54 protein-coding genes, 2 tRNA genes and 2 pseudogenes (1 of these 58 running past the window's edge) are annotated in these 57671 nt (G+C 42.0%); 31 read left to right on the plus strand and 27 right to left on the minus strand.

Translation table 11 applies throughout. The features are described 5' to 3' along the window. Positions 1–260 precede the first annotated feature (260 nt). The 5 genes and pseudogenes from ndhC to V7K44_RS10225 all read left to right on the plus strand — a co-directional run bounded on the left by ndhC (position 261) and on the right by V7K44_RS10225 (position 4723). Positions 261–623 carry a photosynthetic/respiratory NAD(P)H-quinone oxidoreductase subunit C gene (gene ndhC / locus V7K44_RS10205; RefSeq protein WP_094333328.1) on the plus strand — a complete coding sequence of 121 codons (363 nt, stop codon included), beginning with the start codon at positions 261–263 and terminating at the stop codon, positions 621–623. Continuing rightward, entirely contained in the window at positions 614–1351 is a 738-nt protein-coding gene (gene ndhK, locus V7K44_RS10210; protein WP_181930966.1) for a photosynthetic/respiratory NAD(P)H-quinone oxidoreductase subunit K, read from the plus strand. Before ndhC ends, ndhK begins: the two co-directional genes overlap by 10 nt. Beyond that, positions 1344–1874, plus strand: coding sequence for an NAD(P)H-quinone oxidoreductase subunit J (locus V7K44_RS10215; protein ID WP_334931110.1), 531 nt, complete (start codon positions 1344–1346; stop codon positions 1872–1874). The genes ndhK and V7K44_RS10215 overlap by 8 nt, the downstream gene beginning before the upstream one ends. A gap of 379 nt (positions 1875–2253) precedes the next feature. Continuing rightward, complete coding sequence (locus V7K44_RS10220; RefSeq protein WP_334931112.1) at positions 2254–2649, plus strand: Pepco domain-containing protein; 396 nt, start codon at positions 2254–2256, stop codon at positions 2647–2649. 1 nt (position 2650) lies between these two features. Beyond that, positions 2651–4723: pseudogene (locus V7K44_RS10225) on the plus strand (SUMF1/EgtB/PvdO family nonheme iron enzyme). A gap of 188 nt (positions 4724–4911) precedes the next feature. On the opposite strand, the gene V7K44_RS10230 reads toward V7K44_RS10225, so the two are convergent. Beyond that, a complete protein-coding gene (locus V7K44_RS10230; protein WP_334931116.1) occupies positions 4912–5100 on the minus strand; it encodes a hypothetical protein in 189 nt (62 codons plus the stop codon). Beyond that, complete coding sequence (locus V7K44_RS10235; protein WP_334931118.1) at positions 5101–5469, minus strand: hypothetical protein; 369 nt, start codon at positions 5467–5469, stop codon at positions 5101–5103. Between the two features lie 177 nt (positions 5470–5646). Here V7K44_RS10235 and V7K44_RS10240 point away from each other — a divergent pair, with 177 nt between their 5' ends. The 5 genes from V7K44_RS10240 to V7K44_RS10260 all read left to right on the plus strand — a co-directional run bounded on the left by V7K44_RS10240 (position 5647) and on the right by V7K44_RS10260 (position 10281). Then, positions 5647–5838 (plus strand): hypothetical protein, encoded by a 192-nt coding sequence (locus V7K44_RS10240; protein WP_334931120.1) that lies wholly within the window; start codon positions 5647–5649, stop codon positions 5836–5838. Between the two features lie 500 nt (positions 5839–6338). Beyond that, entirely contained in the window at positions 6339–7631 is a 1293-nt protein-coding gene (locus V7K44_RS10245; protein ID WP_334931122.1) for an ATP-binding protein, read from the plus strand. Next, positions 7621–9450 carry a tetratricopeptide repeat protein gene (locus V7K44_RS10250; protein WP_334931124.1) on the plus strand — a complete coding sequence of 610 codons (1830 nt, stop codon included), beginning with the start codon at positions 7621–7623 and terminating at the stop codon, positions 9448–9450. The genes V7K44_RS10245 and V7K44_RS10250 overlap by 11 nt, the downstream gene beginning before the upstream one ends. Before the next feature lie 91 nt (positions 9451–9541). Beyond that, entirely contained in the window at positions 9542–9958 is a 417-nt protein-coding gene (locus V7K44_RS10255; protein WP_334931126.1) for a XisH family protein, read from the plus strand. Next, complete coding sequence (locus tag V7K44_RS10260; protein ID WP_334931128.1) at positions 9946–10281, plus strand: XisI protein; 336 nt, start codon at positions 9946–9948, stop codon at positions 10279–10281. The genes V7K44_RS10255 and V7K44_RS10260 overlap by 13 nt, the downstream gene beginning before the upstream one ends. A gap of 142 nt (positions 10282–10423) precedes the next feature. On the opposite strand, the gene V7K44_RS10265 is transcribed toward V7K44_RS10260, so the two are convergent. From V7K44_RS10265 to V7K44_RS10285, 5 genes are all read right to left on the minus strand, one after another. Next, complete coding sequence (locus tag V7K44_RS10265) at positions 10424–11500, minus strand: PstS family phosphate ABC transporter substrate-binding protein (protein WP_334931130.1); 1077 nt, start codon at positions 11498–11500, stop codon at positions 10424–10426. Between the two features lie 170 nt (positions 11501–11670). Further along, complete coding sequence (locus tag V7K44_RS10270; protein WP_334931132.1) at positions 11671–12915, minus strand: serine/threonine-protein kinase; 1245 nt, start codon at positions 12913–12915, stop codon at positions 11671–11673. Between the two features lie 1381 nt (positions 12916–14296). Continuing rightward, complete coding sequence (locus V7K44_RS10275) at positions 14297–14923, minus strand: cytochrome c oxidase subunit 3 (RefSeq protein ID WP_094348047.1); 627 nt, start codon at positions 14921–14923, stop codon at positions 14297–14299. 134 nt (positions 14924–15057) lie between these two features. Continuing rightward, on the minus strand, positions 15058–16794 hold the full coding sequence (gene ctaD / locus V7K44_RS10280) for a cytochrome c oxidase subunit I (RefSeq protein ID WP_334931134.1): 1737 nt from the start codon (positions 16792–16794) through the stop codon (positions 15058–15060). 60 nt (positions 16795–16854) lie between these two features. Next, on the minus strand, positions 16855–17943 hold the full coding sequence (locus V7K44_RS10285) for a cytochrome c oxidase subunit II (protein WP_334931136.1): 1089 nt from the start codon (positions 17941–17943) through the stop codon (positions 16855–16857). A gap of 404 nt (positions 17944–18347) precedes the next feature. Here V7K44_RS10285 and V7K44_RS10290 point away from each other — a divergent pair, with 404 nt between their 5' ends. Both V7K44_RS10290 and V7K44_RS10295 read left to right on the plus strand, forming a co-directional pair. Then, positions 18348–19289, plus strand: a complete 942-nt coding sequence (locus tag V7K44_RS10290; RefSeq protein ID WP_334931138.1) for a COX15/CtaA family protein — start codon at positions 18348–18350, stop codon at positions 19287–19289. A gap of 211 nt (positions 19290–19500) precedes the next feature. Further along, positions 19501–20454 carry a heme o synthase gene (locus V7K44_RS10295; protein ID WP_334931140.1) on the plus strand — a complete coding sequence of 318 codons (954 nt, stop codon included), beginning with the start codon at positions 19501–19503 and terminating at the stop codon, positions 20452–20454. A gap of 262 nt (positions 20455–20716) precedes the next feature. Here V7K44_RS10295 and V7K44_RS33165 read toward each other — a convergent pair whose 3' ends face one another. The 3 genes from V7K44_RS33165 to V7K44_RS10305 are packed head-to-tail and all read right to left on the minus strand — an operon-like array spanning position 20717 to position 23028. Further along, the gene (locus V7K44_RS33165) at positions 20717–20878 is read right to left on the minus strand and encodes a 2-oxoisovalerate dehydrogenase E1 subunit beta (protein ID WP_442940678.1); all 162 of its coding nucleotides are present in this window, start codon (positions 20876–20878) and stop codon (positions 20717–20719) included. A gap of 20 nt (positions 20879–20898) precedes the next feature. After that, complete coding sequence (locus V7K44_RS33170; protein WP_442940679.1) at positions 20899–21096, minus strand: GUN4 domain-containing protein; 198 nt, start codon at positions 21094–21096, stop codon at positions 20899–20901. Positions 21097–21138: 42 nt separating this feature from the next. Next, complete coding sequence (locus V7K44_RS10305; RefSeq protein WP_334931142.1) at positions 21139–23028, minus strand: glycoside hydrolase family 15 protein; 1890 nt, start codon at positions 23026–23028, stop codon at positions 21139–21141. 435 nt (positions 23029–23463) lie between these two features. Here V7K44_RS10305 and V7K44_RS10310 point away from each other — a divergent pair, with 435 nt between their 5' ends. The 3 genes from V7K44_RS10310 (at position 23464) to dhaL (ending at position 26715) form a co-directional block, all read left to right on the plus strand. Continuing rightward, positions 23464–24339: an MBL fold metallo-hydrolase gene (locus tag V7K44_RS10310; protein WP_334931144.1), complete on the plus strand. Its 876-nt coding sequence runs from the start codon at positions 23464–23466 to the stop codon at positions 24337–24339. Between the two features lie 656 nt (positions 24340–24995). Then, positions 24996–26069, plus strand: coding sequence for a dihydroxyacetone kinase subunit DhaK (gene dhaK / locus V7K44_RS10315; protein WP_334931146.1), 1074 nt, complete (start codon positions 24996–24998; stop codon positions 26067–26069). Positions 26070–26085: 16 nt separating this feature from the next. Beyond that, a complete protein-coding gene (dhaL, locus tag V7K44_RS10320) occupies positions 26086–26715 on the plus strand; it encodes a dihydroxyacetone kinase subunit DhaL (RefSeq protein ID WP_334931148.1) in 630 nt (209 codons plus the stop codon). 10 nt (positions 26716–26725) lie between these two features. Here dhaL and V7K44_RS10325 read toward each other — a convergent pair whose 3' ends face one another. After that, positions 26726–29017 carry an IMS domain-containing protein gene (locus V7K44_RS10325; RefSeq protein WP_334931150.1) on the minus strand — a complete coding sequence of 764 codons (2292 nt, stop codon included), beginning with the start codon at positions 29015–29017 and terminating at the stop codon, positions 26726–26728. Positions 29018–29674: 657 nt separating this feature from the next. Here V7K44_RS10325 and V7K44_RS10330 point away from each other — a divergent pair. The 5 genes from V7K44_RS10330 (at position 29675) to fba (ending at position 33568) form a co-directional block, all read left to right on the plus strand. Then, positions 29675–29824, plus strand: coding sequence for a hypothetical protein (locus V7K44_RS10330; RefSeq protein WP_334931152.1), 150 nt, complete (start codon positions 29675–29677; stop codon positions 29822–29824). Positions 29825–29996: 172 nt separating this feature from the next. Then, positions 29997–31031 carry a pyruvate dehydrogenase (acetyl-transferring) E1 component subunit alpha gene (pdhA, locus tag V7K44_RS10335; protein WP_094348061.1) on the plus strand — a complete coding sequence of 345 codons (1035 nt, stop codon included), beginning with the start codon at positions 29997–29999 and terminating at the stop codon, positions 31029–31031. 132 nt (positions 31032–31163) lie between these two features. Then, positions 31164–32033, plus strand: a complete 870-nt coding sequence (locus V7K44_RS10340) for an aldose epimerase family protein (protein ID WP_334931154.1) — start codon at positions 31164–31166, stop codon at positions 32031–32033. A 61-nt stretch (positions 32034–32094) separates the two neighbouring features. After that, positions 32095–32166: transfer RNA gene (locus V7K44_RS10345), tRNA-Lys, on the plus strand. A 322-nt stretch (positions 32167–32488) separates the two neighbouring features. Continuing rightward, positions 32489–33568 carry a class II fructose-bisphosphate aldolase gene (gene fba / locus V7K44_RS10350; RefSeq protein ID WP_100898838.1) on the plus strand — a complete coding sequence of 360 codons (1080 nt, stop codon included), beginning with the start codon at positions 32489–32491 and terminating at the stop codon, positions 33566–33568. Between the two features lie 214 nt (positions 33569–33782). Here fba and V7K44_RS10355 read toward each other — a convergent pair whose 3' ends face one another. Then, positions 33783–34595, minus strand: coding sequence for a carbon-nitrogen hydrolase family protein (locus V7K44_RS10355; RefSeq protein ID WP_334844146.1), 813 nt, complete (start codon positions 34593–34595; stop codon positions 33783–33785). A gap of 211 nt (positions 34596–34806) precedes the next feature. Here V7K44_RS10355 and V7K44_RS10360 point away from each other — a divergent pair, with 211 nt between their 5' ends. After that, complete coding sequence (locus V7K44_RS10360) at positions 34807–35400, plus strand: MarC family protein (RefSeq protein ID WP_334931157.1); 594 nt, start codon at positions 34807–34809, stop codon at positions 35398–35400. A 150-nt stretch (positions 35401–35550) separates the two neighbouring features. Here V7K44_RS10360 and trxA read toward each other — a convergent pair whose 3' ends face one another. The 5 genes from trxA to V7K44_RS10385 form a co-directional block, all read right to left on the minus strand. Then, entirely contained in the window at positions 35551–35874 is a 324-nt protein-coding gene (gene trxA / locus V7K44_RS10365) for a thioredoxin (RefSeq protein WP_334931159.1), read from the minus strand. Positions 35875–36215: 341 nt separating this feature from the next. After that, positions 36216–37379: a GuaB3 family IMP dehydrogenase-related protein gene (locus V7K44_RS10370; protein ID WP_334931161.1), complete on the minus strand. Its 1164-nt coding sequence runs from the start codon at positions 37377–37379 to the stop codon at positions 36216–36218. A 150-nt stretch (positions 37380–37529) separates the two neighbouring features. Further along, entirely contained in the window at positions 37530–38060 is a 531-nt protein-coding gene (locus V7K44_RS10375) for a YdcF family protein (RefSeq protein WP_334931163.1), read from the minus strand. A 410-nt stretch (positions 38061–38470) separates the two neighbouring features. After that, a tRNA-Arg gene (locus V7K44_RS10380) sits at positions 38471–38544 on the minus strand. Positions 38545–38577: 33 nt separating this feature from the next. Further along, entirely contained in the window at positions 38578–39675 is a 1098-nt protein-coding gene (locus V7K44_RS10385; RefSeq protein WP_334931165.1) for a tocopherol cyclase family protein, read from the minus strand. Between the two features lie 29 nt (positions 39676–39704). On the opposite strand from V7K44_RS10385, the gene V7K44_RS10390 reads away from it, so the two are divergent. The 3 genes from V7K44_RS10390 to V7K44_RS10400 all read left to right on the plus strand — a co-directional run bounded on the left by V7K44_RS10390 (position 39705) and on the right by V7K44_RS10400 (position 41562). Continuing rightward, positions 39705–40316, plus strand: coding sequence for a J domain-containing protein (locus V7K44_RS10390; protein WP_334931167.1), 612 nt, complete (start codon positions 39705–39707; stop codon positions 40314–40316). 117 nt (positions 40317–40433) lie between these two features. Then, positions 40434–40487 carry a hypothetical protein gene (locus tag V7K44_RS10395; RefSeq protein ID WP_334931466.1) on the plus strand — a complete coding sequence of 18 codons (54 nt, stop codon included), beginning with the start codon at positions 40434–40436 and terminating at the stop codon, positions 40485–40487. A 319-nt stretch (positions 40488–40806) separates the two neighbouring features. Beyond that, on the plus strand, positions 40807–41562 hold the full coding sequence (locus V7K44_RS10400; protein ID WP_334931169.1) for a hypothetical protein: 756 nt from the start codon (positions 40807–40809) through the stop codon (positions 41560–41562). A gap of 614 nt (positions 41563–42176) precedes the next feature. Here V7K44_RS10400 and V7K44_RS10405 read toward each other — a convergent pair. The 5 genes from V7K44_RS10405 to V7K44_RS10425 all read right to left on the minus strand — a co-directional run bounded on the left by V7K44_RS10405 (position 42177) and on the right by V7K44_RS10425 (position 47644). After that, a complete protein-coding gene (locus tag V7K44_RS10405) occupies positions 42177–43010 on the minus strand; it encodes a metallophosphoesterase (RefSeq protein ID WP_334931171.1) in 834 nt (277 codons plus the stop codon). 218 nt (positions 43011–43228) lie between these two features. Next, positions 43229–44056, minus strand: coding sequence for a metallophosphoesterase (locus tag V7K44_RS10410; RefSeq protein ID WP_334931173.1), 828 nt, complete (start codon positions 44054–44056; stop codon positions 43229–43231). Between the two features lie 486 nt (positions 44057–44542). Continuing rightward, on the minus strand, positions 44543–46111 hold the full coding sequence (locus V7K44_RS10415; RefSeq protein WP_334931175.1) for a DUF262 domain-containing protein: 1569 nt from the start codon (positions 46109–46111) through the stop codon (positions 44543–44545). Positions 46112–46536: 425 nt separating this feature from the next. After that, a complete protein-coding gene (locus tag V7K44_RS10420; RefSeq protein ID WP_094348080.1) occupies positions 46537–46809 on the minus strand; it encodes a GlsB/YeaQ/YmgE family stress response membrane protein in 273 nt (90 codons plus the stop codon). Positions 46810–47377: 568 nt separating this feature from the next. Next, the gene (locus tag V7K44_RS10425) at positions 47378–47644 is read right to left on the minus strand and encodes a hypothetical protein (protein ID WP_334931177.1); all 267 of its coding nucleotides are present in this window, start codon (positions 47642–47644) and stop codon (positions 47378–47380) included. A gap of 230 nt (positions 47645–47874) precedes the next feature. Between V7K44_RS10425 and V7K44_RS10430 the strand changes: the two genes are divergently transcribed. From V7K44_RS10430 to V7K44_RS10440, 3 genes are all read left to right on the plus strand, one after another. Further along, positions 47875–48507 (plus strand): bifunctional 4-hydroxy-2-oxoglutarate aldolase/2-dehydro-3-deoxy-phosphogluconate aldolase, encoded by a 633-nt coding sequence (locus tag V7K44_RS10430; RefSeq protein WP_334931179.1) that lies wholly within the window; start codon positions 47875–47877, stop codon positions 48505–48507. A 113-nt stretch (positions 48508–48620) separates the two neighbouring features. After that, positions 48621–49136 (plus strand): L,D-transpeptidase, encoded by a 516-nt coding sequence (locus tag V7K44_RS10435; protein ID WP_334931181.1) that lies wholly within the window; start codon positions 48621–48623, stop codon positions 49134–49136. 448 nt (positions 49137–49584) lie between these two features. After that, on the plus strand, positions 49585–50118 hold the full coding sequence (locus V7K44_RS10440; RefSeq protein ID WP_334931183.1) for a L,D-transpeptidase: 534 nt from the start codon (positions 49585–49587) through the stop codon (positions 50116–50118). Positions 50119–50360: 242 nt separating this feature from the next. Here V7K44_RS10440 and V7K44_RS10445 read toward each other — a convergent pair whose 3' ends face one another. Further along, on the minus strand, positions 50361–51959 hold the full coding sequence (locus V7K44_RS10445; protein ID WP_334931185.1) for an Hsp70 family protein: 1599 nt from the start codon (positions 51957–51959) through the stop codon (positions 50361–50363). 625 nt (positions 51960–52584) lie between these two features. Between V7K44_RS10445 and V7K44_RS10450 the strand changes: the two genes are divergently transcribed. The 3 genes from V7K44_RS10450 (at position 52585) to V7K44_RS10460 (ending at position 53324) form a co-directional block, all read left to right on the plus strand. Further along, complete coding sequence (locus tag V7K44_RS10450) at positions 52585–52770, plus strand: hypothetical protein (protein WP_334931187.1); 186 nt, start codon at positions 52585–52587, stop codon at positions 52768–52770. 42 nt (positions 52771–52812) lie between these two features. Next, on the plus strand, positions 52813–53028 hold the full coding sequence (locus tag V7K44_RS10455; protein WP_334931189.1) for a hypothetical protein: 216 nt from the start codon (positions 52813–52815) through the stop codon (positions 53026–53028). A gap of 101 nt (positions 53029–53129) precedes the next feature. Further along, complete coding sequence (locus tag V7K44_RS10460; protein WP_334931191.1) at positions 53130–53324, plus strand: hypothetical protein; 195 nt, start codon at positions 53130–53132, stop codon at positions 53322–53324. A gap of 116 nt (positions 53325–53440) precedes the next feature. Here V7K44_RS10460 and V7K44_RS10465 read toward each other — a convergent pair whose 3' ends face one another. Both V7K44_RS10465 and V7K44_RS10470 read right to left on the minus strand, forming a co-directional pair. Beyond that, entirely contained in the window at positions 53441–53680 is a 240-nt protein-coding gene (locus V7K44_RS10465) for a hypothetical protein (RefSeq protein WP_104909601.1), read from the minus strand. Positions 53681–54074: 394 nt separating this feature from the next. Next, positions 54075–54328: pseudogene (locus V7K44_RS10470) on the minus strand (hypothetical protein); the annotation flags it as partial. Positions 54329–54529: 201 nt separating this feature from the next. Here V7K44_RS10470 and V7K44_RS10475 point away from each other — a divergent pair. Next, complete coding sequence (locus tag V7K44_RS10475) at positions 54530–55087, plus strand: HPP family protein (protein WP_334931193.1); 558 nt, start codon at positions 54530–54532, stop codon at positions 55085–55087. Positions 55088–55160: 73 nt separating this feature from the next. Here V7K44_RS10475 and sppA read toward each other — a convergent pair whose 3' ends face one another. Continuing rightward, entirely contained in the window at positions 55161–56996 is a 1836-nt protein-coding gene (gene sppA, locus V7K44_RS10480) for a signal peptide peptidase SppA (RefSeq protein ID WP_334931195.1), read from the minus strand. Between the two features lie 146 nt (positions 56997–57142). Next, positions 57143–57671, minus strand: partial view of a type 2 isopentenyl-diphosphate Delta-isomerase gene (gene fni / locus V7K44_RS10485; RefSeq protein ID WP_334931196.1) — the 3' portion only. Its footprint extends 521 nt past the window's final position; 529 of the gene's 1050 nt are visible here — the last part of the coding sequence; its start codon lies beyond the right edge, outside the window; its stop codon occupies positions 57143–57145.

Genomic DNA, 57671 nt, shown 5'->3' on the forward strand with positions numbered 1-57671 from the left:
TAGCTTCATGATTTGCTTGAGCCGTGTACTTGGAAACTTGTACGCACGGTTCTGAGGGGGGAAAGAGGCAGAAATGCCTCTGCCCTACCCGATTACGCAGTTAAGGGATTGGGCGTTGGGTAAAACAGTTCCGAGTTCCGAAAGTTCTGAGTAAAGAAGTGAGATTCCCTACTCAGCACTCAGCACTCAGCACTCAACACTCAGCACTCAGCACTCAAAACTCACTACTTAAAATACTCCATAAGCGGTAGATACTCATTGTGTTTGTCCTCAGCGGTTACGAGTACCTTCTAGGCTTCTTCATCATCTGTAGCCTAGTACCTGCCTTAGCGCTCTCAGCTTCCAAGCTCCTACGACCCAGTGGTTACAGCCCAGAACGTCGCACCACCTATGAATCTGGCATGGAACCCATCGGGGGAGCCTGGATTCAGTTCAACATCCGCTACTACATGTTTGCTCTGGTCTTCGTCGTCTTTGATGTGGAGACTGTTTTCTTGTATCCTTGGGCGGTAGCTTTCCACCGTTTGGGGCTATTGGCTTTTATTGAAGCGCTAGTCTTTATTGCAATTCTTGTAGTCGCTTTAGTTTACGCGTGGCGTAAAGGAGCTTTGGAATGGTCTTGAATTCTAACTTAACAACCCAGGGTAAAGAACGAATCATCAACCCCATTGAGCGTACCAATGTCACTCAAGACCTTTCAGAAAACGTCATTTTGACGACGGTTGATGACCTCTACGACTGGGCGCGGCTTTCTAGTCTGTGGCCGTTGCTGTTTGGTACTGCTTGCTGCTTTATTGAGTTTGCAGCTTTAATTGGTTCCCGATTTGACTTTGACCGTTTTGGGCTAATTCCCCGTTCTAGCCCCCGCCAAGCCGATTTAATTATTACGGCAGGGACTATTACGATGAAGATGGCTCCTCAATTGGTGCGTCTTTATGAACAAATGCCAGAGCCGAAGTATGTAATTGCGATGGGAGCTTGTACAATTACTGGCGGGATGTTCAGTGTTGATTCTCCTACAGCAGTGCGCGGAGTCGATAAACTGATTCCTGTGGATGTGTACTTACCTGGTTGTCCTCCCCGTCCAGAAGCAATTATCGACGCAATCATTAAGCTGCGGAAGAAAATCTCCAATGAATCGATGCAAGAGCGGGATAAAATTAAGCAAACTCACCGCTACTACAGCACGACTCATAATTTGAAGCCAGTAGAGGAAATCTTAACTGGTAAGTATTTGCAGTCAGACACTCGCTATGCACCACCGAAGGAATTGGCGGAAGCGATTGGTATGCCAATACCACCTGCACTGCTGACAGAAAAGGCGCAAAAGGAGGAACAAACCCGTGGCTGAAGAAGAATCTAAACCAGTACCAGCAGCGAAAGAAGAGGCATTGGTACAAGCGGGTAAAGTTTCCCAATGGTTGACGGAAAATGGCTTTGACCATGAGTTTTTAGCACCAGACAAGAATGGTGTAGAGATAATTAAGGTGCCGGCAGATTTCTTGCTTCCCACCGCTACAGCCCTTTATGCTTATGGGTTTAATTATCTCCAGTTTCAAGGTGGTGTTGACCTTGGGCCAGGACAGGAATTGGTGAGTGTGTATCACTTGACTAAAGTGGGTGATAATAGCGATCGCCCCGAAGAAGTTCGAGTTAAAGTGTTCTTACCACGGGAAAATCCCGTAGTGCCTTCTGTGTACTGGATTTGGAAGACCGCAGATTGGCAAGAGCGCGAGTCTTACGATATGTACGGCATTATCTACGAAGGACACCCAAATCTCAAGCGGATTTTGATGCCGGAAGATTGGGTAGGTTGGCCTTTGCGGAAGGATTACATCTCGCCTGATTTCTACGAGTTGCAAGACGCTTATTAGAGATTGCTGAATCGAGACGCGATGAATCACGTCTGTACAATATAGTTTCGGCAGTGATTAACCCCTTTCCGGTGGCGGAGAGGGGTTATGTTTTTGGTGTTTTATGTCAAGTTGGTTGACAAAACTTGCTGTAATTGGAGGCAATACGGTTCGGTTAAGGTTTTTTGATGAAAATTCTAGCATCGCTAAAGATGCGATAATTCATCACCAAGACGGCGATTCATCGCGTCTCTTGTCTAGGGAAACGCGGAGGTTCGCAAAGTAGGGAGGGAGAGGTGGGATAGAGATATTCAGTGAAATTTCCTAGTAATCGGAATCGCTATCTCCACCGTTGTATCTATAATTTATGGGAAGATTTAATGTAAATATTTAAAGTAATATGTCAGAAACACCCCAAAACGACGGCATTTGGATTGTAACGGATGAAGTGCCGCAAATATCGATTCCTGATGGTGCTAAAGGCGGGAGTACTAATACACGCGGTTGGGGAGAAGAAACTATTAGGGATAATACTGGTAGCAAAGGGGTAGGAGATGCCGTTAAGGTTAGTGCTCAAACATTAGAGCAAAATATGAGTCACTTTCTCAAACTCGTGGGAAGTTTGTTTAATCAAGCTGAACAGCAAGCAAAAGTTAACTCCAGAATGCAGCTAGATGAAATTGAGCTATCGGTAGAAATTAGTGCAGATGGGGAAGTTAAATTAATTGGCAGTGGTGTCAAAGCTGGAAGTAAAGGAGCGATTAAGCTGAAGTTCAAGCGCCAAGAATCACAGTGAGATGGCAAAAAATTGGGCGATCGCGATCGGAATTAACCAGTATGATTATCTGCAACCGCTAAACTATGCAAAGCGAGATGCACTGTTAATGCAGGAGTTTCTAGGCAATGAAGCAGGATTTGAGCGGATATTCTTCTTCTCTGATGACTCTCCTGAACTTGCTGGAAAATCGACTCGCCCAACTCGCACTAACTTGCTGCGAGTTTTGCGACAGTTATTTGAAAATCCCTTTATGGGAGCAGGGGATAATTTCTGGTTTTTCTTCAGTGGTCATGGGATAAGATACGCTGACCGTGATTATCTCATGCCCTGTGATGGCGATCCAGAGGATATTGAAAACACGGCAATTGCGATTAACTTTGTGACTGAACGTTTGCGTCGGTGCGGTGCTGATAACGTTGTCTTAATTCTGGATGCTTGTCGCAATGAAGGTAAAAAAACAGGTGAAGGAATTGGGCGACAAACCGCAGAAGAAGCACGTCAACAAGGAGTTATCAGCATTTTTTCTTGTATTCCCCAGGAGTATTCTTATGAAATTGAGGCTTTACAACAAGGTGCTTTTACTACTGCACTACTAGAAGGGTTAGGAATTCAAGGTAAATGCGCTACTGTTGAACGATTGGATCAGTATCTCAAATTTCGTGTGCCTGAACTGGTTCGCCAGCATAAGAATACAAGGCAAACGCCTTATCTTATTGCTGAACCCGTGAATAAATCGCACCTAATACTTGTACCGCGATATGCAAGTCTAGCGGATATCGCCACGTTAAAAAATGATGCTTACCAAGCAGAAGTAAACAGGAATTTAGATTTAGCAGAGCAGTTATGGATTCGGGTATTAGCTGCGGCTTCAGGGCAAGATATGGACGCGGTGAGAAGTTTACAAAGAATTGAACGGTTGCGAAATAGTTCTGCAATTCCTGATTTACCTCAACCAACAATTCCACAACCATCTAATTCAGTCACAAATACACTTATAAGTAAACCTCCTCAAATTCCAACTCCCAAGCTAACTACACCATCCTCTATTAATAATACTCAGACTTCTGGTGCGGGAGAATTTTCGACATCTAATATTCCAACACCTTCAACAACTTCTTCGCCATCAAAAAACCTCATATTACCTAACTGGTCACGACGACGTGTAATTCAAACTGCTGGGTTTGCAGTCGCTGGGTTGGGTTTGACAATTGCAATACCACGTTTTTGGCCATCTAATTCAGGAGAAAGTAGCACCTCCCACACCACTGAAGCAATTAGCCTAAAAAGCTTTCAATTTGAAGTCGTAACGGTGGATGCAAAGGGAAAAATCACCAACCGTAGCAATCGTGAAGCGAAATACTTCATTGAAGACTTAGGAAATGGTATCAACCTGGAAATGGTGCAGATACCAGGGGGAACCTTTATGATGGGTTCACCGGAAAAAGAAGCAGGGAGAGATAAAGATGAAAGTCCACAGCATCAGATAAAAGTACCTGGGTTCTTCATGGGTAAATATGAAATCACCCAGGCGCAGTATCAAACAATTATGGGTAATAATCCTTCGTACTTCAAAGGTGAGAAACGACCAGTAGAACAGGTGAGTTGGGATGATGCAGTAGAATTTTGTCAAAAATTGAGCCAGAAAAGAGGAAAAACCTATCGACTACCTAGTGAAGCAGAGTGGGAGTATGCTTGTCGGGCTGGAACCAAGACCCCATTTTATTTTGGTGAAACGATTACCACAGATTTAGTTAACTACAAGGGTGACTCTCCTTACGGCTCTGCACCAAAAGGGGAATATCGTCAACAAACAACAGATGTAGGAAAATTTTTGCCTAACTCTTTCGGTTTATACGATATGCATGGTAATGTATGGGAATGGTGTAAAGATGTATACAATGACAATTACCAGGGTGCGCCAAAAGATGGTAGTGCGTAGCTGACTGGTAAAGATAATAACTTAAAGCTGCTGCGTGGCAGTTGTTGGGACTTCTTTGCCTGGGCTTGCCGTTCTGCCAATCGCCACAGGTTCCCGTTCGCGGCTCGTAACAACGTTGTTGGTTTTCGCGTGGTGGCGGTGGCTGTGGCATGAGTACTCCCTATTGTCAGAGTTGGTAAATGGGAATTTATCGAGCGTACACCAGGGAGTCCAGACCTGAACCAGCGAGGAAGGCGACAACCTCCGAATATAAAACCGAGTCTGATAGCTTGGTAGGTTGCAAAACCGAACAGTTGTTCAACTCAATTAATTTTGCGACATTTAAAAGAAACTTCTAAAACCTAGCTTATTTTTAATTGTTCTAATTTTTGTTTAATCAAAATTTCGACTTCTTCAATCTCAGCATTCGATTTTGGGATGTCAAAAGTCTCTGGAGACGCTTCAGAAGTTAAGCGGTAAAATATAGGATCTTGGTGCGTCGTCACAAAGGTCAACGCACCATTATCTAAAGAAGCGGCAAGTCCAAACAATTACTTCACTGATATCACTGTTTGGTTTACTACTGGACGTGGTTTCTTGCGGTCTGACCTGCGCGTTCCACCAGCCATCCCATATTCATCACTATTTTTGCCATAGCGAGATGCAACATTTAACAGCATTTGTTCAGAATAAGTATTCAACTCTCGTTCTGCTTCTATTAATGCATTGTGTGTCTTATCTACTATTATTTGTGCTTGATTATAAGCGGCTAACTTTTCTCGTAACTCAATTACTTTAGTATTGTAAGTAGTAATTGAAAACCCATTACTAAAGTCTAACTCAGGGTTAATTGTCTGCATTCCTTCAATCCGTCGTTCAGCTTTAGTCAGTGACATGGAGTTTCGTTTCCGTTGCGTCATATAGTTTTCCTGTTTGGATTAATTTATAAATAACCCTGACTTTACACACTGAGTTATTTATATATCATCACAATACGCAATAAGCAGATGCACCAGCCACAGTGAAGTTACAGAATTATAAAAGCATTAGATGGCATTAGCCAACTAGATAGATGCGGGTATATTTGCTGAAATTCGTTGAGAAAAGCTGGTTTTGATGTCGCAAAAGCTGGTTTTAAAGTCACAAAAGCTGGTTTTAAAGTCACAAAAGCTGGTTTTGATGTCACAAAAGCTGGTTTTGATGTCACAAAAGCTGGTTTTGATGTCACAAAAGCTGGTTTTGATGTCACAAAAGCTGGTTTTGATGTCGCAAAGCCTTATCTCATGTAGAGACACGATTTATCGCGTCTAAAAAATTGACACATTAGAGAGACGCGATAAATCGCCGTCTCTACAAAGAATGTACTCGTCAATTATTCTTTGACAGACTACTAACTAATAGTAACAACAGCTACCATTGCATCGGCTAGAGGGGAATGAGACGAAGCACACTAAAAATTTATTTTTATAACTGAAAATTTTATTTTATTTATGTGTTAAGTAGCTTTCACTATTTTATCTGTATAATCTATCATTCAGTCTGAATTATCGAATGTATAATCTATCATTCAGTCTTATTGATTATTGACCTCTGTTACTCATTGATAGGTTGAAATTTGGAAATTACGGTATCTCTTTTTAAGACATAACATACCACTCACTTAGTAGTTATTTATTAACGGAATTTGAGAAGTTATGTAGGCATACTCTATCTTAGACATGACCTAAACTTGTGCTTCAAAAATCATGAGCCATTATATGAATAGTTAGCACGTTTACAGCAGTATCCAATGTCTGAAGACTTATTAAACTCCTTTCAAGAAGCATACAGCAATCTCGAACTGTTTCCGTTGATGGAACGGAACGAAATGGAAAGATTTCGAGTCGAATATGGTGATGATTTGATTGCAGACCTGAACCAATTAGTGGAAGATAGCCCTAATGGAGATGGCAAAATTGTCTTTACAGGACATCGGGGATGTGGTAAGTCTACTTTGTTAGCTGAATTTAGCCGACAAATTCAAAATAAATATTTTGTAGTTCTGTTTTCTATTGCTGACAAAATTGAAATGTCGGCGGTTAATCATATTAATATACTGTTTGCGATCGCAGTTAATTTAATGACAGAGGCAGAAGCCCGCAAAGTTGATATTCCACAATCTACTAAAGAAGCTCTTTATAAGTGGTTCGCTACCCGCACTCGCACTGAAGAATTAAATTTGCAAGCAGAAGCTAGTATAGGTTTTGATCTCTTAAAATTGATTAGCTCTAAATTAAAAGCTGATGCTAGCGTTCGGGATGAAATTAAGCAAGAATTTGAACGCAAGTTATCAGATTTAGTTGCCAGAATTAATGAAATTGCTGCTTTAATTCAAGCTGCAACTAAACAAAACGTTTTAGTAATTATTGATGATTTAGATAAACTTGACTTAGGCAGAGTTAACGAAATTTATCGAGATAATATCAAGGCTCTTTGTCAACCCAACTTTCAAATTATCTACACTATACCGATCGCAGTCCTTCGCGAAACATTTATTAGCACAATAATTGCCACTGAAACTAACGATCAAGTTGTGGCAATGCCTGTATTAAAAATATTTGATAAAGGTAAAAATCGCTTCCTAAATGCCCAACCTCGCCCGGAAGCAACAAAGATTCTCGGTGAAGTTTTACAAAAGCGAATTCCTAGCGAATTAATTGCGGCTGAAACTGCTGAAAAAATTGTGATTTATAGTGGTGGCGTATTACGAGAGTTAATTCGGATTTCTAAGGAATGTTGTCGCATTTGTTTGCGGACTATCCGGCGAAATCCTTCAGCCGAAGTTATTATTGATGATAAAATTCTTCTGCAAGCAATCAATAAAATTCGCAATGATTTTTCCATACGCTTAGGAAAAACTGATATTGATATTTTGCAGAGTGTTTATGAGCAATTTATGCCCAACGACCCCAAACAAGCAGAGTTTTTAGATTTGTTACATGGGCTGTATGTTCTAGAATATCGCACCGATGAAACTTGGTATGATGTTCATCCAATTATTATCGAAAGTTTGAGAAGACAGGGAGCCATTAATGTTAAATGAAGAATTATTAGATGATGAAGGAGAAAATCAAGATGCGTATGATGATTTAATTGTTTCTATTGAAGCTCAAAAGCGGGGCTTAAATTTACTGATTGCGGTTTGCGATGATGCTAGCTTTCGCGATGAGATTATTGCTCAATATGAAGCCGAAGTACAACCCGCCTTCGGTGCATATCGAGTAACTTTAGCACGTCAAGAACCAAGCCTGAAAGCTGCTCTTAATCAACTGGTACAACAAGAAGAATATCTCCGTCAGCAGAAGCCGGCGGTGATTACTGTGACGGGTGCTGAACAACTTTATTTTCTCAGATTGGGAAATGAGCAATCAGAACAGGAGAAATTTTTTGGTTACTTACAATGGACAAGGGAAGGATTGCGCGAATTTCCCTTTGCGATCGTGCTTTGGGTAACTAACCAAATTTTAGTCAACCTGATTAAAAAAGCGCCTGATTTTTGGAGTTGGCGCAATGGTGTATTTCGGTTTGAATCTAAAAAGACAAATGCTATTCCTGGTAAAGAATTAGAAAATATCCGCTTTGTTTTTCGAGACACAGAATTAGCCAGCACAGATACTAATGAAACTAATCGCTTTTTCTTACCCATTCAAGATTTACAAAGGTTAATCGAGAAAGTAGAACAAGAACGGGGAACTAAAGACCCCACTTTGGCTACCTTATACTCAAGATTGGGCGATATTTACCACAGCAGATTAGATCGGGGTGAATCTCAAAATTATCAAGAAGAACAAGAATTAGCAATTAAATATTGGCGTCAGGCGAGTGAGCTACAAAATGAATTAGGTTTGCAGATAGACTTAGCTAATAGCCTCAACAATTTAGCAGGAATATATCGTGCAACGGGACACTACAGCGAAGCCGAACCCTTATATAAACAAGCTTTAGAACTGAGAAAACGCCTGTTAGGAGAAAATCATCCTGCTTTTGCTACTAGCCTGAATAATTTGGCAGGACTTTACAAATCTACTGGACAATATAGTAAAGCAGAACTCTCATATCAACAAGCTTTAGAACTGAGGAAAGGATTGTTAGGAGAAAACCATGCCGATGTCGCTGCCAGTCTGAACAATTTGGCATTACTATATGATGAACAAGGACGTTATGACGAAGCAGAACCTCTGTATTTGCAATCATTAGAACTCGAAAAACGTCTGCTGGGTGAAAATCATCTTTCTTTTGCTCTTATACTGAATAATTTAGCGCTACTTTATTATCATCAAGGACGTTACAGTGAAGCTGAACCGTTGTCGCAACAAGCAATAGAATTAGATAAGCGATTTTTGGGAGAAGAAAATCCTGATGTTGCCACAGATTTGCACAATTTAGGTTTAATATACCGCGCTCAAGGACGCTACAGTGAAGCGGAATCTTTGTTTTTAGAATCATTGGAACTCAAGCAACGTGTATTACAAAAAGCGCATCCGCTTTTAGCAGATACGATCTACGCTTTGGGTTATATGTACAGGGAACAGGGACGTTACAATGAAGCGGAACCCTTATGTATAAAAGCCTTAGAACTTGATAAGCACCTATTAGGAGCAAATCATCCTAATGTTGCCGAAAGTCTCAATAATCTGGCAGAAATTTATCGTGCAACTGGACGTTACGGTGAAGCAGAACTGCTTTATTTACAAGCTTTAGATATTTGTGAACGAGTCTGGGGTGTAAATCATCACCGTAGTGTTACTGTTCGTCAAAATTTAGAGAAACTTGCCACAGCAATGCAGAATAATGGAGAGTGCGATGTCTTGTCTACGACACGCAGCGCGAACGACAACCCCTTCGGGGAACGCACTGCATAGAGCAAAAATATAATTTTGGGTTCAGCTAAACGCTAAAATATCATAAAAATAGAATGTTTTCATTTTGAGACTCTAATCTAGAGATAGCAAAATGGCTAAAGATGTTTTCCATCAACAGGTAAAAAAAGCATTAATCAAAGATGGGTGGATAATTACTCACGACCCTTTTACAATTCGTGTTAGTGAGGCGATTAAACTACAAATAGACTTAGCCGCTGAAAATGCCATTGCCGCAGAACGGAATACAGAGAAAATAGCTGTTGAAATTAAGAGTTTTATTGCAGATTCAGATATCAGTGAATTTCATACTGCACTCGGACAATATTTGAATTACTGCCAAGCTATTGAAGAGAAAGAAGCAGACAGAGTGCTTTATTTAGCTGTTCCTATCGAAACATATCAAGACTTTTTCCAACTTTCTTTTGTCCAACGCACCCTTCATCGTTACCAAATTAAGTTGATAATTTACGATCCAAAACGTGAGGAAATTCGGCTATGGATAAAATAGAACGCTATCGACAATTTATCAAACAAATTCTCAGCGAACATCAACAAATCACGTCTAACACCGATACTGTCAAATCACAATTAATTTTAGACAACGAAAACAACCATTATCAACTAGCTTACGTTGGCTGGCAAGGAGATAAGCGGGTGTTTGGCCCGGTCATGCATTTTGATATTCAAGATGGGAAAATATGGATTCAGTATAACGGTACAGAAGAGTCTGTTGCTGAACGATTGGTTGAGTTAGGTGTATCCCCTTCTGATATTGTTATTGGGTTCCATTCTCCTTTTAAGCGCCAATTTACTTCTTATGCTGTTGAGTGATCTTCAACTCAAGTGATGAATAAATGAATATTGAACAAGTAGTAAATGGATAGAAAAGCGATCGCTTACCCTAGATACCCGACCTCTTAAACAAGTCGGGTATCTCTGGAAAGCTTGCTCAATTGTCCTTCAAATAAATCTACTAGCGAACTCCAATAAAACCAGCTTTCTCAATTGCCCTTTGTCCCTGGTCAGTTAATAAAAGATTGGCATAAGCATTTCCAATCTGCTGTTCTGAACCTTTATTCTGCTTAATAATTACAAACAAATTAGCAATCATCGGATAGCTGCCATTTTTGATCGCCTGAGTATTTAGCTGGTTACGCTGACGTGGACATTGCTCAGACGGTACTATCGGCTCCTGATACGGGGTAATTAGCTGACCAGAAGTCTGACCCAATGGCAAAGCCTTCACGCTACATTGAAAGACTACTGAACGGGCAGAAGCGTAATACACACCACCAGGGGTTTTACTGAGTTGGCGCACTGCTTCTGTAGCAGAGTAAACATATTGCACATTAGAGCCAAATGCTTGCCCCTTGAAGTCGCTATTGCTAGGAAATATTACTGTATCTGCGTCCTCTGGTCGTTGAGAAAAAGCTGTGATGGGTAGATTTGGCCCGCCTACTTGATTCCAGTTAGTAATTTTCCCCAAATAAATTTGCTGCAATTGTTCAACAGTTAGACCAGGCACATTGAGTGATGGATTGACTACCACTGCTATCCCATCCATACCTACTTGACGTTGCTCAAGGGTGAAGCCTCGCTCTTTTGCCGTAGCTTGTTCTTCATCTGTGAGGGGACGGGAAGACTGAGCAAAGTCTAGTTTCCCATCAAGCAACATCCGAATGCCGGAGCTAGAACCAGGACTACCATTAACAGGGTTTACATAGCGTAATTGTAGTTCCGGGCGATCGCTCTGGATCTGAGAATCTACCAATTGCCGAATAGATGCCCAAGCGGTACTACCTCCGTAGTTGAATGAGGCAGGGGGAACATCAGCAACTGTCTGAAAAGTTGATGCATTATTAGAGACGCGATTGAAATTTTGATTAGAGGAAGAGTTAACGCTGTTGCGGGACAATATATTTGGCTTCAATAACCACCAAAGTAATCCGCCAATAACCATAAGTGTGAGAACTTTACCAATAATCAAACCTCTAAGAAAGAGGGAGATTTCGCTGTTAATTAAAGCTTTTCTTTGATTTGTATTGTCCATATTTTTAAATTTTCTTTAGTTGTATTTATCTTACAGGAATATCTAAGTATTTATCCTAGAGTAATCTTGAAATATTTAAATTTACAGTAAATTTGTAATAGCTAGTTAATATACAGTTTTATGATTGCTGCTAGATGATTAATTTTTCTAATTTAGTGAGATTAAATTTGCTATTTGGTAGTTTTTTTAATGGTGCAATTGCTTTGACAGATTCTTCTGTTAGGTGCTGATTTAGCTAGTAGACTACTAGTATTAGTTAACGGGAACTCAACAAATCTTTCTAGAAAACTCTTTAGTGGAGTAGGTTGATTTGGAAGCGATGTCCCCGTATTAATAAATGTGTAGATTAAAACTATTACTATCAAACTAGTGGTTGCACCAAGACCGATGCCCAGCAGCAAAATAAAGTTTCTATAAGTTAGCAAATAGGTATCATCAGCCTTGTGGTTGATGTCAACAGATTGTGAAGACTGTGACAACGCTACATCAGAATTAAGTGCTTGTAAAGCTTCTGTGGCAGACTGATAACGCTGGTTGTAGCGATCGCGAACCATTCTATCTAAAATATTTGCCAGAGTATCACTGACCTCTGCCTTGTCGCGCCAGATAACTTCTCCAGTACTGGGATCTTCTGGTAATTGCTCAGGTATTAGACCTGTTAAAGCTTGAATGCCAATCATCCCGACTGCATAGATATCGCTGCAAAGTTTTGGCTTTCCCTTAGCTTGTTCGCTTGGCATATAGCCAGGAGTGCCAACAGCAATTGTTAAGCCTGCTCCCAAAGCACCAATTTTCTTAATACTCCCAAAATCAATTAGCACAATCTTTTGATCGGAGTACCGCCGCATTAAGTTTTGAGGCTTAATATCTCGGTGAATAATATCGTGTTGGTGGACGAAGGCTAACACTTCTAAGATGTCTTTTAATAAATTTAAGACTGTATTCTCGTTAAGACGCTGACCTGGGACAATTTCTTGAGTCAAGGCATGACCATCAATAAATTCCTGGACTAAATAGAAATCTCCATCTTCATTAAAATGGGCAAACAGTCTCGGAATTTGATCGTGGTCGTTGCCTAGCTGGTATAAAACTTCCGCTTCTCGATCGAATAGCTTTTTAGCGATGGGTAGAACAGCAGGGTTGGAATCTTTCGGGTGGAAATGTTTAACGACACAATGAGGTTGTCCTGGTAAATCCAAGTCAATAGCCAAGTAGGTATCACCAGATCCTCCGCTTCCTAAGTGTTTGACAATCTCAAAGCGATTCCGAAGTGTTTTTCTGTTGAGAGAGTATCTATGCCTGTTACGTGTAGCACTCCCTACTAAGTAAGTATTACCAGATTCTCCGCTTCCCATCACTTTGACAGTTTCAAAGCGACTTCGGAGTGTTTTTCTGACTAGAGGGTTCTGGCTCATGTGGCGTATACTACTTCTTAATTTACTGACCATTCAGAGCTTGAGTAAGGTTATGGATAACTACTTGCTGCTAGATTTACTGGTATTTGCGGCAGTTAGCCATCGTGCGACCTATGTTTTGGATACGTTTGTTGCTTAATTGCTTGATTGCTTTGTTTAATACCCTTATAAGTATCTTAATACAAAATTAATTTATGAAATACTTTTGTAATATTATCACTTAAGTAAATTTAACACTATTCCACAGGTTTTAAACTCTGGGCAGAAAATAATTAATATTTATGAGTTAGGATGGTTATCTGTTTTAACTGTTAAGTCTGATTACTGACAAAACCTTGAAGAGTGAAATTTAAAGGCACAAATACCCTTACAGTGTTCGCCACAGTTGTGTTACCAGATTTTAGTCATCACCAACTGCGATCGCGTTGTCAGATCAATGTGAGTTTGACGAAAAAACTAAAAAATATCGGGTAAGTTTTTGAGTTAAATATCGAGTAATGGTTTTTGAGGTAATACCAATTTAATGTGAAGTTGCACATATCTTGATCCCCCTAAATCCCTCTTAAAAAGGGGGACTTTGATAGATGTTTTTCCGGTTCCCCCCTTATTAAGGCTGCTGTGTACACACAAGTCGAATTACCCCTCTTAATCCCCCCGGTATTTTGGGGGGAAACAAAAAATTTGGTTCCCTCCCCTTTATAAGGGGAGGGTTAGGATGGGGTAAAACCTTGGTTAATCAGCAATTAATACGTGTGATACCAATTCTTAAAAAAGAATCCATCCCTACCTACCCTTAGGAAGGCGAGGGTACGCGTCAGCGCTGGTTGGGTTATCTGTCGTAAACATTTTTTGAATTTGTATCAACTACTTAAACGAGAAAGTAAAATTGCGAATTACAATACTTGCAATCTCTTCAATAACTTCAAATTTCTACTTTTATGACTAGAAGAAATATTAGGACTCCATTTCCTTAAATTAAATTCGCATAAATTTGCGAACTTTCTTTATTTATTGGTTTACTCAGTCCTTAGAATATCAATTTACAGTATATTAACTGGTTATTCAATACTTTCTCCAAAACATCCTACTTTTCCGACCTTTCCCACCTTTTACTTTACTTGCATCCATATCACTTCCAGTAACTCAATTGCATCTAGCAAAAGTAATAGTGGGAATAGTCTTAGCTTGTTTTTATATATTTTTTATTTAACTTTTTTAGGCAACCGATAAATATGCGTTATCTGTAACCATTGTATAAGGGTAGCACTGCTACATCTCTAAAATCTTTTTCACTGATATTTTTATTCTGTTAATTAAAAAAGCCCCCTAGTGGGGGCTTATTAAGTTGTCCGCGTGGATTGAACAACTAATTAATTAATACTCACAGTAGATACAGTAATCCGAACAAAATAATCCAAATCACGTCAACGAAGTGCCAGTAGATTTCGGCCGCTTCAATACCAAAGTGCTTTTCGTTACTATAGTGACCCGGAACGCGCGATCGCCATAACACAGCAACAATTGCCAAAACACCGATAGTAACGTGCAATCCGTGGAACCCAGTCAAAACGTAGAATGCACTGGCAAATAAATTAGTAGTTAAACCAAATTCTAAATGGGTATATTCATATACTTGACCTATCAAGAAGATAGCACCCATTGCAGCGGTAATTGCTAACCAGATTCGCGCACCCCGTGTATCGTTCTTTTTAATAGCAGTGTCGGCATTGTGCATGACAAAACTACTAGAAATTAGATTGATGGTGTTAACTCCAGGTAGCAATAGTTCTAATTCTGGGGTACCTGCTGGCGGCCACACAGGTAAGGTCGCACGGAAAGCCAAATAGGCTCCGAACAGTCCCATAAAAATCATCCCTTCAGCAATCAGGAAAACAATTAGCCCAAATAGGCGATGGTCTGGATGTTCTTCATGATGACCGACGGACGCTTCCGCCGCGTGGTGATGATTCAGTTCCGTTTTAGCTGGGTCAATAGTTTGACTTTGCATGAATTTTGATAAGTGGGGATTGGGGATTGGGGATTGGGGATTGGGGATTGGGGATTGGGGATTGGGAACTGGGTATTGGAAAATAGTATTATTGTTTGAATTTATTCCCTAGTCACCAGTCCCCAGTCCCCTGTTTATTTCCGGTCTTCGGGATTGGCAGCAACCGCTGGGTCTGGTTCTGCTCTTAATACTGAATTGGGCCCACCAGATAAAACGGGATTGGGATCGTATAAAGGTACACCTTCATTAGCATTTTCCAAACCGTAGTCGTAGGGGCCTGTAGCCAATACTGGAGTTTGATCGAAATTTTCGATCGCAGGTGGTGAGGTTGTCATCCACTCTAAGGTAAGTGCCCTCCAGGGATTATTACCAGCTTTCTCGCCGTACAACCAACTCCAAATCGCATTGATGATAAAGGGAAATGTGGAAATTGCCAATATGTAAGAACCATAGGTGCAGATTTCGTTCAGTGTGGTGAATTTGGGGTCATATTGGGCAATACGGCGATTCATGCCCATTAAACCCAGTTTGTGCATGGGTAAAAAGGTCATGTTGAGACCCACAATAGTCAAGGCAAAGTGAACCTTACCCCAAAATTCGTTTATCATCCGTCCCGTTATTTTCGGGAACCAATGGTAAATACCAGCAAAAATCCCTAACACGCTACCGCCAAATAGGACGTAGTGCAAGTGGGCAACCACAAAATAGGTGTCGTGAACGTGAATATCAAAGGGCACTGCTGCCAACATCACGCCACTAATCCCGCCGATTACAAAAGTGCCAACAAAGCCGATGGCAAATAGCATGGCACTGTTAAGCCGGATTTTTCCACCCCACATGGTGGCTAACCAGCTAAATATTTTAATTCCTGTGGGTACGGCAATGATCATGGTGGTGATCATAAAAAACATCCGCAACCAACCAGGGATACCGCTGGTAAACATGTGGTGCGCCCAAACAATTAGCCCCAAAAAGCTAATAGCAAGAGACGAATAAGCGATCGCTTTATAGCCAAAAATCGGCTTGCGGGAATGGATGGGGATAATTTCTGAAATTGCGCCAAAGAAGGGCAAAATCATGATGTAAACCGCTGGGTGGGAGTAAAACCAGAACATGTGCTGGTATACTACTGGGTCGCCACCGCCAGTTGGGTTAAAAAATGTTGTCCCGGCAATTAAGTCAAAGGAAAGCAGAATCAGACCTGCTGCTAAGACTGGGGTTGATACCAAAACCAGTGCCGAAGTGGCGAACATTGCCCAGCAGAACAAGGGCATTTTGTGTATGTCCATGCTGGGGATACGCATCTTGATCAATGTTACCAGGAAATTTATCGCCCCCAAAATAGATGATGTACCCAGCAGCAGGACACTCATAATCCAAATGCCTTGCCCCACTTGTCCTGTTACCAAACTCAGGGGAGGGTAGGAAGTCCAACCTGCATCCGGTGCATCGCCTACCGCTAAACTGGCGATCAACAATATACCCGCAGGCGGGATCATCCAAAAGGCAACAGCATTCAGCCGAGGAAATGCCATATCTTTTGCCCCAATCATCAGGGGAATTAGATAGTTAGCAAACCCTGCCCCCGTTGGCACGATCCACAAGAAAATCATGATCGTGGCGTGCAGCGTAAACAGACTGTTGTAGACTTCTGGGGTAACAAAATCTACCTCTGGAGTTCGCAGTTCTGTGCGAACCAAGTCAGCCATTACGCCGCCAATGCAGTAGAAAATAAACGAAGTGACTAGGTATTGAATCCCAATCACCTTATGGTCGGTTTGAAAGCCAAAGAAGTCTTGCCATTTTCTGCCCCCTGGTTCCTCAAGAAGGGCAGGGATATTGGCAGTTTCTTGCAACTGAGCTTGTGTCATAAGAGTGCTGAGTGCTGAGTGCTGAGTGCTGATTTATTACTTTTTTAGGTGGATTGTTGACTAATGGTGAACTTGATGAAGGATTTCTGGCTTAATTCCCATGTCCTTGGTGTAAGGCGCGAGAAATTCATTTGGGGATAGATCGGCAGGGTTAACAGCGATCGCTTGATTCAGCGTTTCTTTGCTGGCAACTAGCTGTTCTTGCACCCATTTGTCAAAGGCTTCTTGTGGCTCAACAACTACTGGCGCTCTCATTGCACCGTGGTAGGGACCACAAAGTTCAGCACAGATTAGGACATAATCTCCTGCTTTTTTGGGGGTGAAGCGAATCTCGCTTTGCCTACCGGGGATCGCATCTTGTTTTAGGCGGAACTCTGGAACCCAAAAGGCGTGGATGACATCGTTGGCGGTCATACTGATTTCCACTTCTCGCCCGATGGGGACGTGCATTTCACCTGTAGTTATACCAGTTTCAGGATAGGTGAAAATCCAGGCATATTGTAAACCAGTGACGTTGACTTGTAATTGTGCTGGTTTACCTGCTTTATCAGGAGTTCCCCCAATTGTCGGAGCAACAATACCTACACCTGGGGCATTCCGCAGTTGGGGAATTTGGTCAGCATTGCGGACTTCTGCCGTAGCGGGGTCTTGCATTGCCTCATCAGATTTTTCTTGATTGAGGTTGGGTTCAGTGCCAGGAGGTGTATCGCTTAAAGTTGCGGCCATAGCACTCCCACGCTCTGGCATTTTCATTGACTCCTGACTCATCGGTGCTTCATGGATAGCATGGGGATCAAAGCCACCGATTTCGTTGTACACATCAAAGCTGTAAACAGAAATACCGATAACGATAATTGCTGGGATCGCCGTCCAGAGAATTTCTAAAGGTACATTGCCCTCAACTGGTGGGCCGTCTTTATTGTCACCTGCACGCTGACGATATCTAAATGCAGAGTAAATTAAAATACCTTCAACAAGCAGAAATATCCCTGTAGAAACGATCATCATCGCGTTGAACAGACCATCCACCAAGACGGCTTCATCAGTGGCGGCTGCTGGCAACAGACCGTGATTTTGACCGTACCAAAGGCTGGCTAGCGTTAGCACGATGCCAATGAGTAATGTCCAGATGGAACTTGGAATCTTCACGGCTTACTTAATTGAATTTACTATGTTATCTCGAAGCTACTCACTTACTAAGGTAGTCTAGGCTGTCAGACATGGGGGACAAAGGCCTGAAATTTTTATTAATTTTTTTGGCTATTTCACTAATTTTGAGTATGAGTTTACTATCATACAACGCCAAAAATAGATGCAAATCAGTGAAAAAATTTAAGGAAAAACTTATAATGCTTAAATTAATTGTGATTAATCAATTTCCGACATCTTGAAAAATACCTAAAGCTTCAGGCAGAACCTTGCTGGAGTGATTCAAAGTATAAGTGAGTGCTAATCTATAAACCCATAGCCTATACGCTAGGGTGGAGATAGGACACTAAAAGAAAATTGAAAATTTTAAGAGATCCACCAAGAGCGGGCAGAAGGTATCGTTCATGAGCGAATTTGTCCTACAACAACAAAATGAAGCGGCGCTTCAGCAGCAAAAGCCCAAGGAAATGATTCGGCGCTTGGTGTGGAAAATGTGCATAGCCACCTTAATTTTGATGGCCATAGGCAGTGCCACCCGCGTCATGAATGCTGGGCTTGCTTGCCCAGACTGGCCCTTATGCTATGGCGAACTCGTGCCAGCCAAGCAAATGAATCTCCAAGTATTTTTGGAGTGGTTTCACCGATTGGATGCAGCTTTAATTGGTTTAAGCGCGATCGCACTTTTTGGTTTGTCCTGGTGGCGTCGTCGCTTCTTACCCTCTTGGCTGCCTTGGGCATCCACATTCGCCCTATTTCTAATCGTCTTCCAAGGTATTTTAGGGGGACTCACCGTTACCGAATTGTTGCGGTTTGATATCGTTACCGCTCATTTAGGAACGGCGCTGTTGTTTTTTACCACCCTCCTGATTATCGGCACAGCACTCACACCCTATCAGGGGAATGGAACCGTTGGTAACTTGCCTTGGGTTGGTTTAACTGCCGCTGTTCTGGTTTACCTGCAAAGTCTGTTAGGTGCTTTGGTAGGCTCTCGCTGGGCGCTACACCAATGCCTCAGCGGTTCTCAACTTTGTACTGTGATGTACAGCCATATTGCTGGTTTGGTGCCGCCAACAGTGGCAACCTTGGCAATGGTATTTATCTGTTGGCGGACACCAGCACTACATCCAGCCTTACGGCGACTGGCAAATATGGCTGGTGCATTGTTAACCTTACAAATCTTGTTAGGATTTGCCACCTTCAAATTACACCTCCAAGTCGAACCTCTCACCGTCTCTCACCAAGCTATAGGAGCTGCTTTGCTGGGTACTTTGGTGGTTTTCACAGTTCTCGCACTGCGTGACTGGGCTACTAGCCGTGACATCACAGTGTTGAGCAATGACTGCTGAGTATGGAGTGAGGGGACAAGGGGAGTAACAGAAGGAAGAATTCTTAACTCCTGTACAGACGCAATTAATCGCGTCTCTACTAAATTATGGCCGCAACGGCGAGTATTGCGACCCACGCAGGTGCAGAAAATCTGTGTTTCATTTGCCTGAAAGAGCCACCTTGAGCGGGGGCTGCATATAAGTTGTTGAAAAATAAGGAACCAGAGCCAAAATGATTGAGACTAATGTCTCTCGCCACCACCAAACATTTTTACAAGTAATTCAAAGTTACTACCAGCTAACGAAGCCTCGGATTATTCCGTTGCTTTTGATTACCACGGCTGGGAGTATGTGGATTGCTGCTAAGGGAGAAGTAGACCCATTGCTGTTGCTAGTAACTCTCACTGGTGGCACTTTGGCTGCTGCAAGCGCCCAGACGATTAACTGTGTCTATGACCGGGATATTGATTATGACATGGAGCGGACGCGCCATCGCCCGATACCTTCGGGTAAGGTGCAGCCGCGCGATGCTCTAGTTTTTGCGATCGCACTGGCGACGATTTCCTTTACACTCCTAGCAGTATTTGCCAACCTGTTAGCCGCTCTATTAGCTTTCTCTGGCATCGTCTTTTATATTTTGGTCTATACCCACTGGCTAAAACGCCACACCACCCAGAATATCGTTGTTGGTGGGGCTGCTGGGGCAATTCCCGCATTAGTGGGTTGGGCTGCTGTCACAGGCACTTTAAGCTGGTCAGCATGGTTAATTTTTGCCATCGTCTTTTTGTGGACACCGCCCCATTTCTGGGCTTTAGCTCTGATGATTCGGGATGATTACGCAAAAGTCGGGATACCAATGCTACCTGTAATTGAAGGTGATACGGCAACCGTGAAGCAGATTTGGTACTATACGCTGGTGACAGTATTTGCAACCGTGTTATTGGTTTATCCTTTGAGTGCAAGTGGAATTCTTTATGCTGCGATCGCCCTAAGTCTGGGAGGATTATTTATCCACAAATCTTGGCGGTTGTTGCAAAATCCAGAGGATCGCACTGTCGCTAGAGAGTTGTTTCTCTATTCCATCTCCTACATGATGCTCTTGTGTCTGGGGATGGTAGTTGATAGTCTTCCCGTTACTCATAATCTAATTAATGCAGCGATCGATCAGTTGCATTTTATAGCTTAGGGGATGGAAAATTTAGCGATCGCGTTTGGTAAAGGGGCGCGATCGCATTTTCAGAAAATAAAAAATATACATAATAATTAGAGTTTGGCGGATTTGCGATTAAAAGTAAAATTTCAGTTATGAATAAATTTATTCAAAATTAATTACACACATCTATTTATCCATTTTTAATAGCTATGGAAAAAGCAACGCAAGCAATTCGTCACGAGTTAAACCAGCATGAGCCACAATATCTTTGAGTATGGCGTTAAGAGTGCCAATTTTAATCGTTTTGTTCATTAGGAAAATGACAGTGAACTGCATCACGCAGCATTTCCCGTAATGTTTCTATATCGTCAGCCTGAGTAAAAATTGACTCCGTTAAAGCTCTAGCTGTATAACCACCATCAGGATCATCTTCAACGAGAAATACAATTTCAGTCATAGCTAATCTTTCCTTAACCACTAAATTTTACAATTTACAAGCCCTAACAAGGGAGAAAAAATCTTCGCAAGCGCCTGAAAACCAAATATCAACTTTCTTCGCTCTCCACCCCAAAAAGTAGGAAATGCTCCTTCTGGTGCTTTAATACTAAAAGTAAGTTTAGAGTATTCTTTCCAGCGATTATTGACACGCCAACCTAAGCGATCGCCTACTTTAATCTAATCACGGTCTAATTTTAACCACTTTTTCTTACATCAAACTCAGGTTTGAATACCACTACCACCTCTTCTAGCAGCATTTGCTGCATCAATATGCTGAGGCTCAACTGTTCCGGTATTACCTGCGTGCGCTAAGGAAACAGCAACGTTAATGACACCAATGTGCGAAAAGGCTTGAGGAAAGTTACCAAGATGCGCCCCTGTCTCTAAGTCAATTTCTTCTGCAAACAGTCCCAGCGAACTGCTTCGTCCCAGCATTTGCTCAAACCAAATACGAGCCTCTGTTGTCCTTTGAGCTAAGATGAGTGCGTTGATCAGCCAGAAGGTACAAAGGACAAAGGATGCCTCTTTACCATTCACTCCTTCTGGTGCATCTCGGTAACGATAACACAGTCCATTATCAACTAAATGCTTAATAGTAGCATCAATAGTTGATACCATACGCGGGTCAGTTCCATCAATGAAGCCGACACAAGACATGAGCAAATTCGAGGCATCAAGAGTTTCCTCCTCGTAGGATTGCTTGAATGCACCAAGTTTTTCGCTCCATCCTTTTTCAAACACCTCATTGCGGATTAGTTCGCGCTCCTGTCGCCAGCGAGTAGTATCACCAGCTAGCTCAAGCGCCTCAGCCATTTCGATGCCACAGTCTAACGCCACCCAGAGCATAACTTTACCGTAAACAAAATGCCGCAACCCCCCGCGCACTTCCCAAATGCCGCTATCCGGTTCGCGCCAACGTTCAGCAGCCCAATCTACTAGTGGGCAAATGTGTTCCCAAATTGCAGTTGGATCGTACTTTCCAATCTTCCAGGCGAAATGTAAGGCACTAAGCACCTCACCATAGACATCAAGCTGAACTTGCCCAGATGCACCATTGCCAATCCGAACTGGCTGTGATTCCCGGTATCCCCGCAAGTGGTCTAAGGTTTGCTCAACAACCTGTTCGCTTGATGCGATGGGGTAAAGGATTTTGATTCCAGTTCCTTCCATCTTCACAGTCTGCGCCAGCCAATTGAAGTATTGATACTCATCATCAATGTATCCTGCTAATAGCAATGCATAAAGAGTAAATGATGAGTCCCGAATCCAAGTGAAGCGATAATCCCAGTTCCGCTCCCCACCAATTTCTTCTGGTAACGAGGTTGTAGGTGCAGCCACAATTGCTCCCGAAGGGGCGTAAGTCATCAACTGTAAGGTGAGCGCACTGCGGACAACTGCATCTCGGTACGCTCCTTGATAAGTACACTTATTCGCCCAACGCTGCCAAAAGGCGATCGTTGATGCTAGGGCATCGTTAGGGGCTAGGTTTGGCAGTTGTGCATCCTCCTGAGTCAAAAGCGTGAATACGGCTTGCTCTCCGGCATGGAGGATAATCTGGCACATAAATGTATTGCTTGTTGTGTCGAGATGCCATTCAACGGGGCCAGTAACTGTAAATGAACCAAACCTGACTTCGTTACCAAATTTGAGTAATTCGGGAATTGTGCGCCCATAATCAGGGCGAGGAGAGCAAGTGCTAATAATTTCAACTGTTCCTTCGCTAACCTCAACAATTCGGATCAGTCTACCAGGCGTAGTCAGGCGTTGCTGCTGCTCATTATTAGTGATATCCATAAAATCCAGCAGCGAAATTCGTCCTGACTCACACGTAAAAATAGTTTTTAGTACATTAGTTTCATTCAAATACTGATGACTACTTTCCCAAGCAGTGGCTGGCTGAATACTCCAACTTCCACCACGTTCGAGATCCAAAATCTGAGCAAACAAAGACGGGGAATCGAAGCGAGGTAGGCAAAGCCAGTCAATCGAACCACAACTACTGACAAGAGCTGCGGTATGGCAATTGCCAATCACCCCATAATCTTCTATGGGGAGAAAGGATCGGGTAGGAACTGTTGGGTTGCTATTGGGATCGGATGTAATACTCATTACCGTCTTTAGTTACTGATAACCTTTTACAAAAATATTATTTGGAATTACGAATTTTTGACAAACTTGATTCCTTTAAATGTTAATCGTTAAATTACAATCTTGAAAGTTATTTGGCAGAAGTAAATTTCTCAATCTCATCTATCTAAAGGAATAGTAAAACATATATCTTGGGATTATCTAATTAGGACAGTAAACACTTTAAAATTCCTGAAGTTATTGTATTTAGGCTAGCCTTCATAGTATTAATGTAAATATGTAAGGGTTTTATTACGTAAGCAATCAGGCGGGGAGTTTGGGGTGTTCCAGTTTCACCACTCTCTATTTTTAATTAGATTTATTTCTATGGTGTCTACAATCTCAAGTCACTTTTGCTAGCGTAGTGATATAGAGTTTATCGCTCCCCAGTAAACGGCTGGAAGCAAAAGGATTAATATGGCTCATTTAAATCAGCGTCGCTCCCAAAATGTCAACGGCGATTTTTATGTAGATACTACTTGTATTGATTGTGATACCTGTCGCTGGATGGCTCCTGAAGTATTTTATGATGTTGACGATCAATCGGCTGTTTATCATCAACCAACTAATGATGCGGAAAGATTAGCAGCGCTTGAAGCACTTTTAGCTTGTCCTACTAGTTCTATTGGCACAGTTGAAAAACCAAAAGATATCAAAGTAGCTCAACAACAGTTTCCAATATTAGTAGCGGAAAATGTTTACCACTGCGGCTATCATTCTGAAAAATCTTACGGTGCCGCTAGCTATTTAATTCAACTTCCAGAAGGTAATATTTTAGTGGATTCTCCCCGGTTTACGCCGCCTTTAGTCAAGCGTTTAGAAGAACTGGGGCCAATTCGTTATATGTATTTAACTCATAAGGATGATGTGGCAGATCATCAAAAATTTGCCGAGCATTTTCAGTGCGATCGCATCCTTCATGCTGATGATATTACTGCGGATACTCGCAATGTAGAAATACAGCTAACTGGTTCTGAACCATTTACTTTGACACCAGATTTATTAATTATCCCTGTTCCTGGTCACACCAAAGGACAAACAGTCCTACTTTATAAAAATAAGTTTCTGTTCACAGGCGATCATCTCGCTTGGTCAGAAAGCTTGCACCAACTGGCTGCATTCCACGATTTCTGCTGGTATTCTTGGTCAGAACAGACTAAATCGATGCGTAACTTGGCTAATTACTCTTTTGAGTGGGTGCTACCAGGTCATGGGCGAAGGTTTCATGCTGATAGGGAAACCATGCGCCAGCAGATGCACAAGTGTATTGAATTAATGGAATCTTTGGATTGACATTAGATAACTGACTTTCCTCACGCGATATGGAAAAACCTAACCCCCTTTCCGACGCGGGAAGCTACCGTGTATACACAAGTCGAATTACCCCCCTTAATCCCCCCTTGTAAAGCAGGGCCGTTTCGTTCCCTCTCAAACAGGATTTGTCAAGATAGTTAGCAATAAAAATCATCAGTATGGGTAACGATGAAACAGAATTTTCAGCACATAAATAACAGTGTGATTGTCTATTTTCTTGATACGTAGGTAGCAAAATAAAATTGATTATTTTGCTACAACCCTTGATTTTTCAAGCTTATTAGGGAATGAAACAGCCCTGCCTTGTAAAGGGGGAAACCGGAAAATCCAGTTCCCTCCCCTTTCCAAGGGGAGGGTTAGGGTGGGGTAAAATCGATATTTATCAACTGCGTCGTATGCCGAAATAACAAATGCGTTGGCGTAGCCCGCCGCAGGTATCGCCATGATTGCAACAATTTAGCTTTGTCACGCCGTCGATTCCCACCGCAAATCTTTGGTGGATGAAGTTTTTCAGACTTATGTGTACACCGTTCCTCCTTTTAGGAGAGAGATTTAGAGAGAGGTCAGCCTCTATTGCATACAAACCAGAAGCGCTATAACCTGGGTTTTAGCACCTTTTTACCCAGACACGGATTATGAAAAAGCTGATCAACAAGCCGGAAGACTTTGTGCGGGAAAGTCTAGAAGGTATGGCGGCGGCTCATTCCGATTTAATTAAAGTAAACTACGATCCCACTTTTGTCTATCGAGCCAATGCACCTATTCCGGGTAAAGTAGCAATTATTTCAGGTGGTGGCAGTGGACATGAACCAATGCACGCTGGCTTCGTGGGCAAAGGAATGCTTGATGCCGCTTGCCCTGGTGAGGTTTTCACTTCACCTACTCCTGACCAAATGCTAGAAGCAGCAAAGCTTGTAGATGGAGGCTCAGGTATCCTTTATATCGTCAAAAATTACAGTGGCGATGTGATGAACTTTGAAATGGCAACGGAGTTAGCCCGTAGTGAGGGCATCCGATCGCTAAATATTTTAATTGATGACGATGTAGCAGTGAAAGATAGCCTCTATACCCAAGGACGGCGGGGTGTGGGAACAACAATATTGGCGGAAAAAATTTGTGGTGCTGCGGCTGAGGCTGGGTATGATTTGCCACAAGTAGCAAATTTATGTCGCCGTGTAAATCTGAATGGGCGGAGTATGGGAATTGCTCTAACATCTTGTACAGTCCCAGCTAATGGAACGCCGACATTTGAACTGAGCGATCGCGAAATTGAATTAGGTATCGGTATCCACGGTGAGCCAGGAACAGAACGCACAGCTATCAAATCAGTAGATGAGATTACCGAAATTTTAACGCGATCGCTCATTGAGGATGCAGCATACAGCCGTACACTTCGTGAGTGGGATGAAGACAAAGGAGAATGGGTAGATGTAGAACTAACAAATCTACCATTTGCCAAAGGCGATCGCTTATTAGCTTTTGTCAATAGTATGGGTGGAACCCCAATTTCCGAACTGTATATTGTTTACCGCAAACTCGCCCAAATCTGCGAACAGCAAGGATTGCAAATTGTGCGAAACTTAATCGGCCCTTACATCACATCTCTAGAAATGCAAGGTTGCTCTATTACCCTGTTGAAATTAGATGACGAAATGATCCGCCTATGGGATGCACCAGTCAAAACAGCAAGTTGGCGCTGGGGAATTTAACTAATTACGAATTATTATGATAACTCAAGCGCAGATATTACAGTGGTTGCAGGCTTATGCAACCGAGATAGAGCAGAATAAAACCTATTTGACAGAATTAGATGCTGCGATCGGAGATGCTGACCACGGGATCAATATGGATCGCGGCTTCAAAAAGGTAAGCACTCAGTTACCAACTCTTACAGACAAGGACATCAGCAGCATTCTCAAAGCTGTGAGTATGACCTTGATTTCTTCCATTGGCGGTGCTAGTGGCCCTCTTTATGGCACTTGGTTTTTACGAGCCAGTACAGCAGTAGTTGGTAAGCAAGAATTAACAGAACAAGATGTTTTAGGACTACTCCAAGCAGGCTTAGATGGGGTGCTGCAACGTGGTAAAGCGCAACTAGGAGACAAAACGATGGTGGATGTGCTGTCTCCATCTGTAGCCGCTTTTGGGCAAGCTGTAGAAGAAAGTAAGGGAACGCTGGAAGCTATGCAACAGGCTGTAGTAGCAGCTCAAAAAGGGTTGCAGGAAACTATACCAATGCAAGCGAAAAAGGGACGGGCTAGCTACCTGGGGGAACGGAGTATCGGACATCCAGACCCAGGAGGAACTTCTACTTATTTGATGTTGAAAAGTTTGTTAGGGGTATTGGAAACCTAAACATTACAACTTATCTAATTATCTGATTCACAACAGATGCACTCTGAATAAGCCATTTACCTCGTTGTCGAATCAAATCATACCGAACTCGCAAATTCTCGTTAGAAGAGTTTTTAAACTGACCATTTTCATATAACTGCGTCGCTTCCTTCACCGTAGCTACCACTGCGGCACGATCCGCAAATAAATCAATTTTCTCTACAGATTCTACCTTTACGCTATGGTCGTACTTGCGGTAGCGGTTGTCAGACCTAGCCTGTTGAGCGATCGCCCGCCATTGAGACAAAGCTGAACCAGTTAAAATCTGCTCTAAATTATTAATCTCATGATTCGGCCCTAAAGCTTCGGCTTTAGTAGATAGCCAAGTGCGAATGATTTGCTCTGCCGCAGTATCTGTTAAAGGGCCATCTAGTCCTTCTGGTGGACTATTTGGAGGGGGAATAGATATTGGTGGTTGATTTATTTGTACAAACAACTGTGAAGGAGGTACAGATCGTGTAGGAAAAAACAGATTTTTTAACCATCCAAAAGTTGTTGTGGCTAACACCCAGAAAACTAAAATACTCACTAAAGAAATAAATATTCTCCATACCAGCCGTGTTTTCCCTTCTATGGTGTTAGCAAAAGTTCGCCGCCGCCGAGGACGACGAGAATGGGGACGATTATCCGGTACACGCTCCCGGATAGTAGATGGAGTAGGTTTTCTCCGCCGACGCTTTTGGTTATGAGCAGGTGTAGCACTTTTAGCTGAACCGTTCAAATTCTGATTAGTGTCTCTGTTCGTCCGTTCAGCAGCAGGAACCTCTGATTTTACACTCCCAGATGAATTCCACATCGGTGGTGAGAAGTTTAAATGTTCTGGTGTTTCTGGTAAATCTAGGTCAGGTGTTCTGCTGTGGTTAAATTGCTTTGAAGTCCTAGTCGAATTTTTAGGGAAAGGCGAATTATTTGTCTGCGGCTGAGGAAAATTTTGGGGGTTAATTACAGCCCACTCATTAGTTGTTTCTGCATCCGTTGGCAGTGCTTCTAAATAAGCTTGTACCTGTCGATTAGCAAAGTAATCTTTTAGAAACGCTTGCTGGTTGGCTAAATCTCGAAAATGCGGAAATACTTCGTGTTGCAACCACTGTTCTGCATATAGACATAGCCCTGGTAACAAATCGGGAGAGTCTTGAGATTTTTCTCTAATAAAAGCTAAAGCTTCGTACTCCTGACTAAGTTCTAAAACACGAGTTGCTTCTTCAGTTTGTCCCAATAATAATGCACATAGCGACTGTTCTAAATGTACATCTTGACGCTTACCCAGACGTATGAGCATTTGCCTTGCTTGACGAATTAAAGCAGGTTGACGTTGAGCAAATCCCCGTGCTATCAAGGCATAAACAGCTAAGTAAGTGGCAACAGCAGAATTACGTTTGCTTTGGGCTTCAAATAACTTGTGCTGCTCGGCGACTGTTAAGTGGTTGCGTAACTGCTGGATAAATCGCAGAAAGTCATCTATATTTAAACCAGAATCATCATTATTGGTGCCATCAATCCCGCCACGATCTTCTAAGAGGTTTTGCAATAATTCTAAACCTTGGCTTCGTTCGGCAGTCTTCTCTTGAGGTAGTGCCAACAACTCCAAAATTCTATATGGCCGCAATTTATAAAGATCCGCCTGAATTTCTGCCTGGACACTGGCGAACAACCCTTCGCGTACTAACAGTTCTTGACCAGTTTCTAAAGATATGGCGGCATTTTCATAGTGACCTTGTTGCCACTGTTCGCGACCTAATTCTAGACAAGCAAGGGCGACAGTGAGAACGACATCAGGATGTTCAGCACTTTCGTGTATTTCTTCGTCTGCTAAATTATTGCCCTTTCTTGCACTTGTAGCACCATTTTTATTTACCAGGTACGGGCGACCTAGTTTTAATACAAGTTCGTATTCCCCTAACTCCTGCAAAATTAATAAAGCGCCAACCAACTCGTCTTGGGTAATTTCGATACCCAGACTCTGAGTATCACTACCCCTTTTGGTGCTTTCTGGACGATTTTCCAGTGCTACTGCGGCAGCAGCAAGGTTATCAGGGTCATAGGCGTGAGCAAGATAAAGCTGATCGTAGGTACTGCGTTGTTTTGGATCTGATAAAACCACGTAAGCTTCTTCTATGAGTTGTTTACGAGAAGAAATTGCTGCCTGAGAATACTCACGTCGAGGCAATTGTACAATGCGATCGCTGTATGCCTGTCGCAATTGTTCTTCACTTGCCGCTAACGGTAGTCCTAAAATTCGGTAGTAATCTAGCGGAATTCGCACAGCCTACTTCCCCTGCACCGCGATCAACATAATGTCACCTAGAGCTTTCCAGGCCTGTAAAACCGTGCCATAAAAATGCCGTATAGAATTTACTCTACAAGTGTATATTGCAACAACTTGTTTTGTACCTTCCCGAAATTTTGAGTCACATTTTAGTACTAATTTTTTGCTTTCGCCTAGAAAGCCTCAATTGTTTGTTTTAATTCTTAGTATTTTTGTTTAACACAACTATTATCAGCCTTCGATACCACAAACCACAACTACCGCTTTTAATCACGGCATAATTGTTGTGGCTGGAAGAATCTATTGATGATTGATTTTTTTGGGACTTTCCCACTAGAACGGTAACAAAAATACCACTATTGGGGATTTACACTGATAACAAGAGAATGAAACTATATCATAATTTACCTTTAATTACAATTACCTATTTGGGTATTATAGGTTTTTGTCTCCTTTTTTTTTTAAATTGTTAATGGATATGCAGAAAGCAGTCTATCTTGATTGCTAGTCTATGAAGGGGAATATTTAAGAGTGCTGAGTTTTGTTAGCGGATAGCTAAGGTTTAGCCTGTGCTGAGTTCTGAGTAAGAAGTAATGAGTAAGACGTAGTACTTATGAATCTTTTCCTAAGTACTCACTACTCGTAACTGATTTGATGCCTAATCGGTCTAATTTTACTTTTTACTCAGCACGGGCTGAACACCCCGCTTCCGCTAACGGTACTCAGCACTATTTTGGTGAGAGAGAAAAACCCAAAGCGGTAAATATTGCCGTTAGAGTCAAATCCTCACGGGGCATCAGCTGAAAAGTTAAAAATCAAAAATCAAAAATTCAGCTATTCCCTAAGACCCTTTTTTGGTGCATAAATAAAGTTTGTTGAGTCTTACAAACGCTAGCCTGTTAAAAGCTGAGGTGTTATCAGACCAACTTATTTAAGACCGTAACTTTAAGTTGTACAACAGGGATACTCAAAAATAATGGTTCAAGAGCGTACTTTACCCACTTTTAATCCTGCTACTACGCATATTACAAAAGAAGAAGGGTTACGGTTGTATGAGGACATGGTATTAGGGCGCTTGTTTGAAGACAAATGCGCTGAAATGTACTACAGGGGCAAAATGTTTGGTTTTGTCCATTTGTACAACGGTCAAGAAGCCGTTTGCAGTGGTGTTGTGCAGTCAATGCGACCGGGGGAAGATTACGTTTGTAGTACCTACCGCGACCACGTTCATGCTCTGAGTGCGGGAGTACCAGCAAGAGAGGTAATGGCAGAATTATTTGGCAAAGCCACAGGTTGCAGCAAAGGGCGCGGTGGTTCCATGCACATGTTTTCTGCCGAACATCGCTTGCTGGGTGGCTATGCTTTTGTGGCTGAGGGAATTCCTGTAGCAGCTGGAGCGGCTTTTCAAAGCAAATACCGCCGCGAAGTGCTGGGAGATAAAAATGCTGACCAAGTGACAGCTTGCTTTTTTGGCGATGGTGCAGCTAATAACGGTCAGTTTTTCGAGACGTTAAATATGGCAGCCCTATGGAAACTGCCAATTCTGTTTGTGGTCGAAAATAATAAGTGGGCCATTGGGATGTCTCACGAACGAGCGACTTCCCAGCCAGAGATTTATAAAAAAGCCAGTGTCTTTAACATGGTGGGCGTGGAAGTAGATGGCATGGATGTACTAGCAGTTCGAGCCGTGGCTCAAGAAGCTGTAGCCCGTGCCCGCGCAGGTGAAGGCCCAACATTGATTGAGGCGCTTACCTACCGCTTCCGAGGTCACTCCTTGGCTGACCCAGATGAAATGCGAAGCAAAGCTGAGAAAGAATTTTGGTTCGCCCGTGACCCAATTAAGAAGTTAGCAGCTTATTTGCTGGAGCAAAATCTCGCAGATGCAGGAGAAATCAAAGCCATTGACCTTAAAATTCAGGATGTAATCGACGAAGCCGTTAAGTTCGCCGAAAGCAGCCCCGAACCAGATCCAAGCGAGTTATATCGTTTCGTGTTTGCAGAAGACGAATAAACAGTGCTGAGTTATGAGTGCTGTTAGCGGATAGCTAAGGTTTAGCCCGTGCTGAGTACTTTTTATTCTACTCAGCACTCAGCACTCAGCACTTGGTACTCAGCAACTCCATCTTACCCAGGACTAAAATTTGTGTTTAGCATTGCAGTTCAAAAGCAACAATACAAGACCTATATTCTTTCTGACGAAGCCGCTGGTTCTCAGTTGGAGGTCGTACCCGAACGCGGCGGTATCATCACCCGTTGGCGCATTCAAGGACAAGAAATTTTCTACCTGGATAGTGAACGCTTTACTCACCCTGAGTTGAGTGTCAGAGGTGGGAATCCAATTTTGTTTCCTATTTGTGGCAATCTACCAGATAATACTTACACTCATAACGGTCAAAAATATACTCTCAAGCAACACGGTTTTGCTCGTGAATTGCCGTGGAAAGTAACAGAACAAGAAACTGGAGATAAAGCTAGTCTCACTGTTGTCCTTGATAGTAATGAGCAAACTAAGGCAGTTTATCCTTTTGATTTTCAGCTGGCTTTCACCTACGAGCTTCAAGGTAATACCCTAGAAGTCCGCCAGCAGTATAAAAACTTGTCATCTACATCAATGCCCTTTTCGGCTGGTTTCCATCCCTACTTTCTGTGTGGTGATAAAACTCAGTTAGAGCTTGAAATTCCCTCTAAGCAGTATCAAGACAATCAAACTAAGGAAATTCACTCTTTTGACGGCAATTTTGACTTTAGCCGTGATGAAATTGATTTTGCCTTTGGACAGCTAACGAGTCAATCAGCCACCGCGATAGATCGCAGTCGGAAGTTAAAACTCACGTTGGATTATGATGATTTCTCTACCTACCTGGTATTTTGGACAGTCAAAGGCAAAGAATTCTACTGTCTAGAACCGTGGAGTGCCACCCGTAACTCTCTCAATACAGGTGATAACCTGACTGTGTTAGCACCAGGAGCTAGCCACAGAGCATCTGTAAGGTTGACGGCTAATTTTTTCTAAACCCCTTTACAAATCTACAGATGTATATGCTATGATTGCAAAGTTGCGAAATGCAGCGAAAGGGTCGCTAACTCAACGGTAGAGTACTCGGCTTTTAACCGATTAGTTCCGGGTTCGAATCCCGGGCGACCCATATAGAAGTTTATTAAATAATGTAAAGAAGCGATCGCTCCTCTTTGTAATTGGAGGAAGGAGAATTTGGGATACTGGGCTACCAGAGCTACTAATTCTAGGGTATCTAAATGTACAGCAATACAGAGCAGGTGTAGGGCATAGTACAACAGTAGAGAGCAAATATAGAACATATTTGTAGTAACTATGGCGTAAAGTTTTTCAACATAGATACACCACACTAGTTATAATTTCCTATAAGTTGAAAAAACTCTTAAGATTTAGCGTAGTGATTACGCTTTTCTCAGACCGACTAGCTGACAACCACATTAGGAGGACTATCTATGGCGCTTGTACCACTGCGGCTGCTGTTGGATCACGCAGCTGAAAACGGTTACGGCATCCCAGCTTTCAACGTTAACAATTTGGAGCAGATTCAGGCAATCCTGAAAGCTGCTGTCGAGACAGATAGCCCCGTAATTTTACAAGCTTCACGCGGCGCTCGTAATTATGCAGGAGAAAACTTCCTTCGCCACCTGATTTTGGCAGCGGTAGAAACCTATCCTCACATTCCCATTGTTATGCATCAAGATCATGGGAATGCGCCTGCTACCTGCTACTCAGCAATTAAGAACAACTTCACCAGCGTGATGATGGATGGTTCTTTAGAAGCTGATGCGAAAACTCCCGCTAGCTTCGAGTACAACGTCAATGTTACCCGCGAAGTTGTGAATGTAGCTCATGCTTTGGGTGTCAGCGTTGAAGGTGAACTCGGTTGTTTGGGTTCTCTAGAAACTGGTGCTGGTGAAGCTGAAGATGGTCACGGCTTTGAAGGTACACTCGACCACTCACAACTGCTAACCGACCCCGATGAAGCTGTTGACTTCGTAGAAGCAACCCAAGTAGATGCTTTGGCTGTTGCCATCGGCACAAGCCACGGTGCTTACAAGTTTACCCGCAAGCCGACTGGTGAAATTTTGGCCATTAGCCGCATTGAAGAAATTCACCGCCGTCTGCCTAACACCCACTTGGTAATGCACGGTTCTTCTTCTGTACCTGAAGATTTGCTTGCACTGATTAACCAATATGGTGGCGCAATTCCTGAAACCTACGGTGTACCTGTAGAAGAAATCCAAAAAGGCATCAAGAGTGGTGTACGTAAGGTAAATATCGACACCGACAACCGTTTGGCTATTACTGCTGCTGTACGTGAAGCTTTGGCTAAAAAACCAGAGGAGTTTGACCCCCGTCACTTCCTCAAGCCTTCTATTACATACATGCAGAAGGTTTGTGCTGAACGCTATCAGCAATTTGGCACAGCTGGCAACGCCAGCAAGATTAAGCAAATTTCTTTGGAAGATTTTGCTGCTAAGTATGCTAAAGGTGAACTCAACGTTGTTACCAAGGCAGCTGCTAAAGTTTAATTTTGACAACCAACTAATAAATAGGGGCATAGCACGACTATGCTCCTAAAAAACTGAGGATTTGAATGTTGTCAGAAACCGGGTAAACACCCGGTTTTTTGTTGTATTCATAAGGGCTAGGAATGGGGAATGGGGCATTGGGCATTGGTCGATAATCAATAGTTTTTCTTCCCCTGCTCCCCCTGCTCCCCCTACCTCCCCTGCTCTCTACTCCCTAGAACACCCGATGTTGTAAAGAAGGCATTTGACGGCGGACTTGTTCGAGCCTAGTAGGTTTGATTTCTGCGATCGCAATTCCCGGTTTTTCTCCAGCATCAGCTAAAATTACACCCCAAGGGTCAATAATGACCGCGTGACCGTGGGTTAGACGACGGGCGTAGTTATTCCCCGTTTGGGCGGGAGCAATGACGTAGGCGGTATTTTCGATGGCTCTGGCTTGTAGTAGTACTTGCCAGTGGTCTTTACCTGTAAAGGCGGTAAAAGCGGCGGGAATAAATATAACATCGGCTCCCTTATCTGCCAGATGACGATACAGTTCTGGGAATCGGACATCATAACAAATAGAAAGCCCTAAATTACCGAGCTTTTCTGAAAAATACACGGGGGGCAGTTGTGTACCAGCTACAACCGTGCTGGATTCCCGATAGGTGTTGCCGTCGGGGACATCAACATCAAATAGGTGTACTTTGTAGTAGCGGGAAAGTTCTTGACCGCTAGGGTCGATGAGTAGAGTTGTGTTATAAACTTTGCCTGTATTATCTACAGGAACTGGAAAGCTGCCGCCCAAGATGGTAATTTGAAAGCGTTGAGCCATTTTTTTGAGAAATTTTTCACTTTCAAGAGCGATCGCATCACCTTGTGCGAGTTTATCTTTTTCTTCTCCCATATAGGAAAAGTTTTCTGGCAAACCTACCAATTCAGCACCTTGACGCACGGCAAGCTCTATTAATTCTTCTGCCTGTGCCAAATTTTTATGTAAATCGGGCACACTGGTCAATTGAATAGCGGCGGCTAAATAAGACTTCATAGATTCAACAACAAACAGTTGATTTATGGAAGATAGATTATCAAAATATATCGCTACTTCAAAATCTGTGGAACTTAATTAGAAATCCATCAGGGTTCCTTTTCTTTAACAGACTTGTTTTATTGCTGCTTTTAATCTTCCTCTGGGTTCTAGCAAACTGAGCAAGATAAAGATTAGGTTTGCGATCAAACCCTGATAAAGGCTATCTCCTGTGGATACTTCTATTCTCATTCAAACATTTATCGCTGTGTTTGTCTTGGCGGATGCTATAGGCAATATACCGATTGTTTTAGTTTTGACTAAGGGCATGATGCCAGACCAAAGAAACAAAGTTATAGATAAAGCAATTATCATTGCGATCGCAGTTCTTTTGCTATTTGCCTTTGCAGGGCAAATAATTTTAAATTACTTGGAAATCAGTATCGGCTCTTTGCGAGTAGCAGGAGGAATATTGTTGCTGTTAATTGCTTTGCAAATGCTACGGGGAGAATTAGATCAGCCGATTATTGAAGAAGGACGCGATGTCGCAATTACTCCACTAGCTTTACCACTGTTAGCAGGGCCCGGTACTTTGACAACGGTGATGTTGCTGATGTCGAAATCACAGAGTCCGCATATTGCTGTGGCGGTGGGTATCTTAGGGGCAATGTTTATCACTTGGTTGATTTTGCGTTTAGCAAATCTGATTGACCAGTGGATTGGTACAGAAGGTGGAGTAATTGTGACTCAACTTTTGGGTTTTCTGTTAGCGGCCCTAGCAGTGGAAATTGGTAGTACGGGAATTAGGGAGTTGTTTTTGAGGTAGAAAACTCCTAAAAAAATATTCTGGAACTGTATACAAATGTAAACAAGCTTGAGAGACAGAATATTTGTGCCCCTCAAACTTGTTTATGAAAATTAACTTAAAGTTAGAACAAAATGGATAACTCAAGAGCATTTTATTGCCGATTGAGTTTCAAAGATGCTTTTCGAGAGTGGAAGCTAATGTACTTTTAGGCACAGCGCCCACCACCATATCCACTTTTGCTCCACCCTTAAAAATCATTAATGTGGGAATGCTGCGGATGCCATACTGACTAGCAACTTGAGGATTTTCATCTGTGTTGACTTTGACGACCTTAATTTGACCTTTGTACTGTTCGGAGATTTCATCGACAACAGGAGCTACCATACGGCATGGTCCGCACCAGGGTGCCCAAAAGTCAACTAAAACAGGTACATCGCTGTCGAGTACTTCTTGCTTGAAACTAGAATCGGTAACTTGTGCGGCTGTTGACATGCCTAAAACCTTCGCCAATAATATCTGAGCTTGGTGAAAATTCTACCATAGCAAAAACCTCAGCTTGGGAGTGCGAGGATGTACATTTGCAAAGAAGCTCTAGAATTTATTTACAAACATAAGGAACCGCCCGAACAGTAGTCCGGGCGGAGTGTGGTGTGAGGAGTGAACGGAAACATGCGTCTCCGCTATCTCTATTGTAAGCGACATATCGGATTTTTCCAGCAATTGTTTAAGGGGCCAGAAAAATTTATTGAAGGATTATTGGGGATTAGGGATTAGGAATTAGGATTAAAATAACTCTTTTCTAGTACCCAGTCCCCAGTTCCCAGTCGCAAATTTTATTTCCCCATACCTAATTGTTGAGCTTTTTGGTAAACTTTGCCTTCGGTTAATAAAGAAGGTGCAATCACAACTTCCACCTGCTGCATTTCTTTAATATTTTTCGCTCCCAAAGTGCCCATACTGGTCTTTAAGGCTCCTAAAAGATTGTGAGTACCATCATCTAGTCCTGCTGGGCCAATGAGTATTTGCTCTAGGCTACCAGTCGTAGCAACGCGAATGCGGGTCCCACGGGGCAAGACTGGGCTAGGAGTCGCCATACCCCAATGATAACCTCTTCCAGGGGCTTCTGCGGCTCTCGCAAAGGGGGAGCCAATCATCACACCATCAGCACCACAGGCGATGCATTTGCAAATGTCGCCACCGGTGATTAAACCGCCATCAGCAATAATGGGGATATAGTTGCCAGTTTCGTTGTAGTAATCATCTCGTGCTGCGGCACAATCTGCGATCGCAGTTGCCTGTGGCACACCCACACCCAATACCCCACGAGAAGTACAAGCCGCACCCGGACCAATTCCCACCAGTACCCCAGCCGCCCCAGCTTTCAACAAATTCAACGTGACTTCGTAAGTCACGCAATTCCCCAACACCACGGGGATGGGCATGGAACGACAAAATTCTGCTAAATCGAGTGGTACTAAAGACTCTGGTGACAGATGTGCAGTAGAAACTACCGTAGCTTGGACAAAAAATAAATCTGCCCCAGCTTTGGCCACTGCCTCACCGTATTTACTTGCACCGGCTGGAGTCGCACTCACCGCTGCAATGCCACCTTGTTGTTTAATTTCCTGAATACGTTGTTCAATTAATTCCGGTTTTATTGGTTCGGCATAGAGTTCTTGCATTAGGGCAACAAATTCATCTTTCCCCACAGAGGCAATCCGATCTAATATTGGCTCTGGGTCAACATAGCGAGTTTGAATACCCTCTAAATTGAGGACACCTAATGCTCCTAACTGTGACAAACGTACAGCCATACGAACATCTACTACGCCATCCATAGCACTAGCAATTATCGGGATTTCTCGCTCAATATTGCCAATACGCCACTTAGTATCTGCCAAACTGGGGTCTAGTGTTCTATTACCAGGGGCTAGAGCAATTTCATCTATTCCGTAAGCTCTGCGAGCTGTTTTTCCCCGCCCAAGTTGAATTTCCACGCTTTAACTTTACTCAAATCTGTTTAAGCTAGGGTATCAAATTGTGGGGAAATTTGGGGTGTTTTTTTTCCCGAACCATATAAGTGACTAGTGACGGTTGTCATTAGTCATTTGGATTTTGACAGATTAAAAATCCAAAATTAGTTTGATTTACCGTTTATTTTTAGTGGCATCCACACCAGTGTAACCAGTTGCTAACCAAATTATCGCTCTAGCTCCATCACGAACAGATTTTTCGATAGATTCAGGGGGTTTTTCGGAAGGAACTGGCACTGGTTTTAAATAAATACCCCGACTACCCAAAATAATTTCGCCAATGACACAAGCCCGGCGCATATGGAAGTCTGAAGTAATCAAATAAACGCTCTTAATACCGCGAGCTTGCAAATCATCTACCAAAGTAGTAAAATTAGTAACTGTATCTACTGCTTCATAATCCAAGTGTAAACGTTGAGGATCAACACCAGCTTTGGTAAACACTCTTTGGGTGAATGTACGTGGACTGCCACCTGTAATCCAAATCGGTATATTTGGATGCTCGCGAACGAATTTTGCTGTAAATTTTTCTCGCTCTAAATGTCTCGTTGAACCACCTAACACTACAACTGCTTGCGGCTGCACAGATTGGTTTTGTACTTCTTTGTATCCCCACCACATAAATATTGGTAGGACAAAAGCCATAAAACGAAAAGATTTATTTGTAAAGAGTAGCTTATTCAAGGCTCAATAACTTAGATTTACTTAGTACACAATTTTCTCTGGCTATAAGAAAAAACAATTGATAGTAGAGTAGCAAACTTCCAAAGAATCTGCCCAAATTCTGCCCAAATATAAATTTGGTTGTTTTTTGTGTAACAGCGCGATTAAGCGTGCCTGGAGTTTTTCCTCTAATTGATGGATTATCCTAACCGATATCGGACGATTCATCAAAGGGTTCTAACCACTTTATATAGTAGTTCTCAATTGCACAGAATCAGCAGCCAGTCGGGTGGACGGATATCCCGACTTGGGCGAATAGGCGTACCACTATTAGGGGCACAGCAATGCTCTTACTATATTAATTGCTGTATATATGAATAGTCTGAAGATAACGGGACTGGTGCGACTTGAACGCACGACCTGACGCTTAGGAGGCGTCCGCTCTATCCAACTGAGCTACAACCCCAACTGCGAAGCATATATAATTATAGCAGTAGTTTTAGGGAGACTGCCAAAAATTATCCCAAGAGCCGCCGCCTACTTCTAAACCACAAAGAAAACTTTCGGCTTTTAGAATTATTTTAGATTTTCTCCCATTTAGTTCTCGTAACTCTAAATTTAGTTTTCCTTGCATGGTGTCCCGGCAACAGTATCTTAAACCTTCTGCTGTCGGCGCACGTAGGGGTGTACCAGATAAATCCGTAGTTCCTGTTAATTCAATTTCATAACTAGAGTTGCTAGCTTTCATTTGCCATCTGCCCCAAGGCTGAATTTCCCACTCTACTTGTGAATTCCAGGGAACAAATTCATAAAACTTGCCTTGATAGTGCAGTCCAATCATCGCTACAGATTCCATCCACCACAGCACACCCCGCCGCCCACCGCCAGCAGTTAATGCTAAGTCGGGTTCGCCCTCGAAGCAATTACAGTTTATCCAAAACCATTTTTGAGGAAAAGCACCACCCCAATTTTTCTCGCCGTAGGCTGGGGCGTTAGTGAATTCGTAAATTTTGCCATTCCAGTCAATCTTCCCACTGGCTAAACCGTGAGCCATCAAAATTTGCCATCCAGGTTCAAAAATCTGCAAGAATGACAGCCAACCTGCGGTTGATTGCTGAATGCTATTTTGATTGCCCCAACCGTATACTGGTTGAATTTCATACTGCCAACGGCAATAATTATTGGTGGCGCGTTCGCGAATTATTCCCTGATTCAAGGTGGCTGTAGCTTGATATCCTTCTTGGACATGATACTCAAACTCTGCTGGGAGTAAGTATAGGGGAGAAACTTGCAAATTATTTTTACCCCAATGACCTAAACCCAAAACATCCCGACTACCCCAAAATTTGTTGACATCAGGAAAAGTACGGCAGAGGTACTCATCATCTGGGCCGAGGATTTGGGCTGCACCGCCACTGTAAGGTTTACCGCCGATGGGATCTTCAATAGAGTACATAAAGGCGAATGTTTGCCCAATTTCCGGCAACGTGACGCGGTAATACCAGCCTTCAAAGAAGCGACGGCTACTGCCATCCCAGTGATAACCAGAATGGGGCGTTTGGGTTGATTGGAGAGGATTTATGGGAATAGTTAACATAGGTTTAGATAGTTGCCGATTTTTTCAGTATGCGCGATGTCTTTGATATCAATGATGCTTATGAAATTCTTGGGCTGAAACCCGGTGCGTCTCAAGCACAGGTGAAGCGAGCTTACCGTAAACTGGTGAAAATTTGGCATCCCGATCGCTTTGTCGATCAAAGGCAAAAACAGGAAGCTGAGGAAAAAATCAAATCAATCAACGCAGCTTACAACAGGCTCAAATCTGAAATTCCATCTGAGCCTCCTATTCCTGAAAATCCATCTTCATCTTCGCCTAAAAATCCCCCCAAAATATCTGTCAATCGTTGGGATGCAGAAACTTTCTATACTTTAGGAGTAGAAAATGCTACACAAGGAAGATATGAGGATGCGATCGCAGATTTTACCCACGCAATTCGTCTCAATCCTCACTATATTGACGCATATAAATATCGTGGGCTAGTTTGCTCACAATTGGGATACGAATATAGAGCCGCTTCAGATTTAAATAAAGCTGCACAAATAGAAGAAGAGTTAAGAAATCCGGGAAGTACGCGTAGATCGCGATCGCCTAGATATGTATCAAAACCTAGACCTCTGGTAGAAAGATTTTGTCAGAGGATAAAAACTTTACTGCGGCTAAATCGGCGTTGGAGATAAGGAGTGGATATAGTTTAAGACACTTGGGGCGGCTACACAGACCTAGAGTTACTCCAATACTTTGGATAACCATTCAGATTGGGTTACTCTGTCGCTTTCAGTCCTGATGGCAAAACTTTGGTTAGCGGTAGTCGAGATATGACCATCAAGCTTTGGCGATGCGATATCTAACGACAAATTAAAAATTTAGAGAATTGAAGCAAATTGCTAGATTTTTTGAGCAATCCATTAACTGACAGTTTAATAACATCCATCTTTGGGATACTCTTTCTCTTGATTAAGTATTAACTCTCTAAAGATTAAGTATTAACTCCCTGGAGATAGAGCCACTTGTTTGAGGGCAGAGGTTATTCTGAGATCACCAACAGTTGAGTAGCAAATAAGACTCAATATTTATCAGCAACATATATTTTTCAGTTAATTAAAACCTCTTGTTTTCACAAAGCTTTAGTTCGTCAATATCTTAATCTGAGGAGTTAAATCAACGGCTATGTCTATTCCTAATGAACGCGAAATCAAAAACAGTGAAGTCAAGCAAGAATCTTACACTGATATTAATGGTAATACTCACACTGACTTGACGCGAACCACTGAAACAGTCAAGAACAATACAGCTAATCCCAACTCTTACACTAACGGTTACGTACAAGGTCGAAATGTTGAGCGTAGCTACCAGCAAGCAGATTTAGCCCAGCGTGATGAAAACAATGCTAGTGGTGGTTTACTGTTGGGTATTATTATTACTTCCCTACTTGGTTTGGTAATAGGTGGGGTTTGGTACTTCAACCAACAGAATAACGCAGCAGTTAACAATGCTGTGCCGGTTGTGGTTCCTGTACCGAGTAAGAGTAATCCAACTCCCAGTGCATCTCCTCAACCACAAACGAAGATAATCGAAAGCATTAAGGAAGTCCCTGTACCTGTTGCTGTACCTGTTCCTGTTCCCCAACAGCAAGTTACACCTCCCTCTGCACCTCGCCAACCGGATATTAACATTACTATTCCCCCCCAGCAGCCTGCGGCAGAAAAAGCACCTTCTGTAACCCAGGCAGCCCCTAAAGCGACACAAAGTCCAGCGACGAGTCCAACTACCAATACTCCGGCTTCGCAGAACGATAGTTCTACTAATACTGTTGCTCCTGGTACGAAAAGTGACACTTCTAAAACCACTACACCTCAAGGAGTAGACCAGTCAAACAGTACATCTAATAGTAGTTCTTCTACCGCAGGCGGTTCTGGTCAATAAAAGCTTCTGAACTTTCAGCCCACTTGGTAATGTTGGCGTGAATGCCAATATTATCAAGTAGGACAATTTTTAAGCAATATTTCTGAATTGTTGCGATAAATTAATGGTATTCAAGTTTAGTAAAGGTGTCTTGTAGCTAAACAAACACAATGCTAGATTAAGACCAAGGTACAAACAGGTTAAAAGTTAAACAAAAACTTTCAAGTTAGAGCCTGTGCCTCGTGCTCTAATCTTCTCGCGATCGCTATGATTGGTTGTGACATCCGTTGAATGTGTTTTTGCCTTAAGTTCAATGAGTTGTTTTGGAGGTTTTAGAACGCACAACCAGAAAATGCCTGCCTAGTTGGAATGTAAGGATGTGCAATTCTGAGTAGAGCGATGTCTACGACGGGCTACGCCTACGCGAATACTGTCCACCAAATTTTAAGTTAGCCATTTTTGAATTCTCCAATCTTCAAGGAACCGCCCCAAGCTATTGAGATTTATCCATCGTAGCTTCAGGCGGTTTCTGCTTTGAGTGTTATGCATTTAAATTGCGATCGGTTAGCGCTATCATTAGTCATTTGTCATTTGTCCTTTGTCATTTATTTAGATTAATAACCAGTAACTAATGACTAATGACCAATTAAAGTAATTACAGTCACTTCAGGCGGACAAAATAACCGTCCTGGTTTATAAGTTCCTAGACCACGATTGACATATAGTTGATTTTCTTCCACCTTGTGAAACCCTTGCGCCCACTCCCAATATCGCACTACTTTCGAGCAGTCTCCTAAGAAAAATGTTACCCAACGCCGCAATTTTTTGGGAATTTGTTTGAGGAGCTTTTTATAATAGAGTACTAGAGGGCCAATGCCGGGAATGACGATGTGACCACCGTGGGTATGACCAGATAGTTGCAAATCTACGCGCCATTGTTGCAATATCTTGGCTGTATCTGGGTTATGAGATAAAACGATGCGCGGTGTAAGCGAGTCTAGTTGATTCATCACTGGTGCGGGGTAAAATTCCCGTGACCAATAATCAGCTAGTCCTACCAATGGTAATTCTTTTCCTAGTGGATAGGCGATTTCATTCCAAAGTACATGAACCCCAATGCTAGTTAAAGCTTGTGTAACTTCTACTTTGGAGTGGCTGTAATAGATATCGTGGTTCCCAAGTACGGCGTAGATACCACAACGACTTTGCAGATGCTTGAGTCGAAGCACCAATTGATGGATTGGTGTGGGATCGTCAGTTACGTAGTCACCAGTTAATAGAATTAAATCTGGTTCAGCTTCATTAGTAAGTGCGATCGCTTTTTCTAACATCTCTTCCGACAGTCGCAAACCATCATAGTGAAAATCTGATAACTGTACTAACGTTGTACCTTGTAAAGATGCAGGAAGTTCTGCAATCTTAACCGTTATTTTATCTACTCTTAAATGTCCTGTAAACAACCAATGCATAAGTTAACCGATACTCCTCATACCAGCGCTTACAGCTTACCAAAAATCAAAATGTAACTTGATAAAATGCAATAATTTATGTCATCTACCCCAGATACAATTAATTCATTGATTTAAATTCTGCGATGAAAGTAAGCAGGTTCTGACTAAGTTTGTAAGCACTCATTAGCCAGAATACCTGCTGTGATTGCGTTCTGTTATTTTGAATTTGAAATTATCTACTCACCTTGTAGAGTGATTATAGTAACTTCTGGAGGGCAAAATAAGCGTCCTGGGAGGTAAGTTCCCAAACCACGATTGACATATAGCTGATTTTTACCTAGCCGATGCAAACCCTGCGCCCATTCCCAATGCTTGACTACAGAAACATTTACTTCTAAAAATGGGAATCGACGCCTTACTTTTCTGGGTATTTTTTTTACAAGCTTTTCGTAAAACAACGCCGCAGGGCCAATTCCGGGAATCACGATTTGACCACCGTGAGTATGACCAGATAATTGTAAATCAACTCGCCATCTTTGTAATATCTCCGCAGTATCTGGGTTGTGGGATAAAACAATGCAGGGTGTGTCGGGGTTTAGCTGGTTCATAACTGTTGCGGGATGAAACTCCCGTGACCAATAATCAGCCAGTCCAACGAGTGGTAATTCTTTTCCTAGTGGATAGGCAATTTGGTTCCAAAGTACGTGAATTCCAATGCTAGTAAGGGCTTCTGTAACTTCTGCTTTTGCCTGTTTATATATATCGTGATTGCCAAGAATAGCATAGATACCACAGCGACTTTGCAGATGTTTGAGTCGAAGTACCAGTTGGTGAATTGGCGACGGATCGTCAGTTACGTAGTCACCAGTTAATAGAATTAAATCTGGTTTAGCTTCGTTAGTAACTGCGATCGCTTTTTCTAACATCTCTGCCGACAGCCGCAAACCATCGTAGTGAAAATCTGACAACTGCACCAGCTTTTTACCTTGTAACGATGCAGGCAACCCTGCAATGTTAACCGTCAATGCTTCTGTACTCAACGGCCCAGATAACAACCAATGCATAAAACGTTCAATAAAGCTCAATCATAGCGCTTACAGCTTAACTGAACATTGTTGGTTTGTGTGTAGCGACCAGTGCAACTTATTGAGAATTTTATGAAATCTATAGACTTAAACGTATTTATACTTAATAAAATCAAAAACAAATTTACTCCTAGATTATTTTGTCAAAAAATACTACTTAATACTAGAGTTAATGTGCGTAAGCGCAGCCCATCATACCCCTATGAGGAAGCAAGCTACGCGTAACGTCTGGCAAAGAAGATAGATATCACTTTCCAGATTTATGTATAATTTTGGATGCGACGTTTAACAACAAACTCAAAAATAGAGTTTCTTCGACTTTGCGCTATCGGTCTACGCACTTGCAATTTACTACTGTAAACGCCAAACTTGTTTTAGTCTATCAATTAGTTGTTCTTGCCGTTTATTGATAACTTCAGGTGTCCATTCCTTTTCCATCAGCACTTGCGTAGTTAGCGCAAAATTTTAAACACCTGTTTTCGTAGTGAAATACTTCTGCTTTTTCAGTTCAAAATCGTAGTTCTGGGCTTGACTATTTTTATAGGAGGAGAGCAAGACTAAATTTCCTATACGATTAACATATTGATCGCGTTCTTCCTGAGTGGCAAACCAATTTTCCCACACACTATTAGAAATGGGATTTTGCGGGAGTACATGCTCAATAGTAATGTTATGGAAGTGATACGAAGCTTTTCCTTCCGACAATGCAGTATCTAAGCGAATTAAAACATAAAGTCGAATTTTCTTCATTAAATAAAGGTCATCATTCAGGATATTGAGAATATATTGCTTTTCTTCCATTTTCAATTGCAACGGTGAATGAGATGCGTACAAATCTTCTCCAATCTCGATAGCATAGAGCAACTTGCTGTAACGTTCTATGCGTTCATTAATATTAGCCCGTTGAATCATTAAACCTGAAGCGAGGCGATCTAAATCTGTGAAAAACCTCACTAACAATTCAGGATTGCTGTAATTCCGAGCAAGGTAAAAAATAGCTGGAGGTATCCAGTCAGAATTATCAATAAGCTGTAACCAGCTAAAAAATTGGTTTACTTTTTCAGCTAAAATATCACTGTGATAAGCTTGATTATTAATGTCATAAAAAGCCTCACCGAAAGGAATCAGTGTTTTATCAATTAACTGCTGAGGATCGTGGATTGGTTTAATATCATTTAAGAATTCCTTAAGTATACTTTCACGGGGCTTGGATTTGACGTGAATCATTCTGATGTGAGAGAATAAGCTTTTGAATAGATCACGTCCCAGTTTCTCTTCTAACTCTTCCCATTTTGTAGTATATTTATCCTGTTGTTCAAGAGGAATTTTACCAATAATTTCAGCTTTTAATATATCAGCATGAGATAAATCCATTCCCCGATTATTAATTACAGAAAATATTCGATATGCAGAGTCAATATCTGGAGTAGAAACTACTACTAAAAAACATCGTTTAATGATGAATTGAGTTAGGCGTAAAAGCTGATTATTAGTAAATACCTGTAAGCGCTTTACAAATAAAAATGTATTTTCTTTTATGTTTTTACGACTATCTGATAGTTTAGCACTATGTAAATTTTTAAGTTTCTCAATTCCACCTTCATCCTGAATATATTCCTTAAAAAACTGTGCATCTCGCTCACGCAAATTCAAACGGTAAACGTTATCACTAGGATCAAAATCATCTTTTTCGTAAAGATATCTTGTTAATATATGTATGTGTTCTTTAGAAACGCATGTCCGTAAAGCAGCTAGTAGTATAGTAAGTGTAGTCAAACGCTGTTGACCATCCACAACTTGGGCATCTCGTTTATCTCCTTTTATGAGTACAATATTTCCTAAGAAATATGGGTTTATCTCATCAATTTTATCGTCACTGTCTCCCAAAGCAGTAATTAAATCTTCAAGCAGTTCTCCAGCTTGTTCAGTTGTCCATGCATAGGGACGCTGATATAGAGGAATAGTGAAGACAAAATCGTTGCTAAATACTTTAGAGATAGGATAATCAGTAGCTTGAATTTTAACCGCGCTCATATTTACCTACTTTAGTGGCGTAATAGACTGCACTTTACTAAAGTTAGTTTTCCCATTAAAAACAGCAATATTTCAAGGCGTTGTAATATTGATCAGTTTTTTAGGGCTTGAGGAAAATGAGCAATTGTCATTAGCGATCGCTAATCTTCTTATAAAATTTTTACCAATATCTGTCCCAAAATCGAGCCTAATACAGAAATTCCCCTCTAACCTGACGGTGTAGAGAGGTTAGAAGGAACGTCGTAATGCACTTAACAATGGAGGGAGCTTGGGGTTAGGTCTGTATTGGACTCTACTGAGAACCTCTATAATTACAAAATAGCGCCAGACTTATCACAGACTGGCGCTATTTTTTTAATTTAATTCACAGTTAAAAATAGTTAAATGAATTTGCTAAATCTTTGTCATTGATTTACCGCAATTTTTTATACAGCACTGCGGTTGGTTAATAAATTCCACAGGAAAACTGCGACAATCGCACCAAGTACAGCTACCGCAATACCTGGAATACTAAGACTAGGAGCGGCTAGAGATAGAGTGCCCGTACTGAAGAATACACCTAAACTACCGCCAACAAAAGCACCGATGATTCCTAATACAATTGTTCCTAGAATTCCGCCACCTTGATGACCGGGGTAGATAGCTTTTGCGATCGCACCAGCAATTAGACCTAAAACAATCCAAGCAAGAATATTCATTGTTGTTAAGTTGGTAAACGTTTTTGACTTACAAATACATATTAACGATCTTCATTTCTAACTTAATCTATCATCAGAATTAATTATGAATATCCATTAGGAATAGTTTAATTGCTATTATAGCGTTTCCTAAGCAACTGAGGTACACCCAAATCTTTGTGAGCAAGGTTAGTAGCTTTGAAAACGTACCTCAGCAGATCGGGAACCGCTATAAGCTTTTTGATAATATATTGCGGCTAACATCCAGCTTATGACAAGTCCGCTATGGATAGCTGTGACAGTTGCTCTCTTGCGATTTGCCAATGTTCTAAGCTGTCTGACAACTGCTATATGACCCATTTGAGGCAGATAGTCAATTAAAAAAAAGCTCCTAGTAGGTCTTTAACTAGGGGCTTATATAAACTATTGCTTGGTAATTGCAGTATATGCATTTTTAATTAGCTCTCTCCTCTACTATAAGAATTAAGCTGAGTTTTTAGGACTGTCTCTAAAGTAATGTAAAGGAAGCAAAATCAGATAATTGAGACGATCGTCTATCCCTACCAACCTCATATATGGCTTTTAATTTTTAATCGCTTATCCCACGATCGCTGCCAATGACTCGATGGCCGATCAATGGGAACAGTCTGCGGTAAGACCAATGCATACTTAGGAAAATCAGACTTACTAAAGTCAGCAGCATGACGCCCAGAATCGTTGTATATGACTTGGTGCGCCACCAAAATCCATTTGCACCTAGTCGCATAAGCTTCCATAAGCTAGCTATATCGACGCTTTCGGAATCGTGAATGGTGATTGCTAAGGATGCAGAAGTGTTTTGTCGTGCAATTGTCATTTTAATTACTCCTTTAAACCCAAATGCTAAGGCATTTAATCTTAAACTACGGCAATGCGATAGATTTAGTGTTATTTATGTTTAATATCTCATAGCTTGATGCAAGAAGCAAGTTTTAAGGGGATTATGAATCGGGAATTGGGCATTAGTATTAAAAATTAGGTATTTACTAGATTGAAAACTATTCTCTAGTCCGAGTCCCTACTCCCAGTCCCCAATTCCCAGTTAAAATGCCTAATCAAATTTGGTTATCACAGTTGCAAAAACATCGAGCGATCGCAGTCATCCGCGCCCCCCAAATGGAATTGGGACAGCAAATGGCAATGGCTGTAGCATCTGGGGGAATGCAGCTAATTGAGATTACCTGGAATAGCGATCGCGCTGGGGAATTAATCAGTCAACTACGTTCGGAATTACCAGCCTGTATCATTGGTACTGGTACGCTATTCAATGTGCAGCAGCTAGAAGAAGCGATCGCATCTGGGGCGCAATTCCTCTTTACACCCCATGTTGATTCGGCAATGATTCGAGCAGCACAAGAAAAAAATGTGCCGATCATACCAGGAGCTATGACTCCTACAGAAATTGTTACCGCTTGGAGTCAGGGCGCTAGTTGTGTAAAAGTGTTTCCGGTGCAGGCAGTGGGAGGGACTAACTATATCAAAAGTTTGCAAGGGCCGCTGGGTGAGATTCCCTTAATTCCTACTGGCGGCGTGACTCTAGAAAATGCCAAAGAATTTTTGCAAGCTGGAGCGATCGCTGTCGGTTTGAGCGGGGAATTATTTCCCCAAAAGCTTGTCATAGAGAGAAATTGGTCAGCGATCGCAACTCAGGCAAAAAACCTAATGCAACAGTTAGGTTAACTTAGAATCAAATCATCAAACATTCACGTCTATTAAAGTAATAGATATGGAAATAAAGGTGAAACCTGATAAGTTTCTCAAGACCCCATGATTTGAGTGTGAGTGTATCTAAAATGAAAAGACAAATTTCTCCTGACTGGGTGCGTCGCTTACAAATAATCCTCACTGGTACAGTACTGTCCCTAAGTGTTTTTACTACTACTGGAACCAGTGAAGTTTGGGCGAATTCCAAAACTCAAGTAATTGCACAAAAAATCCAGACATTACAACAATCAAATCAGCGCTGGATTCAAATTGATCTTTCCAAGCAAAGATTAATAGCTTGGCAAGGTGACAAAGTTGTTTATGGAAGTGCTATTTCCTCTGGCAAAAAAGCCACTCCTACTCTTGTCGGTACTTTTAAGGTTCAATCCAAGTTTAAAACTACGCGGATGCAGGGAGAAAACTACAACGTTCCCAACGTTCCTTATGCGATGTTTTACCAAGGTAATTACGCTATTCACGGAGCTTACTGGCATAAGAAATTTGGCACTCCAGTGAGCCACGGTTGTGTGAATATCGCACCTAAACATGCAAAATGGCTATTCGAGTGGGCATCGGTAGGGACACCAATAGTTATTCATAAATAGTAGGTGAAGTAGCCAAAAGGCAATTTAGGTAAAATTATAAATAACAACAAATCAAGACAATTAAGTGATTCCCAGCATAAAATATTGCTGGGAATCTTCGGAGTCGGAATTACTGAATTTGAAATAAAATTTAGAAAAGGGCATTTAACGATTTGCCCAAAAAATAAGCGGGAATCCTGACAATTCCTCTATGAAATTACAAATGCAAACATAAATTTGGGGAAAGTTTATATTTAAGCATTTAAATGACAGATTTTTGTAAAGATTGTCCTTTGTAATTAGTCATTGGTCATTAGTCATCATTGAACCAAGAATAAATGACAAGTGACAAATAAAAGATGAACTGCGTAAATCCTGCACAGAAAGCAAGTAATTTTCTGGAAAACTACAAATTTCCAGAAAATTACTTCACTTGATGATTTTTACGTAGTTTAGAAGGTGAGGCATAATGCAATCCTGGATTCGCAGTAATGGAATTCGTTCTTCAGGAACTTTTTGTTCAGGCGTGGCGCTGATGGTGGTGACTTTATTCTCTTGGTCATCGCCGTTAACAGGTACACCCAACTCGACTACAGCAACAGCCACGTCAGTCGATGAAAACAGCATCACTGTATCTAATAATATTAGCCAACCTCGCTGGATTGAAATTGATTTGTCAGAGCAACGTTTACGTGCATGGGAAGGTAATAAACTTGTTCATTCATATCGCATTTCTGGAGGTAAGCGAGCGACTCCTACACCCATAGGTAGGTTTCGGATTAATTCTAAGTATCGTATTAACAGAATGCGAGGCAGAGGCTACAACATTCCTGACGTTCCTTACACAATGTATTTTTACAGAGGGTATGCCATTCACGGCGCTTATTGGCATAATCGTTTTGGGACTCCAGTCAGTCACGGTTGCGTAAATTTACCTGTTAAGCAAGCTCGTAATCTTTACAACTGGGCTTCAACAGGAACTTTAGTAGTGGTGCGGAAATAATTCGTAATTTAAGAGTTGCAATTCTTCCTTTGATGTATAGACGGGTGTGTTCATGGAGTTAAGCACCTGTCTATACATCTTGCTAGAGTGACCTAAACAGTAAAATTCCCAACAGCTTCTGTTTGAGGATAAACTGCTTGTACTTGGGCAAGATTAGTACCAGTTTTTAAGTGCATCACAGGAATCAGCATAATTTTGGCAAAATTCGCGCAGCTTTTCCCGACTAATAATGTGCATTATATTTAACTCAACTGTGCCACAAGTTGATTCTCCAAAAGTGTGTCATTAGTTAACAAGTCTTCAACGGTAATTCGCAAAAAGCGTTGTTCATCAACTTGAAAGAGAATTTTTATGCGATCGCTTCCAGGATATCCGGCTGGTGTCAGTTGGGCAATTGTCTTCGCACCTTCTCGATCGTTGAGGGGTTTGACGCTGGTTTCACTATTGTCCATACGGCGAGTAATTAAGCGATCGCCATCAAAATAAACTTCAGTACTACCTGTATCTGCTCCCAATTCTCCCATAATTAGTTCAATACTGGGCTGATTTTCTACAGAAGCGCCTAAGACTAATTCCACTGCTTGACTCATTGGGTATGCCTGTCCAGCTTTAATTAAAGAATGCCATTTGTGACGCTGGTTGCGGCGATCCCAGTAGCGGATACCATAACTATGGTAAAGAAAGTCTTTGATTTGTATCCCTTGTGCTAACTGTAATGCACCTTGAGCGATCGCTTCAAATGGACGTTCGCAACGGATTTTTTCTGGCTCAAAATACTGTTTGATCCATGTCTGCACTGCTGGCAATTGCACTGTTCCACCAACTAACAAAACTGCATTAATATCTGGAAGTTCTATCCCTTGCCGTTTTGCTTGCTGCAACAGTGTCGTCATTGATTCATCGAGTAACTCAAAAAATGCGTGTTCTTTGAGGATATTTTCAAAAGTATCGCGGTTTAGTTCCAGTTCATAACTTTCAAATGTCTCATCATCAAAATAAACTTCACTAGCTTGGTTTTGGGTTGATAGCTGAATTTTTACCCGTTCTGCCAATCGTGTTGTCAAGGGACTTACCGCCAACTCTTGAGTTTTGGCAAAGTAATCTACTAACCAGTTATCAATATCAGTACCGCCCAGATTTTGCCCAGCTTTCGCCAAGACACGGGCAGTTTTAACTTTTTGTTTTGAATCTTCAGCTAAGGACTTATTACCCCACTTGAGGATAAATCCCAGCGGTTTGGTTGTTGCTTGCACACCTCGATCCAACCGGACAAGGGACAAATCTAAAGTACCGCCACCAAAGTCAATCACCAAGAGAATTTCTTGATCTGCCAAGCCATAACCCAAGGCGGCGGCTGTGGGTTCATCCAGCATTCGCACTTGTTCGACGGGGAGAGCTTGACAAACTTTCCCCAACCAGTGACGATAGGCTTCAAAACTGTCTACAGGTACGGTTAAGACTAGAGAATCTAAGCCACCTTCCAGAGGCGCTAGTTGTTCAATTACTTTGGTGAGGAACCATTGCCCTACTTGTTCAAAGGTGACAATTTGCCCATCTAGTTCGGGTAAAAAACCTTGAATATCTGCACCAATACCGCGTTTGAAGCTGCGGAAAAATCGCGTTTCGCCTTTGAGGTCAAGACCGCGATCGCGTACTTGTTGCCCGACTAAGACTTGATTTTGACTTGCGTCTTCCACATAAACCAAGCTGGGAATCAGTGGCGGATTGAGACTTTGTTTAATTGATAAGCCTGGTAGAGTCAGGGTTTCTGGCTGTTGGGTTACAGGGTTCCAACGAGCAATCACTGTGTTGCTAGTACCAAAATCGATTGCGATCGCCATATTTTATATTTATTCTCTCGCACGAAGATGCCAAAGCTGCTTTCTTTGTGATTATTCTCTATAAGTTATCAAGAATGCAAATGCGCCCAGATGCTTACTTCTTTGTATCCCAACCCAGATATCGATTCAGTCTGTAAGTCTACTGCGATTGGGCAACCGTCTGCTAAGGTCATTACCAATTGAGTGATAGGCAATTTTTGGCATAAAATAGGGGAGCTAACCTCAGTAGAGGTCAGATCCCCAGAGCTAAGACAGCTTACTTCTTCTTCTTAGGTTTAGGTGCCCGCTGTGAGAGAGCGGAACCCGCGACGGACTTGCTATCTTTGCTAGTCCTGCCATCACGAAGTATTTTTGAGGCTGTTTTAGCCACTTCAGCGCTTGTTTTGCGTTGTGGCATATTATTTACCTTTTTTATTGACACCTACATCTCGACCAGAACCTACTGCTTAAGCAGTGTGGTAGATGCGGGGGAAGGATTGACCCTCTGTTTGTAAGTTAACACTACAGACGATTCAAAAAATAAGTATTTTTACTGAAAATTTTTCAGTAGTAAAAGGATGTAGTTACAGATGCTATGTAAGAAAATTAACGCTACAGTGAAGTGTAAATTGATGAGCAGTTTGTAATGCCAAACACAAATGAGAAGGACTATCAGACCGAGGCTGTGACATCGCTATGGAAAGCAGCGGCAGAAGCAGCTAAGTATGTAGAAAAAGTTATTACCTCAGAAGATTATGTAGTTGATAAATCAAAGTTAGAAGCGGCTACCAAACTTTTGGAAATTGCCTTTAAGCCCAGAGGAACACCATAAATCTCCGTTCTTAAAATAAAGTTACAGCGGCTTGATTTCATCATGTGGCGCATCCAAGAGCAGGTCAACTTCCAGATAGAGGTGGTGTTGCAGCGATTAACCCCGGTTTTTATAAGGCGAACTTTTCTCAATGATGGTTGCCGCGCTCTTGCATCTTTTCTACAAACGGTGGTAGCGTTGCGCGTTGCAGTAACTTCCGACTTAAACTTACAACTTCACCAGCTAGTTGGTGGAAGTTGGAAGTTAGTGATTGATTAATTACGATCGCGCTATGACTGCGTTGATTTGTCAATAAAACAACGCAAGTGACCAAACAGCTGATTATTTCGTTCACGAATCCAGGTTATTAACCCAGACTTATGAATAAGACACATAGCAAACCTACTTACGTAGATTATATTGTTAAACTTCCTGAGCGATCGCTGGAGGAGTTTTGTCGCTGGGTGTACCGCTTCATGGGCAATGCTCAGTTCATCTACCCTCAACATCTAGCTGAACAACACCAGAAATTTGCTTGTGCATTAATAGATCGGTATTCTTCCAAAGCCACATAAATCAGCATAATTGACCCACATGACTTTATGCTGGGCGAAATTCAAAGTGGAGACACTGGCTAATTAGTACAAAAAACTAATCTAACCCTAAACTTCGGGTTAGTGGTAATTCATGCTCAATCCTCATTCCGTAACTGCCAGACTGCACCAAAAGCGGCCCCAGCCCCAGCTAACAATCCAGTACTCATTCCTTGGATAGTTTTTTGGAATGGATCTTGGGTTAGGCACTCACTTGTAACTTTACTGTCTTCCAAGCAGAGACTACTTTCTGCCCAACCAGCAGTACCTCCTAAAATTACACCAGTTATACTACAGGAAACAATTAGCAGCAGAAGACGTTGTGTTTTTCTAGCCATAGATGGATGTTTTACTCAATTTTGTATTTTAGACTTTAAATTGGGAAAGTGTGTAACTACACTTGGTTTAGATAAAAAATTTTAGATTTTTCCATACTTGAGCCATTGTTTAATCGGGCTGCTTCAGCAAAATTCCAAATCTAAAATTCTGTCAAAGGTTAGAAACTTTAGTTGACTCTTAACTACTTTTACACATCCAAGCAGCAAATGTCAGCTGGTTTATGGCTTAAGAGGCTAACTTATGTGTATCGCTGTAGTAGTCTGTCTTAATATTGATGGGTGGGTAGGACTTTAGTCTTGAGAAAACAAGGATTAAAATCCTTCCTACAAATCCTCAAAACTAGTTTGACGTAGTATTCGGTGAGTTGTTGCCCACTGATGCTCAAAAAAATATCTACTCAATCTTCAAGTTGAAAGGCAAGCGGGCGTAGACCCCCTGTGGATCGTTCATTGAAAGCGGCGGGAAACTCCATGCCCCATGCCCAAAAACTCTATCCCCTTGTGGGTGGAGTTTTTCATCTTTTGCAGAATCTCTACTTCCTGTTGTAATTTCTAAAATTCAGCGGCGAGGGGATTGGATTGTTTGAGTTGCGTCCCCTCACCGAAAGTAGTCCGCGCTTCTTGTGTTGCCCGCCCAAAAAAGCGTTCTCCTGATTACGACCTTGGCAAGGCCAACTCATCCGCCTCGCTGTTCAAATTAGCCTATTTAGGTAGAACTTCAATAAAACAAAAAAATCTGTGTATTTAGATACTTTTTAGAGACTTTTTTTGCAAATATCATGTTATTGTAACTTAAGCAAAGCCTTGCTCAGTCAATTCAAGGAGTCATGAGTATCGAGTGGTTGATTCATGATCGATAGTAAAAAAGTTCGGTTGAAGTGGCAAAATTATTGGTTTAAAACCTTTGGTAGATGGCGCTTGTGTCCGCTAACCTGTCCAATAGAAAAACCTCATCATCGGCATGTTTTTTGGAGTTGGATCGGTAGTTTTTTAGCCATCACAGCAACGTCCTACCTTGCTGTCAAAACTAATTCTCCCTTGCTGATGGCTCCTTTTGGTGCTACAAGTGTCTTGATATTTGGTGTCCCTGATAGTCCTTTGGCTCAACCTCGTAATGTCATTGGGGGTAATCTTTTAGCTGCTATAGTGAGTCTGATAATTCTGCATTTTTTCGGTTCCTCTCCCTTGGCAATGGGAATGGCTGTTTCTAGTGCGATCGCAATTATGCAGTTTACCGGAACTGTACACCCACCTTCGGGTGCTGTTGCATTAGTCGTTATGATGACGAAACCGGACTGGCAATTTCTGCTAACACCTGCCTTTGAGGGATCGATGATTCTAGTGCTATGCGCTGTGATCTTTAATAATTTGGCAGCAGAAAGGACGTATCCAAAGCACTGGTTATAACATTGTCTCTAGAGAAAAATTAATCGTATCAAGTACAATGTAGGGGCAATTCATGAATTGCCCCTACAAAAAATTACTCAATCTTCAAGTTGAAAGGCAAGCGGGCATAAACCCCTTGCGGATCGTTCATCTTTTGCAAAATCTCTACTTCCTGTTGCAATTTTTGGAATTCCGTAGTGAGAGGATTGGCTGATTTAAGTTGCGCCGCTTCAATCCCTAAAGCAGTCCGTGCCTCTTCTGTTGCCCGACCAAAAAAGCGTTCTCCGAAGGTGCTAGTGCGAGGATATTCTTGCACTTCCCAGTCTTCTCCTAGTTTCGCCTGCTTGGCAGTATATGCGATCGCACTATCTAAACCACCAATTTCATCCACCAAACCAATTTCTTTGGCCGCCTCACCCGACCAAACCCTTCCTTGGGCAATTTCTGCTACTTTTTGTTCTGGGAGTTTGCGACCTTGAGAAACTTTATTCAGAAACATATTATAAATACGGTTAACACTGCGCTGATAAATTTCTAACTCTTGAGGCGATTTCGGACGGGAAACTGTTTGACTATCAGCATAGCGTGCAGTTTTCACTGAATCCCAAGTAATACCATTATTATTAGCCAGCTTTTCCCCATTGAATAGCATCCCAAACACTCCTATGGAACCTGTAATGGTATTTGGTTCTGCAAAAATGCGATTAGAGTCGCTAGCAATCCAATAACCACCAGAGGCGGCGACATCACCCATTGATACTACAACTGGTTTTACCTCACGAGTTAATTTCACTTCTCGCTGCATGACTTCAGCTGCGGTAGCGCTTCCACCAGGACTATTAATCCGTAATACAACTGCTTTCACATCCTTATCTTGTCGCAGTCTGTTGAAGATTTTCGCAAAGCGATCGCCTCCTACTTGCCCATCTTCTCCTTTACCATCGACAATTTCGCCCTCAGCATAAACAATGGCAATTTGATTTTTGGAGTTACGTTCTACACCTAAAGATTTACCAGAAACTTGTGCGTAGCTATTCAGGCTAATTTGTCGGAATGTTTTGTCTTCTTTATCGCTATTTGTCAACTTTTTGAGGTCAGCGACAACTTCATCGGGGTATTGTACTCGATCGACTAAACCGCTAGTTTTGGCTTGTGTGGCTTCTAGTAAAGACTGATTATCTGCGATCGCTTGCAATTTATCAGGTTCAATTTTGCGACTTGCGCCGACAGCAGTGCGCCACTCTCCCCAAACATCATCCAACAATTTCTGAGTTTGTTCGCGGTTTTCTGGACTCAACTTGTTAAGAATAAACGGTTCAACAGCCCCTTTAAATTTTCCTACTCGCACGACTTGAACCCCAATGCCATACTTCTGTAATGCTCCCGCTAAAAACATTGGTTGTGAACTCAAACCGTTAACTTCCATCATCCCCAGAGGATTAAGGACAATGGAATCTGCCACTGAACTAACGTAATATTCCTTTTCACTCCAATCACTGCCGTATGCAACAATCTTTTTCCCCGCAGCGCGAAACTCTTCCAGCGCTTTCCGAATTTCTTTTAGAGAGGCATAGCCGACGTTACCAGCTTGGCTGGCATTTGTTGCATCCACATAGATCCCGACAATGCGCGGATCGCGTCGCGCCTTTTCCAAAGTTTCCACAACTTTGCGGAGTGCCATTCTATCTTCATCGACACCTGATATTGTGTTTTGAAACAGTTCCCCGGAACTAGGTTCGCTATCAGTAATTTTCATTGACAAGTCAAAAACCAACACTGACTTATCTTTCACATTTGGCCCAGTATCTTTAGACGAGCTAGCAGCCAATATCAGCAAGAACAGTCCAGTGGTTCCCAAACCACCGAAAATAATTAGTCCTAGTAAAGTGCCAACTAAACTAGCAAAAGTTTGTTTGATAAAATTACGCATTAGTTATTTAGTTATTAGTTATTGGGTATGGGGCAAAACATTTCCGTTAGCGGTAGCGGGGCATTGAGCCAGTTCTGAGTAAAAAAGTGAGATTCCCCACTCAGCACTCTTGAGGGAGATTGAGCATTTACAAATGATCTATTTACCTATTCTATGCCCTGTAAACTACCAGAGTGCTTTAACTGATACAAGGTAGCATTGCCAGTACAAAATAAGACTGTGGTGATTTCAGCGATTAATACTTCAGCCAGTTCCGCAACTGCTGTCTCTGATGTTGCTGCTGCTTGCAAAAAAGGCATTGCTAAACCAGCTATATCTGCTCCCAAGGCGATCGCGGCTGCAACATCCAATCCATGACGTAAACCTCCTGAAGCAATTAAGGGTACATTTGGAGCGATCGCTCTAATAGTTGTAATACACTCTGCCGTCGGTAAACCCCAATCTGCAAAAGTCCTCCCTAAGCGACGTAGCAAGGGACTTTCTGCCCGTTCGCTTTCTACTTTTGCCCAAGAAGTACCCCCCGCACCAGCGACATCAATTGCTGCTACTCCAGAAGCGAAAAGTTTTTGGGCGATCGCTGCTGAAATTCCGTTACCAACTTCCTTTGCAATTACTGGCACTGGCATCTTACTGCACAAATCAGATATCTTGTCAAGCAAGCCACGGAAATTAGTA

The organism is Nostoc sp. (assembly GCF_036917235.1).
Taxonomy (GTDB): Bacteria; Cyanobacteriota; Cyanobacteriia; order Cyanobacteriales; family Nostocaceae; genus Nostoc.

Excerpts from the sequence above, each read along its gene's own strand:
- V7K44_RS10405 (WP_334931171.1), bottom strand. The coding sequence starts at position 43,010 with ATGCATTGGTTGTTTACAGGACATTTAAGAGTAGATAAAATAACGGTT.
- V7K44_RS10265 (WP_334931130.1), bottom strand. The coding sequence starts at position 11,500 with ATGGACAATACAAATCAAAGAAAAGCTTTAATTAACAGCGAAATCTCC.
- trxA (WP_334931159.1), bottom strand. The coding sequence starts at position 35,874 with ATGTCAACAGCCGCACAAGTTACCGATTCTAGTTTCAAGCAAGAAGTA.
- V7K44_RS10435 (WP_334931181.1), top strand. The coding sequence starts at position 48,621 with ATGAAAAGACAAATTTCTCCTGACTGGGTGCGTCGCTTACAAATAATC.
- V7K44_RS10425 (WP_334931177.1), bottom strand. The coding sequence starts at position 47,644 with ATGACAATTGCACGACAAAACACTTCTGCATCCTTAGCAATCACCATT.
- V7K44_RS10275 (WP_094348047.1), bottom strand. The coding sequence starts at position 14,923 with ATGCAAAGTCAAACTATTGACCCAGCTAAAACGGAACTGAATCATCAC.
- V7K44_RS10475 (WP_334931193.1), top strand. The coding sequence starts at position 54,530 with ATGATCGATAGTAAAAAAGTTCGGTTGAAGTGGCAAAATTATTGGTTT.
- V7K44_RS10375 (WP_334931163.1), bottom strand. The coding sequence starts at position 38,060 with ATGGCTTTTGTCCTACCAATATTTATGTGGTGGGGATACAAAGAAGTA.
- V7K44_RS10445 (WP_334931185.1), bottom strand. The coding sequence starts at position 51,959 with ATGGCGATCGCAATCGATTTTGGTACTAGCAACACAGTGATTGCTCGT.
- V7K44_RS10430 (WP_334931179.1), top strand. The coding sequence starts at position 47,875 with ATGCCTAATCAAATTTGGTTATCACAGTTGCAAAAACATCGAGCGATC.
- V7K44_RS10270 (WP_334931132.1), bottom strand. The coding sequence starts at position 12,915 with ATGAGCCAGAACCCTCTAGTCAGAAAAACACTCCGAAGTCGCTTTGAA.
- V7K44_RS33165 (WP_442940678.1), bottom strand. The coding sequence starts at position 20,878 with ATGACTGAAATTGTATTTCTCGTTGAAGATGATCCTGATGGTGGTTAT.
- pdhA (WP_094348061.1), top strand. The coding sequence starts at position 29,997 with ATGGTTCAAGAGCGTACTTTACCCACTTTTAATCCTGCTACTACGCAT.
- V7K44_RS10355 (WP_334844146.1), bottom strand. The coding sequence starts at position 34,595 with ATGAAGTCTTATTTAGCCGCCGCTATTCAATTGACCAGTGTGCCCGAT.
- V7K44_RS10440 (WP_334931183.1), top strand. The coding sequence starts at position 49,585 with ATGCAATCCTGGATTCGCAGTAATGGAATTCGTTCTTCAGGAACTTTT.
- V7K44_RS10290 (WP_334931138.1), top strand. The coding sequence starts at position 18,348 with ATGAGCGAATTTGTCCTACAACAACAAAATGAAGCGGCGCTTCAGCAG.
- V7K44_RS10330 (WP_334931152.1), top strand. The coding sequence starts at position 29,675 with ATGCCTAATCGGTCTAATTTTACTTTTTACTCAGCACGGGCTGAACAC.
- V7K44_RS10420 (WP_094348080.1), bottom strand. The coding sequence starts at position 46,809 with ATGAATATTCTTGCTTGGATTGTTTTAGGTCTAATTGCTGGTGCGATC.
- fba (WP_100898838.1), top strand. The coding sequence starts at position 32,489 with ATGGCGCTTGTACCACTGCGGCTGCTGTTGGATCACGCAGCTGAAAAC.
- V7K44_RS10220 (WP_334931112.1), top strand. The coding sequence starts at position 2,254 with ATGTCAGAAACACCCCAAAACGACGGCATTTGGATTGTAACGGATGAA.
- V7K44_RS10295 (WP_334931140.1), top strand. The coding sequence starts at position 19,501 with ATGATTGAGACTAATGTCTCTCGCCACCACCAAACATTTTTACAAGTA.
- V7K44_RS10455 (WP_334931189.1), top strand. The coding sequence starts at position 52,813 with ATGTGGCGCATCCAAGAGCAGGTCAACTTCCAGATAGAGGTGGTGTTG.
- V7K44_RS10250 (WP_334931124.1), top strand. The coding sequence starts at position 7,621 with ATGTTAAATGAAGAATTATTAGATGATGAAGGAGAAAATCAAGATGCG.
- V7K44_RS10460 (WP_334931191.1), top strand. The coding sequence starts at position 53,130 with ATGAATAAGACACATAGCAAACCTACTTACGTAGATTATATTGTTAAA.
- V7K44_RS10390 (WP_334931167.1), top strand. The coding sequence starts at position 39,705 with ATGCGCGATGTCTTTGATATCAATGATGCTTATGAAATTCTTGGGCTG.
- V7K44_RS10385 (WP_334931165.1), bottom strand. The coding sequence starts at position 39,675 with ATGTTAACTATTCCCATAAATCCTCTCCAATCAACCCAAACGCCCCAT.
- V7K44_RS10415 (WP_334931175.1), bottom strand. The coding sequence starts at position 46,111 with ATGAGCGCGGTTAAAATTCAAGCTACTGATTATCCTATCTCTAAAGTA.
- V7K44_RS10400 (WP_334931169.1), top strand. The coding sequence starts at position 40,807 with ATGTCTATTCCTAATGAACGCGAAATCAAAAACAGTGAAGTCAAGCAA.
- dhaL (WP_334931148.1), top strand. The coding sequence starts at position 26,086 with ATGATAACTCAAGCGCAGATATTACAGTGGTTGCAGGCTTATGCAACC.
- V7K44_RS10410 (WP_334931173.1), bottom strand. The coding sequence starts at position 44,056 with ATGCATTGGTTGTTATCTGGGCCGTTGAGTACAGAAGCATTGACGGTT.
- V7K44_RS10260 (WP_334931128.1), top strand. The coding sequence starts at position 9,946 with ATGGATAAAATAGAACGCTATCGACAATTTATCAAACAAATTCTCAGC.
- ctaD (WP_334931134.1), bottom strand. The coding sequence starts at position 16,794 with ATGACACAAGCTCAGTTGCAAGAAACTGCCAATATCCCTGCCCTTCTT.
- V7K44_RS10245 (WP_334931122.1), top strand. The coding sequence starts at position 6,339 with ATGTCTGAAGACTTATTAAACTCCTTTCAAGAAGCATACAGCAATCTC.
- V7K44_RS10255 (WP_334931126.1), top strand. The coding sequence starts at position 9,542 with ATGGCTAAAGATGTTTTCCATCAACAGGTAAAAAAAGCATTAATCAAA.
- V7K44_RS10450 (WP_334931187.1), top strand. The coding sequence starts at position 52,585 with ATGCCAAACACAAATGAGAAGGACTATCAGACCGAGGCTGTGACATCG.
- dhaK (WP_334931146.1), top strand. The coding sequence starts at position 24,996 with ATGAAAAAGCTGATCAACAAGCCGGAAGACTTTGTGCGGGAAAGTCTA.
- ndhK (WP_181930966.1), top strand. The coding sequence starts at position 614 with ATGGTCTTGAATTCTAACTTAACAACCCAGGGTAAAGAACGAATCATC.
- V7K44_RS10235 (WP_334931118.1), bottom strand. The coding sequence starts at position 5,469 with ATGACGCAACGGAAACGAAACTCCATGTCACTGACTAAAGCTGAACGA.
- V7K44_RS10310 (WP_334931144.1), top strand. The coding sequence starts at position 23,464 with ATGGCTCATTTAAATCAGCGTCGCTCCCAAAATGTCAACGGCGATTTT.
- V7K44_RS10305 (WP_334931142.1), bottom strand. The coding sequence starts at position 23,028 with ATGAGTATTACATCCGATCCCAATAGCAACCCAACAGTTCCTACCCGA.
- sppA (WP_334931195.1), bottom strand. The coding sequence starts at position 56,996 with ATGCGTAATTTTATCAAACAAACTTTTGCTAGTTTAGTTGGCACTTTA.
- V7K44_RS10465 (WP_104909601.1), bottom strand. The coding sequence starts at position 53,680 with ATGGCTAGAAAAACACAACGTCTTCTGCTGCTAATTGTTTCCTGTAGT.